Source organism: [Zimmermannella] alba NBRC 15616, assembly GCF_001570905.1.
Lineage (GTDB): Bacteria > Actinomycetota > Actinomycetes > Actinomycetales > Microbacteriaceae > Pseudoclavibacter > Pseudoclavibacter albus.
In genome coordinates this window covers 1-56843 of sequence record NZ_BCSO01000009.1, presented here as the reverse complement: position 1 = coordinate 56843, position 56843 = coordinate 1, and the positions used below count along the sequence as shown (strand labels likewise).

Annotated in this window: 52 protein-coding genes, 4 tRNA genes and 1 pseudogene (1 of these 57 running past the window's edge); 19 read left to right on the top strand and 38 right to left on the bottom strand. The window is 65.3% G+C overall.

The features are described from left to right. The 3 genes from hpaD to ZAL01S_RS07070 all read left to right on the top strand — a co-directional run. On the top strand, window positions 1–200 hold the end of the coding sequence (gene hpaD / locus ZAL01S_RS07080) for a 3,4-dihydroxyphenylacetate 2,3-dioxygenase (RefSeq protein WP_066081754.1). Its footprint begins 946 nt before the window's first position; the window shows 200 of its 1146 coding nt (coding positions 947–1146); the start codon falls outside the window, past its left edge; its stop codon occupies window positions 198–200. Window positions 201–508: 308 nt separating this feature from the next. After that, window positions 509–1471 (top strand): C2 family cysteine protease, encoded by a 963-nt coding sequence (locus tag ZAL01S_RS07075; RefSeq protein WP_066081705.1) that lies wholly within the window; start codon window positions 509–511, stop codon window positions 1469–1471. Between the two features lie 21 nt (window positions 1472–1492). Continuing rightward, window positions 1493–1768 (top strand): hypothetical protein, encoded by a 276-nt coding sequence (locus tag ZAL01S_RS07070; RefSeq protein ID WP_066081704.1) that lies wholly within the window; start codon window positions 1493–1495, stop codon window positions 1766–1768. 7 nt (window positions 1769–1775) lie between these two features. On the opposite strand, the gene ZAL01S_RS07065 is transcribed toward ZAL01S_RS07070, so the two are convergent. The 4 genes from ZAL01S_RS07065 to ZAL01S_RS07050 all read right to left on the bottom strand — a co-directional run bounded on the left by ZAL01S_RS07065 (window position 1776) and on the right by ZAL01S_RS07050 (window position 6190). Beyond that, window positions 1776–3131 (bottom strand): MFS transporter, encoded by a 1356-nt coding sequence (locus ZAL01S_RS07065; RefSeq protein WP_066081702.1) that lies wholly within the window; start codon window positions 3129–3131, stop codon window positions 1776–1778. A 228-nt stretch (window positions 3132–3359) separates the two neighbouring features. Next, window positions 3360–3965: a response regulator transcription factor gene (locus tag ZAL01S_RS07060; RefSeq protein WP_066081700.1), complete on the bottom strand. Its 606-nt coding sequence runs from the start codon at window positions 3963–3965 to the stop codon at window positions 3360–3362. Next, on the bottom strand, window positions 3962–5173 hold the full coding sequence (locus ZAL01S_RS07055) for a sensor histidine kinase (RefSeq protein ID WP_159421628.1): 1212 nt from the start codon (window positions 5171–5173) through the stop codon (window positions 3962–3964). The genes ZAL01S_RS07060 and ZAL01S_RS07055 overlap by 4 nt, the downstream gene beginning before the upstream one ends. 36 nt (window positions 5174–5209) lie before the next feature. Continuing rightward, complete coding sequence (locus ZAL01S_RS07050) at window positions 5210–6190, bottom strand: CPBP family intramembrane glutamic endopeptidase (protein WP_066081696.1); 981 nt, start codon at window positions 6188–6190, stop codon at window positions 5210–5212. 174 nt (window positions 6191–6364) lie between these two features. Here ZAL01S_RS07050 and hpaH point away from each other — a divergent pair, with 174 nt between their 5' ends. Together hpaH and ZAL01S_RS07040 are read left to right on the top strand one after the other, a co-directional pair. Then, complete coding sequence (hpaH, locus tag ZAL01S_RS07045) at window positions 6365–7150, top strand: 2-oxo-hept-4-ene-1,7-dioate hydratase (RefSeq protein WP_066081694.1); 786 nt, start codon at window positions 6365–6367, stop codon at window positions 7148–7150. Further along, window positions 7135–7947 carry an HpcH/HpaI aldolase family protein gene (locus ZAL01S_RS07040; RefSeq protein ID WP_066081692.1) on the top strand — a complete coding sequence of 271 codons (813 nt, stop codon included), beginning with the start codon at window positions 7135–7137 and terminating at the stop codon, window positions 7945–7947. The genes hpaH and ZAL01S_RS07040 overlap by 16 nt, the downstream gene beginning before the upstream one ends. Before the next feature lie 168 nt (window positions 7948–8115). Here ZAL01S_RS07040 and ZAL01S_RS07035 read toward each other — a convergent pair whose 3' ends face one another. Continuing rightward, entirely contained in the window at window positions 8116–9531 is a 1416-nt protein-coding gene (locus ZAL01S_RS07035) for an aldehyde dehydrogenase family protein (protein WP_066081691.1), read from the bottom strand. Between the two features lie 64 nt (window positions 9532–9595). After that, a complete protein-coding gene (locus ZAL01S_RS07030; RefSeq protein ID WP_083523165.1) occupies window positions 9596–11191 on the bottom strand; it encodes an APC family permease in 1596 nt (531 codons plus the stop codon). A gap of 360 nt (window positions 11192–11551) precedes the next feature. On the opposite strand from ZAL01S_RS07030, the gene ZAL01S_RS07025 reads away from it, so the two are divergent. Continuing rightward, window positions 11552–12004 (top strand): ArsR family transcriptional regulator, encoded by a 453-nt coding sequence (locus tag ZAL01S_RS07025; protein WP_159421627.1) that lies wholly within the window; start codon window positions 11552–11554, stop codon window positions 12002–12004. Beyond that, on the top strand, window positions 11997–12410 hold the full coding sequence (locus tag ZAL01S_RS07020; RefSeq protein ID WP_066081687.1) for a HEPN domain-containing protein: 414 nt from the start codon (window positions 11997–11999) through the stop codon (window positions 12408–12410). The genes ZAL01S_RS07025 and ZAL01S_RS07020 overlap by 8 nt, the downstream gene beginning before the upstream one ends. Before the next feature lie 38 nt (window positions 12411–12448). Here the strand turns inward: ZAL01S_RS07020 and ZAL01S_RS07015 are convergent, their stop codons facing one another. Then, window positions 12449–13471, bottom strand: a complete 1023-nt coding sequence (locus tag ZAL01S_RS07015) for an AraC-like ligand-binding domain-containing protein (RefSeq protein ID WP_159421626.1) — start codon at window positions 13469–13471, stop codon at window positions 12449–12451. A 461-nt stretch (window positions 13472–13932) separates the two neighbouring features. On the opposite strand from ZAL01S_RS07015, the gene ZAL01S_RS07010 reads away from it, so the two are divergent. The 3 genes from ZAL01S_RS07010 (at window position 13933) to ZAL01S_RS07000 (ending at window position 17207) form a co-directional block, all read left to right on the top strand. Continuing rightward, entirely contained in the window at window positions 13933–15282 is a 1350-nt protein-coding gene (locus ZAL01S_RS07010; protein ID WP_244875361.1) for a quaternary amine ABC transporter ATP-binding protein, read from the top strand. Next, entirely contained in the window at window positions 15279–16223 is a 945-nt protein-coding gene (locus ZAL01S_RS07005) for an ABC transporter permease (protein WP_083523159.1), read from the top strand. Before ZAL01S_RS07010 ends, ZAL01S_RS07005 begins: the two co-directional genes overlap by 4 nt. 69 nt (window positions 16224–16292) lie before the next feature. Next, the gene (locus tag ZAL01S_RS07000) at window positions 16293–17207 is read left to right on the top strand and encodes a glycine betaine ABC transporter substrate-binding protein (protein WP_083523158.1); all 915 of its coding nucleotides are present in this window, start codon (window positions 16293–16295) and stop codon (window positions 17205–17207) included. A 547-nt stretch (window positions 17208–17754) separates the two neighbouring features. Here the strand turns inward: ZAL01S_RS07000 and ZAL01S_RS06990 are convergent. From ZAL01S_RS06990 to ZAL01S_RS06980, 3 genes are all read right to left on the bottom strand, one after another. After that, the gene (locus tag ZAL01S_RS06990; RefSeq protein WP_159421625.1) at window positions 17755–17985 is read right to left on the bottom strand and encodes a hypothetical protein; all 231 of its coding nucleotides are present in this window, start codon (window positions 17983–17985) and stop codon (window positions 17755–17757) included. A gap of 68 nt (window positions 17986–18053) precedes the next feature. Next, window positions 18054–18281 (bottom strand): hypothetical protein, encoded by a 228-nt coding sequence (locus ZAL01S_RS06985; RefSeq protein ID WP_066081676.1) that lies wholly within the window; start codon window positions 18279–18281, stop codon window positions 18054–18056. 186 nt (window positions 18282–18467) lie between these two features. After that, window positions 18468–18558: transfer RNA gene (locus tag ZAL01S_RS06980), tRNA-Ser, on the bottom strand. A 155-nt stretch (window positions 18559–18713) separates the two neighbouring features. Here ZAL01S_RS06980 and radA point away from each other — a divergent pair. Further along, the gene (radA, locus tag ZAL01S_RS06975) at window positions 18714–20069 is read left to right on the top strand and encodes a DNA repair protein RadA (protein WP_066081674.1); all 1356 of its coding nucleotides are present in this window, start codon (window positions 18714–18716) and stop codon (window positions 20067–20069) included. 188 nt (window positions 20070–20257) lie between these two features. Here the strand turns inward: radA and ZAL01S_RS06970 are convergent, their stop codons facing one another. From ZAL01S_RS06970 to ZAL01S_RS10720, 6 genes are all read right to left on the bottom strand, one after another. Then, window positions 20258–22465 carry a bifunctional metallophosphatase/5'-nucleotidase gene (locus tag ZAL01S_RS06970; RefSeq protein WP_066081672.1) on the bottom strand — a complete coding sequence of 736 codons (2208 nt, stop codon included), beginning with the start codon at window positions 22463–22465 and terminating at the stop codon, window positions 20258–20260. 145 nt (window positions 22466–22610) lie between these two features. After that, entirely contained in the window at window positions 22611–23273 is a 663-nt protein-coding gene (locus tag ZAL01S_RS06965; RefSeq protein ID WP_159421624.1) for a hypothetical protein, read from the bottom strand. Window positions 23274–23372: 99 nt separating this feature from the next. Continuing rightward, window positions 23373–23996, bottom strand: coding sequence for an endonuclease/exonuclease/phosphatase family protein (locus ZAL01S_RS06960; protein WP_066081668.1), 624 nt, complete (start codon window positions 23994–23996; stop codon window positions 23373–23375). Between the two features lie 21 nt (window positions 23997–24017). Then, a complete protein-coding gene (locus tag ZAL01S_RS06955) occupies window positions 24018–24704 on the bottom strand; it encodes a hypothetical protein (protein ID WP_066081666.1) in 687 nt (228 codons plus the stop codon). Continuing rightward, the gene (locus tag ZAL01S_RS06950) at window positions 24670–25170 is read right to left on the bottom strand and encodes a hypothetical protein (protein WP_066081664.1); all 501 of its coding nucleotides are present in this window, start codon (window positions 25168–25170) and stop codon (window positions 24670–24672) included. Before ZAL01S_RS06950 ends, ZAL01S_RS06955 begins: the two co-directional genes overlap by 35 nt. An 87-nt stretch (window positions 25171–25257) precedes the next feature. Then, a complete protein-coding gene (locus ZAL01S_RS10720) occupies window positions 25258–25527 on the bottom strand; it encodes a GNAT family protein (protein WP_306301596.1) in 270 nt (89 codons plus the stop codon). Between ZAL01S_RS10720 and ZAL01S_RS10715 the strand changes: the two genes are divergently transcribed. Beyond that, the gene (locus ZAL01S_RS10715) at window positions 25420–25911 is read left to right on the top strand and encodes a hypothetical protein (protein WP_306301595.1); all 492 of its coding nucleotides are present in this window, start codon (window positions 25420–25422) and stop codon (window positions 25909–25911) included. The genes ZAL01S_RS10720 and ZAL01S_RS10715 overlap by 108 nt on opposite strands. A gap of 14 nt (window positions 25912–25925) precedes the next feature. Further along, complete coding sequence (locus ZAL01S_RS06940; RefSeq protein ID WP_066081662.1) at window positions 25926–26849, top strand: Ppx/GppA phosphatase family protein; 924 nt, start codon at window positions 25926–25928, stop codon at window positions 26847–26849. 215 nt (window positions 26850–27064) lie between these two features. On the opposite strand, the gene ZAL01S_RS06935 is transcribed toward ZAL01S_RS06940, so the two are convergent. The 16 genes and pseudogenes from ZAL01S_RS06935 to ftsH form a co-directional block, all read right to left on the bottom strand. After that, the gene (locus ZAL01S_RS06935) at window positions 27065–29545 is read right to left on the bottom strand and encodes an ATP-dependent Clp protease ATP-binding subunit (RefSeq protein ID WP_066081661.1); all 2481 of its coding nucleotides are present in this window, start codon (window positions 29543–29545) and stop codon (window positions 27065–27067) included. A gap of 195 nt (window positions 29546–29740) precedes the next feature. Continuing rightward, entirely contained in the window at window positions 29741–30922 is a 1182-nt protein-coding gene (locus ZAL01S_RS06930; RefSeq protein WP_066081659.1) for a hypothetical protein, read from the bottom strand. Window positions 30923–31072: 150 nt separating this feature from the next. Beyond that, window positions 31073–31561, bottom strand: a pseudogene (locus tag ZAL01S_RS06925) (MFS transporter); the annotation flags it as partial. Window positions 31562–31579: 18 nt separating this feature from the next. Then, a complete protein-coding gene (locus ZAL01S_RS06920; RefSeq protein ID WP_066081655.1) occupies window positions 31580–32368 on the bottom strand; it encodes an MFS transporter in 789 nt (262 codons plus the stop codon). Between the two features lie 19 nt (window positions 32369–32387). Continuing rightward, entirely contained in the window at window positions 32388–32600 is a 213-nt protein-coding gene (locus ZAL01S_RS06915; protein WP_066081653.1) for a hypothetical protein, read from the bottom strand. A 223-nt stretch (window positions 32601–32823) separates the two neighbouring features. After that, window positions 32824–34425 (bottom strand): lysine--tRNA ligase, encoded by a 1602-nt coding sequence (gene lysS, locus ZAL01S_RS06910; protein WP_083523156.1) that lies wholly within the window; start codon window positions 34423–34425, stop codon window positions 32824–32826. Between the two features lie 106 nt (window positions 34426–34531). Next, window positions 34532–37180, bottom strand: a complete 2649-nt coding sequence (locus tag ZAL01S_RS06905) for an alpha/beta fold hydrolase (RefSeq protein WP_066081649.1) — start codon at window positions 37178–37180, stop codon at window positions 34532–34534. A gap of 77 nt (window positions 37181–37257) precedes the next feature. Then, window positions 37258–38112 carry a pantoate--beta-alanine ligase gene (panC, locus tag ZAL01S_RS06900; protein ID WP_083523155.1) on the bottom strand — a complete coding sequence of 285 codons (855 nt, stop codon included), beginning with the start codon at window positions 38110–38112 and terminating at the stop codon, window positions 37258–37260. Between the two features lie 115 nt (window positions 38113–38227). Next, a complete protein-coding gene (locus ZAL01S_RS06895; RefSeq protein ID WP_066081645.1) occupies window positions 38228–38953 on the bottom strand; it encodes a DUF2520 domain-containing protein in 726 nt (241 codons plus the stop codon). 67 nt (window positions 38954–39020) lie between these two features. Next, window positions 39021–41033 (bottom strand): PH domain-containing protein, encoded by a 2013-nt coding sequence (locus ZAL01S_RS06890; protein ID WP_066081643.1) that lies wholly within the window; start codon window positions 41031–41033, stop codon window positions 39021–39023. Then, complete coding sequence (locus tag ZAL01S_RS06885; RefSeq protein ID WP_244875360.1) at window positions 41033–41518, bottom strand: PH domain-containing protein; 486 nt, start codon at window positions 41516–41518, stop codon at window positions 41033–41035. The genes ZAL01S_RS06890 and ZAL01S_RS06885 overlap by 1 nt, the downstream gene beginning before the upstream one ends. 201 nt (window positions 41519–41719) lie before the next feature. Continuing rightward, window positions 41720–42292 (bottom strand): DUF3180 family protein, encoded by a 573-nt coding sequence (locus ZAL01S_RS06880; protein WP_066081639.1) that lies wholly within the window; start codon window positions 42290–42292, stop codon window positions 41720–41722. Continuing rightward, window positions 42289–42867 (bottom strand): 2-amino-4-hydroxy-6-hydroxymethyldihydropteridine diphosphokinase, encoded by a 579-nt coding sequence (gene folK / locus ZAL01S_RS06875; protein WP_083523154.1) that lies wholly within the window; start codon window positions 42865–42867, stop codon window positions 42289–42291. Before folK ends, ZAL01S_RS06880 begins: the two co-directional genes overlap by 4 nt. Next, window positions 42864–43343 carry a dihydroneopterin aldolase gene (folB, locus tag ZAL01S_RS06870; protein WP_244875359.1) on the bottom strand — a complete coding sequence of 160 codons (480 nt, stop codon included), beginning with the start codon at window positions 43341–43343 and terminating at the stop codon, window positions 42864–42866. Before folB ends, folK begins: the two co-directional genes overlap by 4 nt. After that, a complete protein-coding gene (gene folP, locus ZAL01S_RS09805) occupies window positions 43340–44881 on the bottom strand; it encodes a dihydropteroate synthase (RefSeq protein WP_083523153.1) in 1542 nt (513 codons plus the stop codon). The genes folB and folP overlap by 4 nt, the downstream gene beginning before the upstream one ends. Before the next feature lie 9 nt (window positions 44882–44890). Beyond that, entirely contained in the window at window positions 44891–46855 is a 1965-nt protein-coding gene (ftsH, locus tag ZAL01S_RS06860; protein WP_066081637.1) for an ATP-dependent zinc metalloprotease FtsH, read from the bottom strand. A 452-nt stretch (window positions 46856–47307) separates the two neighbouring features. Here ftsH and ZAL01S_RS06855 point away from each other — a divergent pair, with 452 nt between their 5' ends. Next, a complete protein-coding gene (locus tag ZAL01S_RS06855) occupies window positions 47308–48735 on the top strand; it encodes an RNB domain-containing ribonuclease (RefSeq protein ID WP_066081635.1) in 1428 nt (475 codons plus the stop codon). A 281-nt stretch (window positions 48736–49016) separates the two neighbouring features. Here the strand turns inward: ZAL01S_RS06855 and hpt are convergent, their stop codons facing one another. From hpt to ZAL01S_RS10115, 3 genes are all read right to left on the bottom strand, one after another. Continuing rightward, window positions 49017–49640 carry a hypoxanthine phosphoribosyltransferase gene (gene hpt / locus ZAL01S_RS06850; RefSeq protein WP_066081633.1) on the bottom strand — a complete coding sequence of 208 codons (624 nt, stop codon included), beginning with the start codon at window positions 49638–49640 and terminating at the stop codon, window positions 49017–49019. Window positions 49641–49649: 9 nt separating this feature from the next. Then, window positions 49650–50786 carry a tRNA lysidine(34) synthetase TilS gene (gene tilS / locus ZAL01S_RS06845; protein ID WP_083523152.1) on the bottom strand — a complete coding sequence of 379 codons (1137 nt, stop codon included), beginning with the start codon at window positions 50784–50786 and terminating at the stop codon, window positions 49650–49652. Between the two features lie 85 nt (window positions 50787–50871). Then, window positions 50872–51237: a PLD nuclease N-terminal domain-containing protein gene (locus ZAL01S_RS10115; RefSeq protein WP_110467146.1), complete on the bottom strand. Its 366-nt coding sequence runs from the start codon at window positions 51235–51237 to the stop codon at window positions 50872–50874. A 235-nt stretch (window positions 51238–51472) separates the two neighbouring features. Between ZAL01S_RS10115 and ZAL01S_RS06835 the strand changes: the two genes are divergently transcribed. Beyond that, complete coding sequence (locus ZAL01S_RS06835) at window positions 51473–51961, top strand: inorganic diphosphatase (RefSeq protein WP_066081631.1); 489 nt, start codon at window positions 51473–51475, stop codon at window positions 51959–51961. 171 nt (window positions 51962–52132) lie between these two features. On the opposite strand, the gene ZAL01S_RS06830 is transcribed toward ZAL01S_RS06835, so the two are convergent. Next, window positions 52133–53902: a M23 family metallopeptidase gene (locus tag ZAL01S_RS06830; protein WP_066081628.1), complete on the bottom strand. Its 1770-nt coding sequence runs from the start codon at window positions 53900–53902 to the stop codon at window positions 52133–52135. A gap of 357 nt (window positions 53903–54259) precedes the next feature. On the opposite strand from ZAL01S_RS06830, the gene ZAL01S_RS06825 reads away from it, so the two are divergent. From ZAL01S_RS06825 to ZAL01S_RS06815, 3 genes are all read left to right on the top strand, one after another. Beyond that, window positions 54260–54332: transfer RNA gene (locus tag ZAL01S_RS06825), tRNA-Glu, on the top strand. Window positions 54333–54383: 51 nt separating this feature from the next. Further along, a tRNA-Asp gene (locus ZAL01S_RS06820) sits at window positions 54384–54457 on the top strand. Window positions 54458–54524: 67 nt separating this feature from the next. Then, window positions 54525–54597: transfer RNA gene (locus tag ZAL01S_RS06815), tRNA-Phe, on the top strand. A 188-nt stretch (window positions 54598–54785) separates the two neighbouring features. Here ZAL01S_RS06815 and ZAL01S_RS06810 read toward each other — a convergent pair. After that, a complete protein-coding gene (locus ZAL01S_RS06810; protein WP_066081626.1) occupies window positions 54786–55319 on the bottom strand; it encodes a hypothetical protein in 534 nt (177 codons plus the stop codon). Between the two features lie 165 nt (window positions 55320–55484). On the opposite strand from ZAL01S_RS06810, the gene trhO reads away from it, so the two are divergent. Continuing rightward, the gene (gene trhO / locus ZAL01S_RS06805; RefSeq protein ID WP_066081624.1) at window positions 55485–56396 is read left to right on the top strand and encodes an oxygen-dependent tRNA uridine(34) hydroxylase TrhO; all 912 of its coding nucleotides are present in this window, start codon (window positions 55485–55487) and stop codon (window positions 56394–56396) included. A gap of 77 nt (window positions 56397–56473) precedes the next feature. On the opposite strand, the gene ZAL01S_RS06800 is transcribed toward trhO, so the two are convergent. Further along, window positions 56474–56843, bottom strand: a 370-nt coding sequence (locus ZAL01S_RS06800; RefSeq protein WP_169793685.1) for a SpaA isopeptide-forming pilin-related protein, incomplete at its 5' end; no start/stop codon positions are given.

Here is a 56843-nt window from a genome sequence, read left to right as displayed (position 1 = left end):
GCGACTGGTGGGGCACGCCCGTCGTCCCGTCCTGGTACACGGATGCTTCACTCGTGCTCGACCTCGACAGCAAGCCACAGCCGATCATTACCCGCACGGATGCTTCCGAAATGGCGAAGACGATTGGCGCGGATGGATTCTCGTACACGCGCAAGGAGGATGGCACCGCCGAGGGCATCAAGCTCGGCAACCAGCTCTAGGCGCACGACTCCATCAGAGCCTGATGCTCCGGCCCGGGCCGACCTCGTTCGGCTCGTGGCCCGAAGCTATGCCCTCAAGCTTGTGCCACCGTTTCGGACGTTTGCCACCGGTTTTTCGGTGGCAAACGTCCGAAACGTTGGCATTTGCGTACCCGCTCCACGGGGAGCGGTAGCCCACACACGGGCACGCCGCATGGTCACCTCTCCCCATGGCCTGCCAGAGAAGGCCCACCTACGCTGGTTCGGGTTGCGGTTGGGGGATGCCGCAGAGCCGGGCACCGCATCCTGATGACGAGGGGGGACGCACGATGCAGATCGGAGCAGCAGCGCGTCCAGCCGACCTCGCCCTGGGCCTCGCCGCAGATCCGCGCCTTGCCGCCCGCGTCGCTGAGCTTGAGGCATCCGGCGCCGCCTACGCCTCCGACCTCGCCTTCATGGCACCCGCCGTGCGAGATGTGCACCGCCAGATGGCTGGCGCTCACCAGATTCACGTCGACGATGCCGCGAAGCACACCATCCGCCCGGGCCACAACGTCGTCGATGGCACCTTCCATTACGCGGATGTCAACCAGGGTGCGCTCGACGACTGCTGGGTGCTCGCTCCGATCAGCAGCATCGAGAAGGCCGATCCGGGGTTTCTTGCCCGCCACGTGAGCTACGACGCGGCCAGCGATGCCTACAAGGTGACGCTTTTCGATGAAGCGCGCAAGCCGGTCACGATCGATGTCGCGAACAGCTACGTCGGCAACGGCAGCGACCTTGCCTTCGCGGGCAGCGACGCCAGCAAGGCGAACCTTGCGAGTGTTTATGAGAAGGCGTTCGCTGACTACTACGGCACACGTTCCGGGCACGGCGACTACGCCTCCATCTCGGGTGGGCCGCCCGCCGAAGCGATGATTCGCATGACGGGCGAAACCCCGCAGTGGCGCGAAGTCATCCCGAACCCCTACGACATCGCCGACAAGGGTGTGGATGGCGCGTGGCTGCGCGAACGCATTGCCCACAACGAACCGACCGTCCTCACGACGAAGGGCGACGGCATCACTGATCTTGACCCGATCGTCCCCCGCCACGCGTACCCACTCATTGACGTGCAGGATGTTGCGGGCCGCGACTTCGCCGTGCTCTACAACCCGTGGGGCTCGAACCCGGTGAGCGCGAAGGCGGCGGAGGCGATCGCAAGCCAGCTGAAATACGATGCGGGACATCTCGCGATCCCCGTGGAAGACATCCAGCGACTCGGGAACGCGGTCACGCACCTCAAGCGGTAACGCTCGCTGATTGGAGGCCTCATGGATGCACAATCAATCATGCAGGGCGCGGTGGGATCCGCGTTCCAGGTGAAGATCGGGCTCGTGGATGTGCTCACCGACGGCGATTCGGCGCGTGCCCGCCTCCACACCTGGACTCGAGAGGGTGACGAGTTCGACCTCACCGTCCACGAGGGCGAAGAGGTCGAGCTCTTTGGCCGCGGATCGATTCGTGTCACGAAGGTGCTGCCGCTACCGCCAGCACCGAACTCTCCGAGCGGTGCGATCGAGTTCACGCCGCTCGAGGCTGAGGCCTAGCAGTCGGTCAGACCAGCTGCCGTTCGGTGACAGGCTCGGTTGCAGGGACTGTCGCTGCGACGTCCTCGCGGTACGGCTCAATCTTCAGGATCCCCGCGATCGCGACAATGAGGAACACAGCGGTGCCGAGGTAGAGCGCGAGCGGCGTCGCTCCCCCGTCAAGAAGCGCGCCGACCAGCACCGGCGATGCGATGCCGCCGATCTTGCCGACTCCGAGCGCGACGCCGACACCCGTCGAACGGAGCGAGGGCCCATACGCGGTGGGAGCGGTCGTGTAGACCCCGGCAATGGCTGCGTTCAGGAAGAAGCCGACGAGCAGCGCTGCGGTGAAGGCGAGCGGCACGATGCTCGTTGTGAGGATGAAGGCCGCAAGTGCGAGCGAGGCGAGGGCTGTGAGGACAGCGAAGACCGAGCGGGCAGGCCACTTCGAGGTGAGCGCACCGTAGCTGAGGGCGCCCGCGATACCGCCGATCGAGATGGCGATGACCGCGAAGATGCCCTGCTCAGGCGTGAGTCCGGTCTTCACGAGGAGCTTCGGCGTCCAGGAGCTTGCGAACTGGTAGGCGGCCTGTAGGAGGAAGAAGGTAAGCCAGACAGCGAGTGTCGTCGCGAGGTAGCGAGGCGAGAAGAGGCCAGCGAAGGCACCAAACTGGCCGTGCTGGCGCGGTGCAGCTTCGACCACAACCGGTTCGGAAACACCCAGTCGCTGGATGAGACGTTCGAGTTCTCGTTCGATGCGGGCACTTGCTCCGCGTCGTTCCGCGAGGAAGGCGAGGGACTCGGGCAGGAACACCGCGACCAGGGCGAGCACGACGAGGTTGAGGGCGATCCCGAGGACAAACACCCCCTGCCAGCCGAAGGTCTGGATGATGGGAGCTGCCGCGAGACCGCCAAGCGCGCCGCCGATCGGAAACCCGGCCGTGAACAGGCTCAGCACCAGCCCGTGGCGGCGTTCGCTTGCGAACTCGCTGGCGAGCACGGTCGCCGCGGCAAGGCTGCCGCCCACGCCGATGCCCGTCACGAGTCGCCAGCTGATGAGCCCGGTGAGGTCATGTGACAGCGCAGTCAGGGCAACGCCGAGGGTGCTGAGTGCAAGTGAGGCAAGAAGGGCTGGACGTCGCCCAATCCGGTCGCCGATCGGGCCGAACACGAGCGATCCGATACCCGCGCCGATGCCTGCCGCACCAAGTACGAGGCCGAGGTCTGTGCCGCTCAGCGCCAGCTCGGTGCTCACAGCATTCGACGTGAAACTCATGGCGAGCACGTCGTATCCATCGAGCGCGCTCAGGAGCGCGCAGACGGCGACGATGATCCACTGCGCGCGGGACATGCGCGCAGTGGCGAGGTAGTGGCGAAGGTTCATGGCGCGCGTCCTTTCTGTCGTTGCGCGGGCCCGCCGCGTCGGTACAACGTTGGGCCGTGGGACGCGTTCAGTTTCTCGGCCTCCTTCCGCCTCTGCAGCTGTCACGGTCACGAACCGTCGCGCGGCGTCACAGAACGACACAGAGCGATGCGCTCATGGCGTGGAAGAGTGCCCGGCGGCCCCAACCGTGCCGAGGCGCAGCCCGAGCAGCACTGAGCGTGAGCGCGACTAGATCCAGCCGCGCTCGCTCGCGATGCGAGCAGCCTCGTGGCGGTTCGATGCACCGAGCTTGGTGGTCGCGAGCGAAAGATAGTTCCGAACGGTGCCTGGCGAGAGATTCGCGCGCCGAGCAATTTCGTCAACGGGCGACCCTTCTGCGGCGAGCGCCAACACGTCCGCCTCACGCGGCGAGAGTGGTGAATCTCCAGCACCGATGGCTTCAGCCGCCAGCTCCGGGTCAACATAGCGGCCACCGCTGGCCACATCCCGCACCACCCGCGCGAGGACCTGTGCAGACACGGTCTTTGGCAAGAATCCACGCACACCGGCCGCGAGCGCTGTCTTGAGATAGCCAGGGCGGCCGTGCGAGGTCACGATGATGCTGCTGCACGACGGCGCCTCGGTGCCGAGAACGCGTGCCGTTTCGATGCCGTCAAGGGCTGGCATCTGCAGGTCGAGGACGGCAATGTCAGGCCTCATCGCTCGAGCCTGCTCAAGCGCTTCAACGCCGTTCGATGCCCGCGCCACAACGGTGAGGTCATCCTCGAGTTCGAGCAGTGAAACGAGCGCATCCCGGATGAGGGTCTCATCATCGGCAAGAAGGATGCGGATCATGCCGAAACTCCCTTCGTTGCGTGCGCCGTCACTTCGAGTGTGAACCATTCCGCGTCTCGCGTGGCTGTCACCGTACCGGCAAACGGCTTGACGCGCTCGCGCATCCCCGCGATCCCGGTTTGACTTCCGGACGTGTCGCGTCGCGCACCGTCGTTGGCGAGCAGAAGCGTGAGCAACCCACCCTCGACATTGATGCTCAGCGATGCCTGTGTCGCGTGGCTGTGCCGGAGGATGTTCGTGACGCCCTCGCGCACGATCCAGGCGAGCGCGGCACCCAACTCCTGCGGCACCGTGTCCGGTTCGCCCACGACCGTCGTGTGGATACCGGCCGAGGCGAGCAACGCTCGCGCCCCAATGAACTCCTGCCCGAGCCCGACTTCGGCTTCTCCGCGGACAATCGCACGCACTTCCTTCCCAGCACGATCAGCAATGTCACGAATCTCGTCGAGCTCCTTTGCCGCGTCGGTGGCGCGATCACGACGCACGAGTTCGCCGGCCAATGTCGACTTCACCGAAATCGTCGCGAGCGTCCGACCAAAGGTGTCGTGGAGGTCGCGTGAGATGCGAAGGCGTTCATCGGCCACGGCCAGTCGCGCTTGCGACTCGCGCGCCTGCTCCAGCTGCAGGAGCACGCGAACAACCCAGGCGAATGACCATGCGGTCATGAGCATGATGATCCCACCCATAGTCCACCACACGGAGACAGCGATGCCCGTGGCTTCGCCGAACAGGAGGAACAACACGCAAGCCTCAATCGCGTTCGCCATGATGAACGCGCCTGAGACAGCCAGCAGCGTCCTCCACGACATCCGGGGCGTCAGCATGGCAAGAGACGTGACGACGATGACGTTGACCGTCATCGTCCACGGCGTCATCGGGGTTTCCCACGGCATGCTGAACGCGATTGATGCGAGACCAACGAGGCCCCACGCCACAAGCAGCGGGCGCGGTGTCGGCGCGGGCGTTCGGATGGCGTTGAATGCGCTCCGCCCGACGAGCACCTGCAGTGGCACGTGAGCGACGCCCAGCAGCATCGATGCAAGGAACGTCCACGTAGCCGGGAATGCACCAGCTGATCCCGACGCCGCGAGCGCCCCCGCGAAGAAGAAAAGCTGTACGAGGGTGAAGCTGTACAGCGACCAGCGATAGTAGGCCTCGAATCGGCGAGTGTCCCGCACGAGGTCCGGCCGACGCTTCGTGTTCTTCACGGCGTTCATCCTTCCACGGGGGCGTCGCTGCACGAACTACGCCAGTTGCTTCAGGCGATGTTCCTTGCGACCTTCCCAGTACCAGGTGACGGCGACGATGACCGCCATGAGCGCGAGAGGAATGAATACGAAGGGGCCGCCGACACCGTTGCTGCGGTCGAACATTGTGTTGAAGTCAGCGCCCGACAAGCTCGCGAGCACGAAGGAGACAACGTTATTCGCAGCGTGCACCACGATCGACGTTTCCAGGCCCCGCGTCTTGTAAGCGAGGAGCGCACAGCCGAGCCCGAAGAGCGGGTAGTACACGATGAGCCAGGGATCGGTTGCGCCGTGAGCAAGGCCGAAGATGAGGTTCGAGACGATCATGCCGACGACGAGGCCTGCGCGTTCGCTGCCCGCCCAGCTCGCTGCAGCGATGTTCGCCGCCCCGCGGAAGGTGTACTCCTCACCTGCGGCCTGAAGCGGGGTGGTAAAGATCGCCACAGCGAGAAGCCCCCAGTGCATGGCGGTCATCGCGCCGGTGCCGAGCGAGGGCATCCAGAGCGGGTAGCTGAGATTGAGCAGCAGGTAGAGCGGCAGGATCCACAGCAGCGCCTTGCCGAGACGGCCCCAACGCAACCGCCCTTCGAGCGAGGACACGCTCCCCTTGGGCACCTTGTAAAAGAGGCGAGTCACGAGCGGCGCAATGAAGATCATGGACGCCCAGCTGAGGTTGAGGGCGAGCATCGTGATGGGGTTGATGGGGTTCGTGAAGCCGACGAGCACTCCGGCGAAGAAGCCGAGCACCTGGCTGATCACCATGATGACGCCGTAACTCAGTGCAAGCGTGAGGATGACGAGCAGGCCCTTCCACCATGGCTGACGGTGCGCGTGGAGGCCGTAGGTGTGGGGCATGGGGAGCCCTTCGCGAGGCTGAGCAGCCGCAGGAGTTTGCGCGGCGGGATCGAGCCCAACGGCGGCAGTGTGGCCTTCGGAGTGCGCCAGGAAGTGTGCGGTGGGGGTCTGGTTCTCGGTCATGGTTCCAGTGTGTGGATGAGCGCTCCTGCGCAGTAGTGCCACCAATCACTATCTTGCGTGAGGTATGTCATGGCCCGGGCATGACATGTGTCACGTCTGCGCTTGCTGGCTGATGCCCGCCTGCGCCCCGCGTTCCCCGGAGTCTTCCCGGATCCGCATGTGAGAATAAGCCGCATGCTTGAGCGATCAGACATCGAAGTCATCGCGGAGGAGCTCGCGCGCGCAGAGCGCGACAGGAGCGTCATTCCCCGCATCACCGCCCGTTACCCCGACGCAACCGTCGAGGATGCTTACGCCATCCAGGGGGTGTGGCGCGACAAGGCACTCGCTGAGGGGCGCCGCATCGCTGGCCGCAAGATTGGTCTCACATCAAAGGCGATGCAGCAGGCCACCGGCATCACCGAACCTGACTATGGCGTCATGTTTGCTGACACGATTCACGAGAACGGTGCCGTCATCGAACACGGCCAGTTCTCGAACGTCCGCATCGAGGTCGAGCTCGCCTTCGTCCTCAAGGATGCGCTCGAAGGCCCGAACTGCACGCTCTTCGATGTGCTCCGCGCGACCGAATACGTGACGCCTGCCCTCGAAATCCTCAACTCGCACATCGAGATGGAGGGCCGCACGATCGTCGACACGATCTCCGACAACGCGGCCTACGGCGGGATGGTGCTCGGTGGTAACCCAATGCGCCCGGACGAGATCGACGTTCGCTGGGTCTCCGCACTCCTCTACAAGAACGAGACGGTCGAAGAGACGGGCGTCGCCGCCGGGGTCCTCAACCACCCGGGCATGGGCGTCGCGTGGCTCACGAACAAGTTCCACCAGCACGGCCAGAAGCTTGAGGCGGGCGAGATCATCCTCGCCGGCTCATTCACGCGCCCGATGTGGATTGACCGGGGAGACACCGTGCTCTGCGACTATGGACGAATGGGGACGATTTCATGTCGCTTCGTGTAGACCTTCCGCCGACCTTCGCCGACCGCCTTCGCGAGGCTTCACGGCAACGCGCACTCGCCGGCATGTGGGTGTGCTCCGGTTCGCCGCTCATGGCCGAGATTGTCGCGGGCGCTGGCCTCGACTGGCTCTTGATCGATGCGGAACACTCGCCACTCGGGCTTGAATCGATTCAGCTGCAGCTGCAGGCGGCCGCCGCGTACCCGACCACGCCGGTCGTGCGCGTGCCAGTCAACGACAAGGTAGTCATCAAGCAATACCTCGATCTCGGGGCGCAGAACATGCTCGTTCCGATGGTGAACACGGCAGAGGACGCTGAAGCTGCGGTCGCGGCCATGCACTACCCACCGCGCGGCGTGCGAGGCGTCGGCTCAGCACTGGCTCGTGGTGCGCGGTGGAATCGCGTGCCCGACTACCTGGCGCGAGCATCCGAACTCGTTTCACTCACCGTGCAGATTGAGACGGTTGAGGCGGTCGAGAATGCTGACGCGATCGTCGCGGTGGATGGCGTGGATGCGGTGTTCGTCGGACCGAGCGACCTTGCCGCGTCCATGGGCCTACTCGGCGAGCAAGAGCGTCCCGAGGTCGTTGCCGCGGTCGAACGTGCGATCACCGCTGCGCACAAGGCGGGCAAGCCCGTCGGCGTGAATGCATTCGGTGAGGAAGCCCGCAAGCGATACCTCGATGCCGGGGTCGATTTCGTGCTCGTCGACGCGGATGTGGCGACCGTCGCCCGCACCTCCGAGAAGTTCGCCGCCGAGCTCTGCTCCGGCGATTCCACCACCCGCGCGAGCTACTAACCCCAGCCCCTCTCCCCCGTCCCCTCCCGTCTCCCGCCTCCCGCAAGAAATCTGGCGCAAATGGTTGGTCCGGTCACAAATTTGTGACCGGACCAACCATTTGCGCCAGATATGTTGAGCGCCAGGCATGGGCGCGGGTGCCGGGCGGAACCCGGACCCCCGACCCGGCTACTTGGTCACGGTGATGACGTGGGGCTGCGCGACGTGCTTGAGCCCGTCGACGCCGAACTCGACGCCGTAGCCCGACTGCTTCGCGCCGCCGAAGGGGACGGCAGGGTGCAGGGTGCCGTGCGAGTTGATCCACGTCGTTCCGGCCACAAGTCGAGACGCAACCTCAAGCGCGCGCTCCTCGTTGGACGACCACACGGATGAGCCGAGCGCCACGTCGAGCGCGTTCGCCCACTCGATCGCCTGGTCGAGCGAGTCGTACTTCACGATCGGCAGCACCGGGCCGAACTGCTCCTCCGCGACGAGCGGGTTGTCGTTCTCGATGTCGGCTACGATCGTCGACGGGTAGAAGAATCCGGGCTGCTCAGGATCCGGGTTGCCGCCGACCACGATGCGGGCACCAGCCGAGCGCGCCTTCTCCACGAGGTCCGCGACAATCTCGTACTGATCCTTGTTCTGGAGCGGCCCGAGGACGTTCTGCTCGTCAAGTCCCACACCCATCGGCGTCGACTCGGCGACCTTGGCGACCGCATCCACAACCTCGTCGTAGATCGATGCAGGGACGTAGAGGCGCTTCAAGGCAGCACAGGTCTGCCCGGTGTTGATGAAGGCGCCCCAGAACACACCCTCGGCGATCTTCGCGGGATCGGCGTCGTCCAAGACGATGCCCGCGTCGTTACCGCCGAGTTCGAGGGTCACACGCGCAACCGAGCCAGCCGCTTCGCGCGCAATCGTCTTTCCGACTTCGGTCGAGCCCGTGAACATGACCTTGCCGATGCGCTCATCACTCGCGAGCTTCGAGGCAATGCGGCCGGATGCGGGGACGACGATGAGGAGGTCCTCCGGCAGCACCGAGTTCACGACGTGGCCGAGCGCGAGCACCGAGAGCGTCGTCGACGATGCCGGCTTCGCGACGACTGTGTTCCCCATCTTGAGGGACGGAGCCCACTGCCAGACCGAGATCATCATCGGCCAGTTCCACGGGCTGATCGCCCCGACGACACCGATCGGGTCGTAGACCATGACCGAGCGCTGCGTCTCGTCATCCACGATCGTTTCCGGTTCGAGGGCGAAGCTTGCGTTCGCGCGGAACCAGCCCGCGCATCCGCCGACCTCGAAGCGGGCGTTCGGGCCGTTGAGGGGCTTGCCCTGCTCGCGGGAGAGGATTTCGGCGAGGGGCTCGGCCGCCGCCTCAATCGCTTCAGCAGCCTTCACGAGGAGCTCGTTGCGCTCGGCGACGGGCTTCGCTGCCCACGCCTTCTGCGCTGCCTGGGCGCGCGCGATCGCGTCCTCGAGATCGGCCTCGTTCGCGACTGGCGCTTTGCCGATGAGCTCGCCGGTCGCCGGGTCGAAGACTTCGCGACCGGTCTCGTCGGTGATCGCGTCAAGTAGTTCCTGTGCGGTGTTCCAACTCATGGTTCCTCCTTGGTGAGGGTCGTACATGCGAGTGGTGGTGAATGTTTCGGTGAGGTGATTCGATTCAGCGACGGGTGGCCGGCGCCCCGGGAGCGGGCTCATGTGCATCAGCCATGAAGGGAGCACGGTCCGCGCCGGGTGCGGGATGGACGATCGGGATGACGCCGGTCGGGGCATCCATATCGGCTGCGATCCCCGCATAGGCCTCGGGTCGCGCGCTCTTGAGGTACATCGCCCAGGCAAACCCGAGCGCACCGGGCACGATGACGAGGCTTGGCAGAATCCAGGTGAGCAGGTCAGCTTCCTCCTGCCCGAGCATGAGCGGGAAGTTCACGAGCACGAGGATAAACACAGCCCCGAGCGCCATCGCGGCGATCGCGGGTGCGAACAGCCGCGACCAGGCGCCCACACCGCGGTCGTCGCGGATGAAGAAGGCAATGATGGCGACCGCCACAAAGCACATGAGCAGGACGAGTCCGAACGCACCCGTGTTCGTGAGCCAGGTGAACATGGTGAGGACCGGGTAGAGGGGGTCACCCGGGTCACCGAGCACGAAGCCGAGCGTGACGATGATCGAGAGGACCGTCTGCGTGAGCGAGCCGACGATCGGGGCTCCATTCTCGGTGCGCTTCGCGAAGACCTGCGGGGCAACGCGCTCCCGGCCAAGCTCGGCGATGTAGCGAGAGACCGCGTTGTGGAACGAGAGGAGCGCTGCGAAAAGACTCGTGATGAAAAGCGCGTTCACGATGTCGACGACGACCTCGGGCAAGTGCGCGCCGATGAGCGCGAAGACGATGCCGGGACCGAGTTCCTCGGACTGGGCAACGACCTGCGAGGGCCCGACGCCGACGGTGAGTGCCCAGGCCGAAATGCTGTAGAAGAGTCCGACGCCGATCACCGCGAGGAAGGTCGCGCGACCGATCGTCGTGCGCGGATTCTTTGCCTCGTGCGCGTAGATCGCCGCCGACTCGAAGCCCATGAACGCGGCCACACCGAAGGCGAGCAAGACGCCAACTTCGGGCGTGATGAGAGATGCCGGGTTGATCGCGTCGAGCGGGTACCCCTCTGGCGCTGCACCCAGCCCGACGGCATCCACAACGCCAACGGCGAGGAACTCAAGCGCCACGAGCACCGCGATGACCCGGGCTGAAAAATCGATTCGCCACATGCCGAGCACCCCGACGATGAGCACGCCCGCGAGCGCCCACATCCACCAGCTCGTTTCAAGCCCGAATCGAACGGTGAGCCAGTCCGCGACGGTGAACCCGAACATGCCGAAGATGCCGAACTCCATGGCGAGGTAGGACACCATCGCACCGATCGCGGAGGCGACACCGAGGGGTCGCCCGAGCCCGCGGGCCACGTAAGCGTAGAAGGCACCGGGGTTCGTAATGTGTCGCGCCATGGCCGCGTATCCAAAGGCAAAGAGCGCGAGGACCGCGGCAAGCACGAGGTAGGCGGCAGGAACCGAGGTGATGCCACTCACGGCGAAACTACTCGGTGCGCCACCGGCGATAACGGTGAGCGGCGCGGATGCCGCGACGATCATCATCGCGATCGAAAACGTCCCGAGCTTTCGTGTTGGTGTCGGGATGCCGGATGCTGGCGTCACAGGTGCCGTGGTGGCAGGCGCGGCCTGCCCAATTGTTTGGGTGTGCATGATGGCCTCCGTCATTGCAGGCGATGCGTTGTCGAGCCTCGTCGTTGAGGTTCGTTGCTCAGGAGCCTAGGTGCCGTGCTGACACGAGACAGCATCCGCGCTCCCTCGTGCACGCCGCGGCAACGACTCCGCGCTCCAACGCAAATGCGTCATGCCGTTTCCCTGAGCTACGCACACCGCATTGTTTATTCCCATAACGTGAATATATGATCACGTTATATGAAACGAGCACCGGCAGCGCTCACACCCTTCATACGCTCTGACGCCGTCGGAGCGGTGCTCGCCGAACTTTTCCTCCATCCAGACGAGGAACTCACACTGAGCGAGCTTGGGCGCCGATCGAGCGTTAGCGCACCCATCGTGCATCGCGAGATCGGTCGCCTTGTCGAAAGCGATGTCGTCGTCGACCGCATCGAGGGTCGAAACCGCCTTGTCCGAGCAAACAAGTCACACCCCCTGTACAGCCTCATGTCACAGCTCGTGCTGGCTACGTACGGCCCCGTGCCGGTCGTTCGCGAACTCTTCGGTGGCATCGACAGCATCAGCGAGCTCCTGATTTTTGGATCATGGGCCGCACGACGGGCTGGAATTGCCGGACCGTACCCGAACGATCTCGACGTCCTTGTCGTTGGCGACATCCCGCGACGCACCCTGAGTGAGCAAGCTGCCGTCGCATCTGAGCGGCTCAACCTTGCAGTCAACATCACTCGTCTGGCCGAAGACGAATGGCACGCACAATCCCCCGCACCGTTTGTCGCGACCGTCCGTTCACGACCAATGCTGGATGTCCTGACGGGCGAGCTGCGTGAGTAACACGATTCGGCAGCTCGTCGAGCAGCGACGGATTGAAGAGGTCGCCCCGAACACCGAGCACGCACAGTTCATCCTCAAGCAAGCGGCGCAGCACGTGCGAACAGCACAAGCGCTGGCCGGAACGGAGGACCAGGCCATGGCCTTCACTGCCGCATACGATGCCGCACGGAAGGCGCTCACAGCAGTTCTCGCTGCACACGGGCTTCGCGTTCGACCGAGCGGTGGAGCTCATCGAAACACGGGCATTGCCGCCGCCGAGTTCGTCTTACACCCGTCACTCGCGGAGTTCGAGTGGATGCGGCACGTGCGCAACGCGACCGAGTACCCGAGCGAAGACCGAGCACCCGCGACAGCACTCGATGTTCGAGATGGCATCGAAGCAGCGGAGGAAATCGTCAGCGCGTGACGCGATCACATTCACGACGTCCTCGCTTCGTCAAGCAGCTAGTTCCTCGCGAAGGCGCGGCGCCGCACCTCGCTTGGCGACTCGCCATAGCGCACCTTGAAGAGCCGGCTAAAGTGGGCCGCATTCGCGAGCCCCCAATCCGCGCCGATGGCGCTCACCGAACGGTGCGCGTACTCGGGATTCACCAGGTCGAGGTAGGCGCACTCGAGGCGGCGCTTGCGGATGTAGCCAGCGACTGTCTCGCCACGATCGTGGAAGAGCGCATGGAGGTGCCGGACAGAAATGTAGGCGCGTTCCGCGATGGTGCTGGGGCTCAGCGTCGTATCACCGAGCCTTTGATCGATGTCATCCCGAATGGATTCGAGGAGCGCCCGGTGCGGGTCAGCCGCCACCCGGTTGAGGTCAAAGGAGTTCGCAAGCAGGGTGTCCACGAGCTGCACCGCACTCTGCACAAGGTAGACGCCTGCGGGGCCGCGGAGTTCGTCAAGGCTCGTGCCGAGGGTGGCAAGAAACGGCGAAACCACCCGGCCAAGACCGCTGGAGCCGTCGAGGCGCACCGCGGTGATGTCGTTCATGGCGTGCGGTGGCACTTTGAGTCGCTCGTGCGGCACCATCATGACGAGCACGCGAAAGTCGTCCGTGAAGCTCAGCTCGTAGGGCTGCGAGGTGTCGTAGACGACAAGGTCACCCGGCTGCAGGTCAACACTTCGCCCGTGCTGCCGGTGGATGCCGCGCCCCTCCATTTGCCGCGAGATCTTCACACAGTGCTCACTCGATTCAGCAATGAGCTCGGGCGTGCGCAGCACCGTGTGGGCGCCCGCGCGGATGTCCGTGAATGAGACGCCGTGAACATTGACGTGACTTACCCGCGCCCGGAATGACGCAGGATCGTCGGCGGTGATCTCGAGCGGGACGAAGGATTCGTTGACGACGTTGCGGAATCGATTCAGATCCAGTGACTCATCAGCGGCGGGGTCGTGTTCAGCACGCGTCACAGCACCTCGCGCAGCTCGTGCGGGCGGCTCGCTCAAGCGCGATGCGGCCCCATTGCTCTCCACCACGATTCCTCCTTTGGAATTGCGCCGCATCTATTCTCCCCCGACCAAGGTCACGGATTCCTGCCAACAGGCCTGATCAGCGAGGAAATCACGCCGATTCTCCACCGCAAAGGGAGGTCTGGATAACGGTTCCACAACGCATTGCAGCAATCTTGAACCCACCTTTTCGTCTCGCGAGACCCCGCCTGATCCGCGTACCCATGGGGATCTCGGAGGATCGCGCGTGGTGAATTGAACCGGTTTTGCACCCCGCTGCCAGTGAGACTGGCTTGCTACCGTGCTTCGCGTGGAGTTGTGCCTGACGGGCTCACGTCCTCGGCGCTGGCGCTCCGCTACCTCCGGCGTGCCGCGCGAGCACCGGCTCGCGCCTTCGACGCTCAGGCGCCCGGTCGAGAGTCCAGCGAACCATTTTTCGCAGGGCTTGATTGTTGATGCCTTCCGATCCACGCAAGGAGTTTCACTTCGTGTCAGATCCCATCCTTTCCGTCCGCGGCGCCACGAAGGTGTTCGGCCGCGGCGCAAGCGATGCCGCCAAGCAGCTCGCGCGCGGCGTCGCCCCCGAAAAGCTCCCCAAGCACCTCACACCGGCCGTCGTTGACGCGACCTTTGACGTGAAGCCGGGCGAGATCTTCGTCGTCATGGGCCTGTCCGGTTCGGGCAAGTCCACCCTCATCCGCATGCTCAACGGCCTCTGGGAGCCGACCGCGGGTGAAGTCATCGTCGCCGGCACCGACCTCGCGAAGGCGGACGCCGCAACCGTGCGCAAGGTGCGCCGCGAGCACATCTCGATGGTGTTCCAGCACTTCGCGCTCCTCCCCCACCGAAGCGTCCTCGACAACGTCGCGATGCCGCTGGAAATCCAGGGCATCGGCAAACAGGAGCGCCTCGCGAAGGCCGCCGAGATGCTCGAGAGCGTGGGCCTTGGCAAGTGGAAGGACAAGCGTCCCTCGGAGCTCTCCGGCGGTATGCAGCAGCGCGTCGGCATCGCTCGCGCCCTCGCTGCGGACACCGACATCCTGCTCATGGATGAGGCCTTCAGCGCCCTCGACCCGCTCATCCGCCGCGAGATGCAGGAGGAGCTCAAGGACCTCCAGGAACAGCTCCACAAGACGATCATCTTCATCACGCACGACCTCAACGAGGCCATGTTCCTCGGGGACCGCATCGCGGTGATGCGCCAGGGCAAGATCGTCCAGATCGGCACGCCCGAAGAGATCCTCACCGACCCGGCCAACGACTACGTGGCCCAGTTCGTGCAGGATGTCGACCGTGCGCGCGTGCTCACGGCCGCAAGCGCCATGGTCCCGGCTGTCTCGGCAGTCCCGCTCTCGGCAGGCCCGCGTGCCGCGCTTCGCGTCATGAACGATGCGCAGTCCGGCGGCGCGTTCGTGCTCGGCCAGGGCCGGAAGCTCGAGGGTGGCGTGACCGACCGCCGCGCCATGCGTCTCGTGAAGGAAGGTTCGACCGACCTTGCGAGCATCATCAAGCGCGATGTTGCCACCGTCTCGCCGGACACCCCGCTCAGCGATCTCTTCGAACTCGCCGCCGACACGGCCTTCCCGATCGCGGTCGTGGATGAGCAGCGCCGCCTGCTCGGTGTCGTCCCGCGCGTGACGCTCCTGGCGTCCCTCGCGAACGTCCCGTCGACGACGTCCGCGATTCCGGTGCCGCACGACCCGATCACCGATGTGCGCCCGGAAGAGGTGCAGGCGGTCCTCGACGAGCACCCTGCACCCGAAGGAGCGAGCACCCCGGCACGTGCTGGAGCCGCCGCCCCGCTTGATGACGCTTCGACGGAAGGGAGCACGAAGTGATCCGCATTCCTCTCGGTACCTGGGTTGAGGCGTTCATCGAGGGACTCATCTCGGTCGCTGGCCCGGTCTTTGATGTCATTCGCGCCATCTTCGGTGCGCTCTACAGTTTCTTCGAGTTCATCCTCCTCACGCCGCCGGTGGGCGTCATCATCGTCGTGTTCGCGGCCCTCGCGTTCATCGCGAGCGGGTGGAAGCTCGCCCTCGGCACGGCGCTCGGTCTGGGCCTCATTCTCACCGTCGACCAGTGGGGCAATGCGATGGAGACACTCGCGCTCGTGATCGTCGCGAGCCTCATCGCGATCCTCCTCGCAGTGCCGCTCGGCATTTGGGCGGCGAAGTCGAACACGGCTTCGGCGATCATCCGGCCCATCCTCGACTTCATGCAGACGATGCCAGCGTTCGTCTACCTCATCCCCGCACTCATCCTCTTCCGCGTGGGTGTTGTGCCGGGCATTGTCGCGACGATCATCTTCGCGATGGCACCGGGTGCGCGCATGACCGAGCTTGGTATTCGCGGCGTAGATGAAGAAGTGGTTGAAGCCGGTAAGGCCTTCGGTGCCACGCCTGGCCGCATCCTCCGTCAGATTCAGCTGCCGCTCGCGATGCCGTCGATCATGGCGGGCGTCAACCAGGTCATCATGCTCGCGCTGTCGATGGTCGTCATCGCCGGCATGGTCGGTGCGGGCGGCCTCGGCGCGGATGTCGTGCAGTCGCTCAACCGCATCGACGTGGCGCTCGGTTTTGAGGCCGGTATCTCGGTGGTGGCCCTCGCGATCATCCTCGACCGCCTCACGGGTGCCTTCTCTCGCCGTCACGAGAACGGCCAGAAGACGCTCGTCGAGCGCGTGATCGAGCGCCGCAAGGCTCGCGCGAACGGAACCACCGACGACCAGGTGGACCCGAAGCCTGCCACCTCGCAGCCCGCATCCGCGAGCGCCTAGCAACTTGCACTCGGCGGGATGCTCCGCCACCTACGGAACACCATTCGATACGTATTTGGAGAAGACACGATGAAGCGTTCGCGCAAGATTCTCGCGGGGATCAGCCTCCTCGCGGCCTCCGCTCTCGCGCTCACGGGCTGCGCCTCGGGTGCTGAGCTCAGCGGCAAGAGCGGTGAGAAGCTCGACAACGGCGACGAGAAGCAGATCACGATTGCCGTGTTCAACGGCTGGGATGAGGGTGTTGCCGCATCCGAGCTGTGGAAGGTCGTGCTCGAGGAGCAGGGCTACGACGTCACCCTCGAGCCGGCCGATGTGGCGCCGGTGTACTCGGGACTGTCGACGGGCGACTACGACCTCGTGCTCGACGGCTGGCTGCCGATCACGCACAAGTCGTACGTGGAGCAGTACGGCGACAAGATCGTGGACCTTGGCGCGTGGAACGACGAGGCGAAGCTCACCTTCGCAGTGAACGAGGATGCCCCGATCACGTCGATCGACGAGCTCGCCGCGAACGCCGACAAGTTCGACAACACGATCATCGGTATCGAGCCGGGCGCTGGCCTCACCGAGGTCACCCAGAACGACGTCATCCCGGGCTACGGCCTCGACCAGATGACCTACACGACCTCGTCGACGGCCGCGATGCTCACCGAGCTGAAGTCGAAGACGGATGCGAAGGAGAACATCGTCGTGACGCTGTGGCGTCCGCACTGGGCGTACGACGCGTTCCCGATCCGCGACCTCGAGGACCCGAAGGGTCTGCTCGGTGACGCTGAAGGCATCCACTCGTTCTCGTCGAAGGAGTTCGAGACCACGCACCCGAAGGTGTCCTCGTGGATCAAGAGCTTCAAGATGGACTCCGAGAAGCTCTACTCGCTTGAGAACGCCATGTTTGGTGGCGAGAAGACCGACGACTACGGCCCGATCGTGGAGCAGTGGATCTCGGAGAACCAGGCGTACGTCGACTCGCTGACCGCGCAGTAGCCTTCCGCCGCTGAGCCGAGCGCGACCGGGACCTCTCGAGACGCCCGAGCCTCTCGAGCCCCGCCCCGCTCGCCAGAGTGCGCAAACTGTTGGTCCGGTGCCAAGTTATGGCACCGGACCAACAGTTTGCGCACAGTTTCTTGCTCGCGCGGCGCACGACGGTCAGGACAGCTCCTCACGAATGCGCAACGAGCCGACGCGTCAGTCGTGGAAGACGTCAGCGATCTGTTTACGGCTCGAATCCTGAGCTTGTGCAGGATTCTCGAAATCGAGAGCGCCACCGAGGAACGACTCATGTTGATTTCGCCAGCGATCTCAACGTTGGTCCACCCCTGCATCGCCAATCGGTCAGCTTCGAGCGCTTCCTCGACGAGCTCGTCAGCCTCGATCGCGTGTCCACGCAACAGCATGAACTGTGCACAGAGCGTACGTGCGTCAAAACGATCGAGACACGTGAGAGGAATTGTGCGAGCGACAGCTGCTGTGGCTGCAATGCGCTCATCAAGCTCTGGGTCATCCACTGGCGCCAGATACAGCTCGAGCGCGTCTAGGAAGGCCTGACGGCTTGAATACTCACCCACGGAAATGTGTCGCTGGTGTCCCCTTCAAGTGCCGAATAGGCACGGTGCGCCTCAATCAGCGTCGATGCAATCGACAGCAGGTTGCGGTAGGCCGACAGCAGAATGGTCCCAAGCATGAGTTCGACATGAATCCATCGCTCGCACAATGTTGTTGCCGGTGGGATGTCCTGAAACTCCTCCAACTGCAGCTGTCGCACACCAGCGGACATCAAGCGGGCCCACACGCGCGTGTAGGCGCGAACGAGCGAGCGTTCGAACCGACGTTTTACCTCGCGAAGAATCGAGTGTCATTGACATAGAGGTCGTGCCGCCGGTGCACATTGACGATTTCGGACACAAGCCGTTCCAGGTCTTCCCGCTCCTGACACCTCGACAGGCTGCTTTGCTGGAGATCAGACACCTCACGCGGGTGCCCCGCATCCTCCAGGTCTCGCGCAAAACTGAGCAGCCGTTCGCAGTCCAATGGGGTGAGGCGCGTGTCGATCGGCACCATGGGGTTGTCCGGTGCGCTCTGGATTGTGACGGGCGCGCCAAGCGGCAATTCTGGGACCTTGGGATGTCACACGTCCACGCGCATTGGACGACGACAGGCCCAGAGCATGCATGCCGTGTCACGCTCGGACCGGTGATGTTTGACACATGGAAAACCCCCTCGAGTTGAAACTCGAGGGGGTTTGCGTGGCGGTGACGGTGGGATTTGAACCCACGGTAGGGGGGTACCCTACACGACATTTCGAGTGTCGCACCTTCGGCCGCTCGGACACGTCACCGTCGTCAATCATAAGCAGGTTCTTCCTGATGATGCAAGACGGAGTTGTACTTGGAGTTCATTGGGCGTGTCGTAGACGTCTCCCCCCTCCCCACCGAGCCTGGCGCTCGCCGCTTCAAGAATCGAATGTCGGTGGTCCCCTCTACCCTTGGTGCCATGGCCAAGAGTCGCGAGAAGACGCCGAACTACCACTGCACCGAGTGCGGTGCCACCATGCTCAAGTGGCTCGGCCAGTGCCCCGAATGTCAGGCGTGGGGCACCGTCGTCGATCGCTTTGAGTCACGCACGGCCCACCGTGTGCAGGCTGCCGCGATTGCACCCTCGCAGGCGGCTCGGCCCATCACCGAGACGCCACTCGAACACGTGCACCACCGTCCTACGGGCATCGGCGAGCTCGACCGCGTGCTCGGCGGCGGCATCGTCCCGGGGGCTGCCATCCTTCTCTCAGGCGAGCCCGGTGTCGGTAAGTCAACGCTGCTGCTCGAAACCGCCGCCCGCGTTGCCCAGACGGGAGCCCGCGTGCTCTACGTCTCAGGCGAAGAGTCCACGAGCCAAGTTCGGCTCCGCGCCGAGCGCATGGGCACGCTGCACGACACCCTCTTCCTCGCGAGCGAAACCGACCTCGCGGCCGTGCTCGGCCAGGTCGAGCACGTCCAACCGGCGCTGCTCATCGTCGATTCCATCCAGACAGTAGCTTCTGCAGAGATCGACTCGCTGGCGGGCCAGCCGAGCCAGGTGCGGGAGGTCGCGTCAGCCCTCATTCGGCTCGCGAAGGCCAAGTCACTCCCCGTCATCATCGTTGGTCACGTCACGAAAGATGGCCACGTTGCTGGTCCGCGCCTGCTCGAGCATCTCGTGGACGTCGTCGCGCACGTCGAAGGCGACCGCCAAACCGCGCTCCGCTTCGCCCGCACCCTCAAGAACCGTTTCGGTCCAACCGACGAAGTCGGATGTTTCGAAATGAGCGGCGAGGGAATGCGCGAAGTTCCCGACCCCTCAGGCCTGTTCATCTCCGAGCGCGGCGCCCCCGTGAGCGGCACCTGCGTCACCGTCGCGCTCGAAGGACGCCGTGCTCTCCCCGTCGAAATCCAGGCGCTCGTCGTCCCCACCCAGGCCCCAAACCCTCGCCGAGTCACGAACGGTGTCGACGCGAGCCGCGTTGCCATGCTCCTCGCCGTCCTCGAAAAGCGCGTCGGCATCAAGCTCGGGCAGTGCGACGTCTACGTCTCCACCGTCGGTGGAGTGAAACTCACCGAACCGGCCGCCGACCTCGCAATCGCCGGAGCTATCGCCTCCGCCGCCGCGAATCGGCCCATCACCGCAGGCACCGTCGTCATCGGTGAAGTCTCACTCGCTGGCGAAATCCGCCGCGTCAACCAAGCGAACCTCCGAGAGCAAGAAGCGCGACGCGTCGGGTTCGACCGCGTCATCTCCACCGGCTCCCAAACCGTCGGCACCGCCTTGCGCGCTGCTCTCGCCAAACAACAAAGCCGCACCGACAGCATCGACTAGCGAATCCAGGGCCAGACTCCACGGCGATCGCTCACATGCGCAGCAACGCCGCGACAAGACCGTGGCGCTCCTCTGGCTGCGGCAGGTCAGACCCGTCACGTCCGGCGCCCGCAACTCCCCCACGCACACAAGACAACGGTGGCCTGGACATTGTGTCCAGGCCACCGTTGTTGAACAAGCTGGTTCAGCTATGCGCGACGACGTGCGAGGAACGCACCGCCGGCCACGGCGAGAACTGCCGCCACTGCGATCCAGCCAGCAACGTCAAGCTCGGCACCCGTGCCAGCAAGGGCTTCGGCGGCCGGAGCCGGCGCCTCGGTCGGCTGAGCAGTCTCGCTCGACTGAGCGGTCTCAGTCGGGGCCGACTGCGGAAGACCCTCAACCGAGAGCGGGAGGTACGTCACCGTGTCCGAGTTGTCGAAGCTCAGGACGAGCGTGTACTGACCGGTCGCGAGGTTCTCAGGGATCGTGATCTCGAGACCGGCGATGTTCGGGTCGGTTACCGTCGCCTCACCGGGGAGCGCGATGCGTGCGCCGTCCGGGCCGATGAGCTCGCCCTTGATGACGCTGTTCTGCGTGTAGCCGAGCGAAGCGAGGTCGAAGCCAGCCACACCGAAGCTGAAGGTGCTGCCAGCCTTCACCGTCTCGGTGTAGGGGTAGCCATCCTTACCAGCAAGGGCGGGCACGATGACACCATTGCGGTTGTTGTCGATCGGGAGCTGGCCCTTCGCCTTGACCCACTTCACGAACGACTCGAGGTCGATGAGACCCGTGTCCTTCACCAAGGTCGCCTTCTTGAACCCAGCGAAGTTGTCGCCACCAGTGGCGAGGAAGCTCGGCGCGGCCACGTGGTAAACCTTTGCAGGATCGATGAACGTGCCGTTCAGCGACATCGAGAGAATGCGGTCACCGCGGGGGCGGTCAGGGTCGTAGGTGTAGGTGAAGCCATCCGAGAGGCCGAGCTGCAGATACGGACGCTGCGAGCCATCCGGCTGCCACTGCTCTTCAAGGATCTGCTTCAGGTCAGCACCCGTGAGCTCCACCTGCATGAGCGTGTTCGCGAAGGGAAGCACCGAAGCGGCTTCCTTGTACGTGACCTGGCCGTCATTCATGATGTCGGCGCGAAGACCGCCCGGGTTGATCATCGCAATGTCGACGGGGTGGCCTGCGCCGTTCAGCGAGTCAAGCATCGAGTTCGCGACCACACCACCGAGTGCCGACTCGTTTGCACGGTCGTCCTTGACCGCCACAACGCAATTCGACGTCGTGCCATCAGCAGCAACCTGGATCGAGCCCGGCTCGCACTGCTTCGCGCGCGTGAGGTCTGCCGTCTGGGTCGCGATGACCTGAGCACCGATCGGGCCCGACTGTGCGACTGCATCGGCCATGATCTGCTGGATCTTGAGGATCGTCGGGTCGTTCGCGAGTTCGGTCGGAACCGCCTTCGGAGTCGGAATGACCGAGCTCTGGGCGAGCGTCACGTTGTTGTTGGCATCAATCGTGAGCACCACCTGAGCAATCGAGGTCCCGTACGAGTCGGCCTGGATGACCGGACGGGTCGATGCACCGATCGGCGCGTCATAGGCATAGGCCATGTGCGTGTGGGCGTTGAAAATGGCGTCAACCGCAGGGACGGTGTCGTTCACCATGTGCGCGAACGAAGTGTTCGCCATGTTGGTCTGAAGCTGGTCGTTGCCTGCAACGGGGCCACCATCGTGGTACGACGCAACGATGACGTCGGCCTCACCGTTGGCAGGGTTGCCATCGGATAGCTGGGCTGCAACACGGTTCACGGCGGCAACCGGGTCTTCAAAGGTGTAGCCAGTGATGCCATCCGGCGAAACGAGCGAAGGGACCTCGCTCGTCACGGCGCCAATCACCGCGACCTGCTTGCCAGTGACCGTGAACAGCGCATACTCACCAAAGGGGTGCGCCCCCGATGCATCGGTCACGTTTGCCGCGAGATCCGGGCCGTTCGTGCCGTTCTGAATACGGCCAACGGCGTCAGCAGCACCCTTGTCGAACTCGTGGTTGCCCTGCGTGTAGCTTTCAACGCCCAGGGCGTTCAGTGCGTCGATCGTGGGCTGGTCATTGAGCGCGGCCGATTCGAACACCGTCGCGCCAACCTGGTCGCCGTTACCGAGAATGAGCGTGTTCGCGTCGCCAAACGGGGCCTGCGCGGTGAGGACGTTTGCGGCGAAACGGTCAGCATCGTTGATACGACCGTGGAAGTCGTTAAAGCCGATGAGGTTGACCTGGGTCGTGCCAGCGGTGGGCTGGATCACGGCCGGCGACGACACCTGGGCGAAGGCCGGCGACACGCCAGCAACTGCAACACATGCGCAGGCGGCAAGCGCGGCACCACCGAAGCGGGCAAGGGGACGGGGAAGCTGCACGAGGACTCCTCAAAGGGTTTTGCCGCTCAATGCGGATAGAGCCGCAATACATCACAACTGAGTAACAGCTGAGTAAACCCTTGGCGAGACCTCTGCGCCCAATGTCGCACAGGCATTCCGTCTCGATGTCCGTGCAACGCCCCCGCTACTGCAAGACGAACCTCGCCGGCTCCGACGTCAAGCTGTCCATCTGCACGGTGAGTTGATACGTGCCCGGGAGCGCCTTGGGTCGTTCCCCCGAACAGCTGCTTGGCGCCGATCGCTCCTTCACCCACGTAATAGGGGGCGCTTCGAGGCGTTGCCCGGCACCCAATTGGACCGGCTGCGACCGAGCCTCGCTCTGGCAATCCGTCGAAGTCCAAATGTGGTCCGCGCCACTCGTGATCGTGTACACCTGCTTGGCAGTCCCAACATCAATCGTGCACGGCTTCGACCCTGTGTTCTCGAGCACAAGCGACAGCTTCGGCTGCTGATCTGCGCTGTACGTTTCAGCATCAAGCTTCGCAGTGAGCACAACCTCAGGCGGGATGCAGGGCTGCAACGCCTCCGCCGTAGGCGCAGCCGATGTGGCGGTGGATGCTCCCCCACCAGCATCCGGCGTCGGCGCAACGTCTTGCGCAGTCACGCTCGTCGGGGTGGGGCTCGCCGTGGGCGTGTCCGGAGCCTCAGCCGTCGAGTCAGCGCCACTGCCCACGAGGTGAGGAACAAGAAACACCAACGCGGCAAGCATCAACACCACACACGCCACAAGGGCAGCACGGCGACGACGAAAGATCGTCTGCCGACTTGGACGAGGTGTTGCAGGCATGCCGACACGCTACCGGCCCGGCATCCAAATCTTGACGACGCGCAGGGGCGGGGCGGGAACCCTTGAGTTCCTGCCCCGCCCCTGGCGGATTCGTGTGGTCTAGCGCTCAGCCGGTCGACGGCGAGCCACCAGGCCACCCAGCAGCAGCGCGAGGCCCGCCACTGCTGCTGGAATCATGCCCTCAGCACCAGTACCCGCAAGGCCACCGTTGCCAGAACGCTCGCCGTCCGTGGCCGCCGCGTCCGGCGAAGCCGTCAGTGATTCAGTGGGGTTCGAGCTTGCGACAGGGCTCGCCGTTGCCGTGCTGCTGGGCGCCGGTGTCGGCTGTGCCGTCGGGGTCAGTGCTGGCGTCGGGAAGACAAGCTTCACGACCTCCGGGTTGTGGTCCGAGGCACGGAACTGGTCAGGCGAGTAGAACGCTTCGACGTTGCTGTTCCAGCGGCTGTACTCGTAGGCAACCGACTCATAGGAGTTGATCGTCCAGGTGTCAACGCCACCGACGAGTGCCTGGGCCGCCGGCGAAGCGAAGACGTGGTCGAGCGAGCCAAGCGTGCCACCGAAGAGGTACGAGTACTCGGTGAAGCCGGTCGTCGAGCTCGTCGAGTGGCCAAGGTCGGCGAAGCCAGCATCCGTGATCGTCGTGACCGGCGACTCCATCGAGTACGCGTTGAAATCACCAACGAGGAAGGTGGCGGGCTCGTCAACCGGGTTGCTTCCGCTCACCGGGACAGTCCGCTGCAGACGTCACCTGTCAAAGCCGTACGAGAGGATGACCGGCTTCGTGAAGGTGGCCGTTGCGCCAACCGTCACCGGGCGGTCCTGGTCGATGTACGGGGTTGGGATGCCGGATCCTGCGCCCGTGTACTTCGTCGAAGCACCATCGTCGAGGAGGATGCCGCGAGCAGCGTTGTCGGCAGCCTGAGCCTTGGCCTCGGCGCTCATCGGAGCACCAACTTCAGTCGGCGTCACGAGGACGTCGTTCACCGCAAGACCAATCTCGCCGTACTGGTTCACGCCGTAGTTGTCGGTCACGACGAGCTTGTCCTTCGGCATGACGAGCATGCCCTCGAAGGATTCGCGGACGGCTTCGTCACCGGTCCAGGTGAGGCCCGTGGCGGGAACCTCGCCAAGTGCAGCGATCTTGGCCACAGTTGAGGCCGAGATCTGCGTGAGCCCAAAGTACTCGGAGACGTTGCCGGTCACGGTGACCGAGTCACCGATCGTCACCTTGGCATCGTCGTTCGGGGCGTACACGAAGATGCCGCGCGAGGCCTTGTGCGTTGCGAGATCAACCACACCAGGCATCTGGATCACGAACCCCTTGAGACCGCCCGTGGGGTAGACCGCCGTAACAACACCCTGCGTGGTGACGTTCTGCCCCGCGAGCGGCGATGTATCACCTGTGCCCTGAATCTGGTCGATGGGTGTCACGACCGCCGCGGAAGGGGTTGGGGGTCGCACCCGGATCAGTGACCGGAGTGGTACTCGAGTTCTGCGGGGTCGGCGTCGCACGACTGAAGTCAGCGGCGTTGTTGTCGGTGTCGAGGCCGTTCGTACGCTGCGTGGATCGCTGGTCCGAGGTGCCACCGAGACCCGCAGCGGCGGATCCCTCAAACAACGTGACAGTTCCGTACCCGACGGCGTCAATCACGCCGTTCGCGGCGACAACCGAACCCGCCGGGAGCGTGAGCGCAGATACCTGGTTTGACAGGAAGATGACACCGTTCGATCCGCTCGGGTTCATGCCGGGGGCGCTGGCGTCGGGCGTCGGCAGGGCGGCGCCATTGGCGCCGTTCGAGCCGAGGCTCACGAGGTAGTAGCCCTGCGCAGGAATCTGTCCGCTCAGCGGCGCGACACCGTTCGCGGCGCCCGTCCCCGCCGCGCTCCGGTACTGCACCGACCAGCCGTCAAGCGAGATCGGGGCGCTCGTCGGGTTGTACAGCTCCGTCCCCGGAGCTGACCTGGCGTGTGCCCACGTTCGGAACTAGGCCGCCTCGTGCAGCTCCCGAATCATGCGCGTGTTCCCGAGCGTGTTGGGCTTGAGATACGGCAACTCGTGGAACTCGTGGACGCCCATGTCCGGCGAGCGGAGGATCTCGTGGAACGTCGCATCGTCGATGATTCGCTCTTCCACCTCACGGAATCCATGCTTCGCGAAGAAGCGCGTCTCGAAGGTGAGGCAGAACAGACGGTCAAGGCCGAGCGCGTAGGCACGCTCAACGAGCTCGCTGAGGATGCGCGAACCAAGGCCCAGGCCGCCAGCATCCGGATGAATCGTGATCGTGCGGATCTCGCCGAGATCACGTCAGAGGACGTGAAGTGCACCGCATCCAATAACCTTGCCATCCGATCGCTCAGCGACGACAAACTCCTGAATCGACTCGTAGAGCCAGACCCGTTCTTTCCCAAGAACACGACCATCAAGCACGTAGGGCTTGATGAGGTCTTCGATGGCGATGACATCGCGCGTCGTTGCTGCGCGAACGGTGAACTGCTGCACGGGACGAGAGTAGGGCACAAGAACGCCCGCCACGCCAGTGTCGTGCAACACATTTCACCGAGACGCCAAGAGCGGGATCCAGATCTGTCGACACTCGACGAACAATTGGTTCAGCATGCGACCGGGCGGGCTTTCTGAGTACCCTCGACACCATGCGACTTGGAGTACTCGACGTCGGTTCGAACACCATTCACCTCGTGGTGGTGGACGCCCATGTTGGCGCACGTCCCACGCCCGAGGCGTCGCAGAAGAAGACGCTGCGTCTCATGCGCTACCTCACGCCGGATGGGTCAATCAGCGACGAGGGCGTCGACACGATCATGTCGGCGATGCACGATGCCGCGAAGGTGATCCGCCGCTCGAACCTCGATGCGCTGCTGCCGATGGCCACAAGCGCACTGCGCGAAGCGAAGAACGGCCCGGCGCTCCTCGAGCGGATCAAGCGCGAAACCGACATCGAACTGCAGGTGATGTCGGGCGAGCAGGAGGCTTCGACGACGTTCCTGGCTGCGCGCCGCTGGTTTGGATGGGCTGCTGGCAGGATCATGCTCGTCGACATTGGCGGCGGCTCGCTCGAGCTTGCGATCGGTAACAATGAGGTGCCAGAGAAGGCGGTGTCGGTCCCGCTTGGTGCGGGCCGCACGACGCTCGGTTTCCTGCACGATGACCCGCCGACGCTCAAGCAGCTCGAGGCCCTCCAGCGCCACGTGCGCAAGACCCTGGAACCGCATGCGGCGACGTTCCGGAAGCGTGACCGCCCCGACCAGTTTGTGGGCACCTCGAAGACGGTCCGTTCGCTCGCTCGCCTGGCGGGGTCGGTGCAGGATGGCATCGGCTCGGCCGACCGCGTCACGCTCCGCCAGTGGCAGCTTGAGGATTGGGTGCCGCGCCTCGCGCAGATGCCGGCGGCGGCTCGTCCCGCACTCCCGGGCATCACGCAGGACCGCGCCTTCCAGGTCGTGGCTGGCGGCACGGTGCTCCTCGAGGTGATGCGCATGTTCGACATCGACGAGCTCGACGTGTGCCCCTGGGCGATGCGCGAAGGCGTCCTCCTCGACTACCTCGACCGCATGTAGTCCCGCACTCCCTCCCCACTCAGGTCGCAATCACGACCCTAGGTTTCGCCACCTAAGGTCGAAACTGCGACCTGACTGCCGGCGGGAACTACGTCGCGCCGCATCACGCCCACGTCACGTGGTTCAGGTCGCAATTGCGACCCTAGGTCGCGCGACCTGAGGTCGAAAGTGCGACCTGAGCAGAGGGAACGGGGACGTGTGTGTTCGCGCGAACGCTACTCGGCAGTGGCGGATTCCGTTGCGACCGGCTCGAGGCGCTTGCGCGTCTCGAAGGTGAACTTCGTGCCGTCATAGTCGACCGAGACGTGGTCGCCCGCCTTGAGCTCGCCGCGGAGGATCTGCTCCGAGAGGAGATCCTCCACCTCGTGCTGCACAGCACGGCGCAGCGGACGAGCACCGAGCGTCGGGTCGTGGCCGATCGTGATGAGCTGCTTGCGCGCCTGCTCGCTCACCTCGATGGTCATGTCGCGGTCGAGCATGCGGTCGGCGAGACGCTTCACGAAGAGGTCGACGATCTGCAGGAGCTCCTTGCCGGACAGCTGCGGGAACACGATCGTGTCGTCGACGCGGTTGAGGAACTCGGGCTTGAAGTGCTTCTTGAGCTCTTCGTTGACCTTCGCCTTCATCCGCTCGTACGAGGTCTCGGTGTCGCCCTCGACTTGGAAGCCGACGGGACCACCCGCGATGTCCTTCGTACCGAGGTTCGTCGTCATGATGATGACCGTGTTCTTGAAGTCGACGATGCGACCCTGACCATCGGTGAGACGCCCCTCTTCAAGCACCTGCAGGAGCGAGTTGAAGATGTCCGGGTGTGCCTTCTCGATCTCATCGAAGAGGACGACCGAGAACGGCTTCCGGCGCACCTTTTCGGTGAGCTGGCCACCCTCTTCGAAGCCGACGAATCCTGGAGGGGCACCGAACAGGCGCGAGACCGTGTGCTTCTCACCGAACTCCGACATGTCGAGCGAAATGAGCGCCGACTCGTCATCGAAGAGGAACTCCGCGAGCGCCTTCGCTAGCTCGGTCTTACCAACACCCGTGGGGCCAGCGAAGATGAACGAGCCGGAGGGACGGTTCGGGTCCTTGAGGCCTGCACGCGTGCGGCGGATGGTCTTCGAGAGCGCCTTGATGGCCTCGTCCTGACCGATCACTCGCTGGTGGAGGGCGTCCTCCATGAACACGAGGCGTGCGGTCTCTTCCTCAGTGAGCTTGTACACCGGGATGCCGGTGGCCTGCGCGAGCACCTCGGCAATGAGCCCGGCATCCACCGTGCCCGACGCCTGCACATCGCCCGAACGCCACTGCTTCTCGAGACGCACACGCTCAGCGAGGAGCTGCTTCTCATCGTCGCGGAGCGAAGCGGCCTTCTCGAAGTCCTGCTCGCCAGCCGCCTTTTCCTTCTCCTTGCGGACCTCGGCGATCTTCTCGTCGAGTTCGCGAAGCTCCGGCGGCGACGAAAGCACCGAGAGGCGCAGACGAGCACCGGCCTCGTCGAGGAGGTCGATTGCCTTGTCCGGGAGGAAGCGGTCGGAGACATAACGGTCGGCGAGGTTCGCGGCGGCGACGATCGCGTCGTCCGTGATCTTCACCTTGTGGAACTCCTCGTAACGCTCACGAAGACCCTTGAGGATGTTGATCGTGTGTGCGATGGAGGGTTCTTCGACCTGCACCGGTTGGAAGCGGCGCTCGAGGGCAGCATCCTTCTCGAACTGCTTCTTGTACTCGTCGAGGGTCGTGGCACCGATCGTCTGGAGTTCACCACGCGCGAGCATGGGCTTGAGGATCGAGGCAGCGTCGATCGCGCCCTCAGCAGCACCGGCACCCACGAGTGAGTGGATCTCGTCAATGAAGACGATGATGTCGCCGCGGGTCTTGATTTCCTTCGTGACCTTCTTGAGGCGGTCTTCAAAGTCACCGCGGTAGCGGGAGCCAGCAATGAGCGAGCCGAGGTCGAGCGAGTAGACCTGCTTCTCCTTGAGCGTCTCGGGCACTTCGCCGTTGACGATGGCCTGCGCGAGGCCCTCCACGACGGCCGTCTTACCAACGCCGGGCTCACCAACGAGCACGGGGTTGTTCTTGGAACGGCGCGAAAGGATCTGCATGACGCGCTCGATCTGCTTCTCGCGGCCAACGACCGGGTCGAGCTTGCCGTCTGCGGCGGCCTGGGTGAGGTTGCGACCGTACTGGTCGAGCACGGCCGAGCCCTGGCCCTGGTTCGAGGGGGCGCCCTGGTCGCCGGCAGCGACGGGCTCCTTGCCCTGGTAACCGGAGAGGAGCTGGTTCACCTGCTGGCGCACACGGTTGAGGTCAGCGCCAAGCTTCACGAGCACCTGCGCGGCAACACCTTCGCCCTCGCGGATGAGGCCAAGGAGGATGTGCTCGGTGCCGATGTAGTTGTGGCCGAGCTGGAGTGCCTCGCGCAGCGAGAGCTCGAGCACCTTCTTCGCGCGCGGTGTGAAGGGGATGTGCGCGGTGGGCTTCTGCTGGCCTTGGCCGATGATGTCCTGCACCTGGGCGCGGACCGCGTCGAGCGAGATGTCGAGCGATTCGAGCGCCTTGGCAGCCACACCCTCGCCCTCGCGGACGAGACCGAGCAAGATGTGCTCGGTGCCGATGTAGTTGTGGTTGAGCGCCTTCGCCTCTTCTTGGGCGAGCACGATCACGCGACGCGCACGGTCGGTGAAGCGTTCGAACATTCGGTTCCTCCTTGCTTCGCGGCCAGGACCTCGATCGACGATGGACCGGTCGCGAGCCGTATGCGAACCAATGTACGGAGCCGCGCGGCCCTGTGGGGCGCTGTTCGCCAGCGGCGGATGAGGCCCGGGGTGGGCGCAAAGGTCATCCCCGCGCCGTCCCACACCCTGCTCCGCGGTGACGGGAGGGTGGGACGCCTAGTTGCCGCCGCGTGAGACGTGGCAGCGGCCGGTCGCGACGGACCGCGGATCGGCGCCCGCGCGCTGGGCAAGCCACACATTGCCGAGGTGGCTGCTGAGCTTTCGCCAGTTGTCGTCGCTGTGGAAAACGCAGTCGTTCACTTCGACAGCGAATTCAAAGTTGTTGGCTCCGGTGAGGGGGCTTCCCATGACCGAAAGGCGCCAGCTACCGGCACCGTCGTCGAGGGTGCCGAGGATGTGTTCGACGGCGCGACCGGAACTGCTCTCGAGGAACGCATCCTCAATGGTTGTCTTGGAGTGCTCGCTCAGTTCGTCGTTGAAGAGGGCCAGTTCTGCCCGTCGCTCGGTGGAGCCGTTGGGCGATTCGACGATGTGGATGGCGTTCTCACCCTTGAGCTTCGCGAGCTCGTCGCCGAAGGAGGCCAGGCGGTCAACCTCCTGCGAGGACGGCATCTCGGGCTTCAGGAACTCACCGCGGACGCGACCGTCGAGGAGCGTGAGGTCCCACGCGCCCGCGCTCGCCCCTGGATCATCGATCGCGCGCGCTGATTCGATTAAGCGTGCCGCATCGTCAACACCACTCGGCGAGGTGGCATCGAGGTGCACGTAGCGCGGCGCATTCGAATCGGATACGGGGTCGGTGTATTCCGGAGCGCTCGGGCTCGGCGAGGCGGAGGAGGTCGCGACTGCAGCATTCCCGAAGGCATCGTGCACCTCGGAGGCGAGATGCCCTTCCACGGGCGCGGCATCACCGGCTGCTGCTTCGCCGCCCGGGGCGGTCGAAGGGCCTGGCCCAGCAACAAAAACATCCAGTGTGTCGATGCGAACGGATGAGAAGCCGAGCGCTGACAGCTGCGACCAGTACGACACCTGCTGCTCGACATCCGCGACGGTGCTCGGCTCGAAATAACTGTAGCTCGCGTTGCCGAGCACGAGTTCTGCGTGGGCTGTCGCACCACTTCCTGCAGCTGCCAGCGGTGTGTCAACGAATTCCTTCGTGACGCGGGCCACCTCGGAGAGTGCCTCGGGCGAGAGTTGCTCGGCCAGGTTCACCGTGAGGTAGACATTGCCGGAGGAGCCTTCACCATCGGCGGTCACACTCGTGACGCCGTCGATCTGCTTGAGCGTGTCATCCACTGCCGCGACGTGGGGATCGACCGTCGCCTCCTCGGTCTCCACGCATCCACACATCGACCCAGACCCGACTGCGAGGAGTGCGCACGCCGCAAGCAAGCGAGCGGATGTGCGCATATGAAATCTCCGAGCATGGATGCCGTCGGGGCGGCCTGGTCGAGTGGTCGTGCCGACCTTAGGCCCCGCATCCCGGAATTAGCTGTGGGGTTGCGCAGTGCCCTCAGGCATCGCGCCAGCCTCCGCGATCTTCGGCAACATCCGCCACACCAGGGCGAGGGCAAGCGCAGTTCCTGCCGCCGCGCACCACATCGCCGTTGAGACGCTCGTGAGGCTCGCGATGGCACCACCGATAGGGGTACCGATCGCGATACCGCCAAAGTTCGCAAGCATGAACACCGCCGAGACGCGGCCGCGCACCGCACTCGGGACGGCACGGCCGCGAATCGTCTGGTTGATGCCGGTCCACACCGTGTCGTACGCACCGAAGACAAGGAAGATCGGCACGGCAAAGCCCCAGTGGCTCGTCATCGCGAAGCTTGCGTGCACGAGTACTTCGAGGCTCAGCGACACCCGCATGATGAGGCCGTAGCTACATCGTTCTTCCAGCCAGCCGTAGGCGGCAGCGCCGACGACACCACCAACCGCGCTCACCGCCATGAGGAGGCCATAGCCACCCGCATCGAGCCCGAGCGTCCGGGTCGCTCAGATCACGAGCAAACCCCAGGTGATGCCGTACGTGATGTTGAAGGCGAAGAGCGTGAGCGAGAGCACACGCATGGGGGCGTGGTTCCAGAGCCACGAGATGCCCTCCGCGAGCTCAGTGCGGAGCCGAGCAAGACCTTGCTCAACCGAGTCAGCAGCATCCGGATCACGGTGGTCGGGTACCCGCATGCCGGCAATGACGACGAGCGCGAGCAGGGTCGTCACCACGGCCACACCGTACGGGATCGCGTGGGCGACAACAAAGAGCAGGCCACCGAGCGCTGGCCCGAGCAGCTGGTTCATGATGCGGTGACTCGCGCTCAGGCGGGCATTCGCGATGCCAAGTTCCCGCGACGGCACAAGGTCGGGGACGATCGACGACCAGCTCGTGTCGAGGAACACTTCGCAGCATCCGAGCGCAAACAGGCACACGAACAGCATCGGCAGGTCGAGGACGCTCAACCCAATGAGGGCGATGAGGACCGTGAGAACGGCGGCCCGCACCCAGGAGGCGATGTGAATGAGCGGAAGCCGCGGCAGGCGGTCGACGATCACCCCGGCACCGAGGCTCAGTACGAGCCACGGCAGTTGCACGACGAGCGCCGCAATCGAGATGAAGAACGGGTCGTCGGTGAGACTTGCCGCAAGCAGCGGACCAGCCGCGATGAGGATGCCGTCACCAAGGTTCGAGATGGTGTTGGCGCCGAGCACGCGACGGAAGGGCATCCCGATGCGCGCCGGGACGAGCCATTCGAGCACTCGCCGGCCGAGTGATGCTGAGCCGGTCATGGGGCTCCCCGTGGATGCGTTACTTGGTCGTGGCAGTGGAGACTGCTGCGTTCGACGCGGCGGCTTCCTTCGGCGGCAGGCCGAGACGCGCGCGCTCTTCGGCTTCCACCTGCTGTCGCATACGACGCTCATTGCGGTCGCCGACGATGCAGGCGCGGATGATGAATCCGAAGAAAGTGCCGATGACGATGGTCGGGGTCACCGACCAGAGCGCGTTCATCCAGAAATCCATGGTCGGATCAGTCTACTCGCGCGTACGCGAGGTGGTCGAGATCTCGATACGGCCCACGGCCGACTCGATCCCCCGGTGCCGCCCGAAGGCGGTGTATCGAGACCGCCCGTGCACACACTGCCACACCGCGTGTCCCCGATACGCCGCTGCGCGGCTACTCGACCATCTCAGCTGTGAGGTGGTCAAGTGCCGCGCAGTTGCGATCAGCTCAGTTGCGCGAGCGCTACTTGACGAGCGGGAAGAGCACCGTTTCACGGATACCAAGACCCGTGAGGGCCATAAGGAGACGGTCAATGCCCATACCCATGCCACCCGACGGCGGCATCGCGTGCTCGAGCGCGGCAAGGAAGTCTTCGTCGAGCGGCATCGCCTCGTCGTCACCGCGGCCAGCAAGCTTCGCCTGCTCGACGAAGCGGGCGCGCTGCTCAACCGGGTCGACGAGCTCCGAGTAGCCCGTCGCGAGCTCGAAGCCGCGAACGTAGAGGTCCCACTTCTCGACAACACCCGGAACCTCGCGGTGGTTCGCGGTGAGCGGTGAGGTGTCGAGCGGGAAATCCATGACGAAGGTCGGACGCTCGAGGTGCTCCTTCACGAAGTGTTCCCAGAGCTCCTCGACGTACTTGCCCGGCGTCGCGGTCTTGGCGTTCACCTCAACGCCAGCCTTCTCGGCGAGTGCGGCAAGCTCCTCGATCGGGGTCTCGGGAGTGATCTTCACGCCCGCAGCATCCGAGAGCGAGGGGTACATCGAGAGGCGGTCCCAGTCGCCACCGAGGTCGAACTGCGTGCCGTCGTGCCAGGTGACGACGTGCGAACCCGCAACCGCCATGGCTGCGTTCTGGATGAGCTCCTGCGTGAGGTCAGCGATCGAGTTGTAGTCGCCGTAGGCCTCGTACGCCTCGAGCATCGCGAACTCGGGCGAGTGCGTCGAGTCAGCACCCTCGTTGCGGAAGTTGCGATTGATCTCGAACACGCGCTCAAGGCCACCGACGACGGCGCGCTTGAGGTAGAGCTCCGGTGCGATGCGCAGGTACAGCTCCGTGTCGAAGGCGTTCGAGTGGGTTGCGAAGGGACGAGCCGCAGCACCACCGTGCATGACTTGCAGCATCGGCGTCTCCACCTCGAGGAAGCCGTGCTTGGCAAAGGTGTCGCGCAGCGACGCGTTCGTGAGGGCACGGGTGCGAACCGTCTGGCGGGCCGCCTCGCGCGTGATGAGGTCGAGGTAGCGAGCGCGGACGCGGGTTTCCTCGTTGAGCTCCGAGTGGAGGTTCGGGAGGGGACGCAGCGCCTTCGAAGCCATCTGCCACTCGTCGACCATGATCGAGAGTTCACCGCGCTTGGAGACGACGACCTCACCCTTGGCGAAGACGTGGTCGCCGAGGTCGACGAGCTCCTTCCAGCGCTGGAGGGCGTCTTCGCCGACGTTTGCCTGCGAAAGCATGAGCTGGATGCGCTCGCCGCCGCCAGCCTGGAGCGCTGCGAAGCAGAGCTTGCCGGTGTTGCGGACGTGGATGACGCGGCCAGCGAGGGCAACGACATCCCCGGTCTCAGCGCCGGGCTCAAGCTCGGCGACCGGGTGGGCGGCGACGACCTCGGGGATCGAGTGCGTGATGGGCAGCGACACCGGGTACGGGTTCACGCCCTCCTCGAGCATGCGCTTTCGCTTGCCCAGGCGCACCTGCTTCTGCTCCGAAGCCTCGGCTTCGGTGAGCTCAGTCGGGTCTGCGGGCGTGGGCTGCTCAGCCAATTCATACTCCTGCGTTTGTTGGGCGGGGATTCTATTGTCCACTGTTTTGTGGACGGAAGGTTCGCCTGCTTGCCCCAACATCTCCCGGAGCAATGACTGCAGCAGGCGAACACGACAGCAAGCACAATCCACCCACGCACAGCGGTGGCCCGGCATCTCGACCGGGCCACCGCTTCAATATGCGACGTTATGAATTAGCTTCTTCGTCAACCCTGGCACCGCGGCGCAGGATCAGACCGCTCGCGGCAAGCACGACGGCCCCAGCGAGCGTCATCCACAGCAGGGATGCGTCAATACCGGTCGTGGACAGCGAACCCCCGTCGCGTGCTTCCGGCAGCATGCTCGGAGCCGGGCTGTCAGGAGCCGCGGCCGCACTGGCGCTCGGAGTCGGCGACTGGGCGCCGCTGCTGGCGCCCACGACCGTGAGCACAGCCTCCGCCTTGACGACAGGGTCGTTGTCGGCGAGGTCAGACGGCACGATCGAAATCGGGTAGTCCCCCGCCGCGACACCCGCCGGAAGCTGCACGGTCAGGGTCAAAGCACCGTGCACGTCAGAGGTGCCCTTCACGCTCATCCCACCGAACTCAGCCGGGAGGGCGAGCTCGTACTCGATGTTGCGCACGAGACCGCTCGCACTCAGCGTCACCAGCTCACCGCCAGCCCCTCGCGCAGATGAAAGGGTCGGTTCAGGACGGAACGAATGCACCTGGCACTCATTCCCGGTGATCTTGTTGGAGTAGATGTCCTTCGTGTTCATGCCCGACTGACCAGGGATGTCATTCGGCACCACCAGATCAAACAGGTAGCGCTCACCGATGGCGGTCGCGCACTCCGACCCGGAGAGGAACGAACCGTGCGAGTTCGTGGCAACCGTCAGAAGGGTCGTCCCCGAAGCCGCGGCTGCCACCACGCCGTTGTGATACGGCGTCGCCGAGTCATACGAGCCGGCAATGAACAGCACATTCGGCATCGCCTCCAGCGACTGGCCGGCAGGCATCGTGAACTGGTCCTGGTAATAGGTGCACCAGTCATTCACGGGTTCGATGCCCCTCTGGGTGCCATCCGCGGTGAGGCCCGGATCAGTGAACGGTGCCACACGGTATTGCTCCGCCATTTCTGCCGACAGTCCGGCGGGGTCATCGTTCTTCCCCGGCGGGGTGCCACGGTCGGTGCACCAGATCGTGCGGAACGCAGCATCCGTCAGCTCGTACTCACCGGCGGCATCGCGGTTGTAATAGTTGTCGGCGAGCAGCATCATCGTGGTGGCGTCGCCGCTTCCCTCAAGTGCCGCGAGGGCAGCGTTGAGCACGGGCCACAGCCGCTCCGAATACATCGCCATGATCGTTCCCTGCGTCATGTCGGCGAAGCTCAGCGGACGTCGATCGACGGGATTCGCTTCCTTCGTCTCGTACGCGGTTCCACCCCACGCCTGCTGCGCGATGGACTGATACTTGGCGAGCATCTGGGCCGTGTCCCCCGAGGTTCCCAGCGCGCAGGGGATCTTCTGGCCTCCGTCCTGGAGCGGCCAACCGTCATTCGCGGCACACGAGGCCATGAACTGCTCGAAGGTGGCTTGGAAACCTGCGATCTGGTCGAGGTCGCCCGTGACCGGGACATTCGCGAAGTACTGCTGATACTTCGCAAGCTCTGCCTCGTTGTTCTCAAACGGGTTGACGACCGCGTCGAGGATGAGGGCGCGAATGTTGTCCGGGAACGCCATCATGTACTGGTAACCGATCGAGGTGCCGTAGGAGTATCCGAGATAGTTGATCTGCTCGTCGCCGACGACAGAACGCAGCACGTCGAGGTCGCGCACGACGTTGCCCGTGCCGCTCTGGGAGATGAAGTCGTGGCCGTCAATGCCGAACGCTGCGCCCGTGTTCTCGTAGCAGTCGTTCGTCTTCGCTTGCAGCAGCTGGTTCTGCTGGGCAGCCGTCAGGGTGTCAGATCCCTGGCGGATGGCATCAAAGGTGGCATTCGATTCGCAACGGATCATCGGAAGGGACGAACCAACGCCGCGCGGGTCAAAGCCAACAAGGTCAAAGCGGTCTTGCACGGCACCGACGCCTTCCATGTCGAGCGCAAGCCCCATGCCCGAGCTGCCCGGACCGCCCGGATCCATGAAGAGTGTGCCGATACGTTCGGCAGGGTTCGAGGCGGGACGCTTCAACATGCCGATGGCGATAGTCGGACCGCCCGGGTTGTTGTAGTCAAGGGGCACAATCGCGTAGCCACACTGAATACCTTCCTCAGCGTAAAGGTCGCCACCAGCCGGGTCGTAGCTCGTGCAGTCTCCCCAGGTGACGCGCTGCGCGTAGAACTCTTCGAGCCCCGCAGGCACATTGCCGACGGCATGACCACCCGGCGTGGGGCGCGGAATCGTGTAGCCCCCGGAACCGTTCGCAAACACGTTCGCGCTCGCCGGGATGCGATAGTTCACCGGATCTGCAGGCTGTGCCGAGCCGTTGAGGGGGTCCGGCACTGTCGCGCTCGGTTTGGGCGTCGCAACAGCGCCCGCTTGCAGCGTTTGCGCGAGCTGTTCAGCGTTCACCGAGAGGTCACCCGCCTGGATGCGGTCGCGCATCTTGTTGATGAGCTGCTCGGCTTCCGCGTCAAGTTGCGCACCGTCATCGCTCGCGATGATGCGACCGTCGTCGCCCACGAGCGGCGCCGGGGTGAGCGGTTTCGTGACGGCCACAGGGTTGACGAGAGATTCCCCGGAAGCGTCCGAGGGAGAGGGGGATGCGGCGAAGGCGCTCGGCATCGCTGTGAGCGAGAGCAGCAGCGCCCCCACACCACACACTGAGCTGATCGCAACGCGTCGTGACTTCGACATGCGTTCCTTTCGGTCCACGAGCGGCCCCGTTGTCGACTCGTTTTCTCAGCAAGCATAAGGGAAGCGCACAGCTTCGATCAATTGACTGCTGTAGATACCCCGAGCATGAGCAGCTGGTTGTCGATGAGACGAGTTGTGCCGACGCGGGCGGCGAGTACCGCGAGCGCAGTGCCCGTGTGCGCACCCTCGACGGGGAGGAAGGTACTCGGGTCGACGAGTTCGAAATAGTCGAGGACTATACCGTTGTCATCGAGACATTCGCGGCCGATCTGGCGGGCAGCGTCAGCATCCGCTGCCCCGTCTGCCGCGCGGAGTGCTGCCGAGAGGCGCAGAGCCAGCTCGCGGTCCGCTGCGCTCAGGTAGCGGTTGCGGCTCGAGCGAGCGAGGCCGTCGTCTTCGCGGTTGATGGGGGCGCCGACGATGGCGGTGCGAAGGTTGAGGTCATCCACCATGGCGCGGACGAGGAAGAGCTGCTGGGCGTCCTTCTCGCCGAAGACGGCGAGGTCGGGGTCGATGATGCTGACGAGCTTGTGGACGATCGTGAGTGCACCGTCGAAGTGGCCGGGACGGTGTGCACCCTCGAGGATGCGACTTGCGGGGCCCCCGGTGACGAGCGTCTGGTCGAGGCCCTTCGGGTACATCTCGTCGACAGCGGGCGCGAACACAGCATCCACGCCTGCGCCCTCAAGGAGCGCGACATCCTCGTCGAAGGTGCGCGGATAGCGGTCGAAATCTTCACCGGGCCCGAACTGGGTGGGGTTCACGAAGATGGAGACGACGACGAAGTCTGCGTGTTCTTTCGCGAGGCGGACGAGGGAGAGATGCCCCTCGTGGAGCGCACCCATCGTGGGGACGAGGGCGATCGTGCCATTCGTGCGCGGGTCGACGAGAGCTTCCCGCGCCTCGGCGATGGTCTTCAGAATCGTCGTCACAATTCGAGGGTAGACCCCGCGACGCGGCACGGTGCTCTGTGCACAGATTTGCCGATATGTTGCCTATCCCCTCGAATTCGGGACAGAGGCAAAGAATCTGCCAACCTGTACTGCCTCAGAGGTCGTCGCTCACGAAGTCGTCTGGCTCGGGGAGGTGGGGGCTCGCATCCGCAAGCGCATTGTCGACCGCCGAGCGCACAAGCGAGGAGATCAAAAAACCGGGGGTCTCGACGCCGATCCCGGCGAGGGCTTCGGTGGACTGCTTGATGACCGAGCGGGTGAAGCTGGTTGCCGCGGCGAGAGCGTCCGCATACGTGGCACGGTCTTCTTCGGCGATGATGACGGGTTCGCCGCCAAGCTCTACGACGAGGGCCTGCGCGATGGGGAGCACGGGGCGCGGCGCGGTGACGGCACACCAAGCCTCGCGGAGGCGCGTGAGGTCGAGCGAGGTGCCGGTCACGTCAAAGGCGGGATGAACGGCGAGAGGGATGACGCCGGCGTCGAAGGCCCGCGCGAGGATCGCCGTCCCGTAACCGGGTGCAGTGTGGAGCACGAGCTGTCCCTGCACCCAAGCGTGCGCCTCGGTGAGGCGCTCGACGAGTCCCGGCAGCTCGTCGTCGTCGCAGGCGAGAACGACAAGTTCGCTCCGCTCAACAATGTGCGCCTCGTCGAGGATCGGGGCGTCGGGGACGATCGCTTCGACGCGTTCGCGCGCATGCTCATCCTCGGCAGCGATGCCGATCAGCGCATGGCCCGCGCCGGCGAGTGCGTTCGCGAGCACTGGTCCGATCGGGGCGGTGCCGATGATGCCAACGCCGAGTCGCCCATCACGTCGAGCCATTGCGTCCTCCCGGCCTGCTGGATGCCATCCGATCACTTCGAGTATTGCGGACGCACCCGGCAGCCCGCTATTCGCCCGCTCGCTCCTCGTGCACGGCAGGCCATTCGGAAGCCTCCGGCGCGGTGATGAGGAGGGAGTCGTCCTCATCGTGGCGGTGCTCGCGATCCCACTCTTCGGCGGCCTGCAGCACGGCGCTCGTGCGGGCATCCACCGGGGTGCCGGCTGCGAGCGCACGTTCGGCCTGAATGCGGGCACTCGCGATCGTCGAACGCGCCGCGGCGTCCGCCCAGCGGTGCGAGTTGTCGCGTTCGGCAGCCTCCAGGGCGATGTCGATGAGGCGATCCTGCATCTGGTCGGCGCGCTCACTGACGACGAAGCGAACCGCGGTCGCGAACGCTCCTGGCACAACATCTGCCTTGAGGTTGACGGTGCCGCGCATCCGGTCGAGGAGCGATCGGGACACGGTGACCGACTGGATACGTTCGGTGGGCACGAATGTCACCGAACGCTGCCACGCTCCCTTGCGCATGATGAGCACACCAGCTTCGAGCTGGGACGCGACGCGACGGGCGAGGAAGGGGTGCAGCCACTTCGTCGTGTGGTCAGCGGGGATGAAGCCGTCGTTGGTGTTGCGGTTGTGACCGGTCATCCCCGCGTCGAGTGCCTTGGCGAAGCCGGGTGTTGCGTGGAGTGGAAGGGCAATCGCCATGATTCGGCGGACATCGTCACGCGTGCCGACGGGAAGGATGACGTTGTTCGTGAGTGCGCTGCTCGAGCGCCCGGAGCCGTCCGAGTTCGTTCGACTCGCACGGATGATGCTCATCTGCCACCAGCCAAACGGCCGCCACAGGACCGGCTGGTGGACGCGGATCGCGTGGATGCGACCGGGCGGCAGTGTGTCGCTCGTCGTTGCGAACAGGCCGCGACCGATCCGGAGGCCGTCTGGCGTACCAACGATCGTGAAGCGTGCGAGCTGCTGGATCTGTCCGAAGGCCATACCGAACAACGGTAGGAGCGCAGAAAGCGAGCTGAAGCCGATGGCAATCGACGCTTCGAGCAACACGTTGTGAAGGTCTTCGCCGGTGGCGACGACCGTCACTACGACGCCGGCGGTGATGATGCCGATTGCAATGAGCGTAGCGACGAGCCCAACCGCGAAGTTCATGAGGCGCGAGAGGATGATGCGGGCGAGGCTCACTTCGACAACCGAACGCGTTGCGGGGTCTTCGTGGGATGCTTCACCGCCCGCGATCTCACCGATGCGTTCACGGAGGAAGCGTTCGAGGTTCGACTGCGCTGCGGGGGTCGGAATGACGCCCGGTGCGGCGGCATCCGACGCCATGTGCGCGTGCGCCTCATCTGCCACGAGCGGTTCGTCGGCGCTCCTCACGCCCGTCGTCGCGCGCTCCGCTGCCTTTGCCTGCTTCGCTCCGGAAGCGCGTGTGAGCACTTCGGTGCGGAGCGCTTCGGCATCCTTCACCTTGAGGAAAGCGAGCTCAATATTCGCGTCTTCACCGGCCGCGTCGAACTCAAGCTTTGCGAGTCCGAAGATCGCGCCGAGCACAGTCTTCGAGATGTTGATGCCCTGGATGCGGTCGAAGCGGATCTGCCGTTCGGAGCGCGAAATAATGCCCTTGCGCACCTCGATGGCGTCCTCGCCGATGCGGAAGCGGTGGCTGCGCCACTGCGCCCAGCCGAACACAACCGCGCCGATGATGACAAGGATCCAGACGGCGGTGCTGATGATGCCGTAGAGCTGGTCCCATGGGATGGAATCCCAGAATCCATTGTCAGACGGGCTCGGCGTTGCCGTCGGGCTTGGGGTGGGCGTCGGTGTGTGCGACGACTCGATCTCGCTGAGCCGGTCGTTCTGGATCGTCTGGATGAAGCCGTTGACGCCGTTCGAGAAGACGTACGCGATGAGCGCGATGAGGACGATGCCGCCACGGAGGATGGGGGTCGCCCAGTGGAGGCGCCGCCACTCCCCTGCCGCGTTCGCCTCGTTGTCGGCGTGTGCTGGCGCAGCCTGTGCCGAGGCGTGCTGCGGTTCGCCCGCAGGTCCGTTCGAGAGCGCCGCCATTACAGGCCCGCTCGGCGCGTTTCGGCGACGCGGACGAGGTGGTCGCGCATCGACTCCGCCTCAGCTACCGGGAGTCCCGGAAGCTCTGCCTTCGTGGTCGCCGCAGCCGTGATCATCTTCACCGAGGACAGCCCACACAGGCGCATGATCGGCCCGCGCCGCACATCGACGAGCTGCATGCGGCCGTACGGCACCGCAACCGTATGCTCAAACCAGACGCCTCGACGCACGATGAGGTCGTCTTCGCGCAGCGCGTAGCGAATCGCTCGCGCCCGGAAGTAGCTCATGAAGATCGAAACAAAGGCGAGCGCTGCAAAGCAGGCTGACCAGATCCATCCGATGAGTGGCACCTCAACGACAACGATGAGGAACACGGTGAGGCCCGCGAAGAAGAGCATCCAGAGGAGCGCGCCGACGGCCTCCACAACCATGTGCCGTGGCGACACGCGCCGCCAGTCGAGTTCGGTCATTGCGGGGATGGGCACGGTTCGTCCTCTGCGGTGTGGAGGTGGGCAGCTGCGGTGCTGCAGCAGCGAGTGACGTTCGCTGCGGACAGTCATCGGTGCTTCTAGACTACCGAGCCGCGAGGTTGCGGGCCTCCCCCGTGTGGTGGAGCTTTGTGCTCCGATGCCGACAACGAGGCCGAGGCCATCCGTACGACGCCCTGCGTGCTGCGAGCGCTCGCGCTACGCCGTCCCGCGGGCGCCCTGGCGCTGCTGGCCGGGGCTGCTCGGCGGCAGCGAGCACCAGCGTTCGACAAGGAGCGCTGCCACGAGGAGCACGATGCTCGCGAGGAGCGAGACGCCGCACTCCCACGCGGATCCGGTCTCGATGAAGCTGCGCGTAAGAACGTAGACGAGCATCGAGGCGAAACTGCCGGAGAGGAGCGCGGCGGAGAGGCTTGAAGCCTTGGCAAAGGCGACGAGGCGGAGCGCGACGAAGGGGTCTGGTCGGGCTGGCGCGCCATCGCGGGAAGCGGGAGCAAGGTCGTCTGCAGTATCCGGATCACCGTCGACGGCGCGTCGGCGGGCACGCTGCTCGGCACGCTCGTGCTCCTCGTGGAGCCACTTCGTGTAGCGGCGCACTGGCCAGGCGAACACGATGAGCAGCACGGCCACGGCAAGCAGCACGACCGGCAAGGTGAGGGCCGGGATGAGCATGGGCCGCCCCTGGGCGTGCAACCAGCTTTCGAGCATCCACGCGAGGACTGCCCCGATGAGCGCAGTCACGGCGAGGGTGCCCGGTGTGGTGCGGTTCATGCCCGAAGCGCTCCCGTCTCGTGTGTTCCAGCTGCCGAGTCGGCGGTGGCAGGTTCGGCCGGCCAAATGCTGCTCGGCTCGGCGACGGCATCCACACGATCACCTGCCTGCTCGCGCAGCTCCGCAATCGGGCCGTGGTCGGCGAGCACTGCCTCGGGTTCGAGATCGAGCCATGGCGCAAGCACGAAGGCGCGTTCGTGGGCGCGGGGATGCGGGATGACAAGCTCGCGATCGTGCCTGGTCTCCCCCGCCACCACGATGATGTCGAGGTCGAGAGTGCGGTCGCCCCAGCGGATCGTGCGCTGACGGCCCGCTTCGTCTTCGATGGCGCGGAGCTCGTTGAGGAGCTCGCGCGAGGTGACAGTCTCGTCAAGCGCGACCTGAATCGCCGCATTGAGGTAGCGCGGCGCGTCCTCCTTCACGCCCTCGAGCGTGAGGGCGGGCGTCTCGTAAATGCGGGATGCGGCGCGCACGTGAACACCCGGGATGCTGTCGACCGCGGCGACCGCCTCACGCAGGTGCCGCATCCGCTCGCCGAGGTTCGAGCCAAGGGCGATGATCGCGGTGCGCGTCATGACGCGGCCGCCTCAGCGTTCGTGCCTTGCTCGGCCGCTGCATCCTCACGCATTTCGCGCTGAAAACGAAGGATGCTCACACTCACGTCCGCGAAGTCAAGCGGGACCGGCGCTTCTGGCTTGTGGATGGTGATGCGCACCGCCTGCGCGCCGCGGAACGAGAGTGCGACGCGGGCAAGCCGTTCGGCGAGCGTTTCGAGGAGGTCGACCGGCTCACCTTCGGCGCTCGCGTGGATGGCGCGCATGAGCTGCCCGTAGTGGACGGTGTCGTCGATGTCGTCGCTCTGCGCGGCCGCACGGGTGTCGGTCCACACGGTCGCATCGATGAAGAAGTCCTGGCCTTCTTCGCGTTCGTGCTCGTAGACGCCGTGGTTGGCGCGCACGCGCAGGCGCTCGAAGCTGATCGAGTCGAGTTCGGCGACGGGGAGCGACTGTTTCGTGCTGCGCGTGGTGGCGCTCAGTTCTGTGCTGCTCACGCTGCGCCTCCCGAGCTCGCCACCGGCCCGAGCACGGACCCGTCGTGGAAGCCGCGCGCGACGTCGAAGGCGACCTTGCTTGCGAGCGCATTGTGGACGCGAACGCCCCACACGCCCCGCTCGGCGCAGAGGGCCGAGATGATCGCGGTCGGGAGGTCGCGGTCGAGCACGGGCGCACCTTCGGGCAGGAGCGCGCCGGTGAAGCGCTTGCGGCTCACGCCAATAAGGAGCGGATGGCCGGTCGACTGGTAGGCCTCGAGCATGCCGAGGACGGCCCAGTTATGTTCGGCGTCCTTTGCGAAGCCGAGGCCCGGGTCGAGAATGATCTGCTCGTGGTTGAGCCCGCGTTGCACGGCCTGGTCGCGCATGTGGAGGAGCTCGTCAAGAATCTCGCGGCCCGCATCGCGGTATTCGGCGAGGTTGTTCATAAGGATCGAGTGCCCACGCCAGTGGCTCAGGATGTACGGCGCGCCCGTCTCGGCCATGAGCGGCAGCATCTCGGCATCGGCCATGCCCCCCGAGACGTCATTAACGTAGCGCGCGCCTGCGTCAAGCACAGCGCGGGCGGTTTCGGCGTACATTGTGTCGACGGACACCTCGATACCTTCGTCGGCGAGTGCGGCGACGACGGGAAGGACGCGCGCGCATTCTTCGGGCTGCGGGACGCGTTGGGCGCCGGGGCGGGTGGATTCGCCGCCGACGTCGATGATCGTGGCACCCTCCGTGATGAGGCGGTGCGCGACCTCGAGCGCGGCCTCGGTGCGCGCCTCGGCATTGTCGCGTTCGAAGCGGCCACCGTCCGAGAAGGAGTCGGGGGTCACGTTGAGGACGGCCATGAGTTCGGGCTCAAGGAAGGCCCCTCGCGCGGCCGTGGCTGCGGCATTCGCGCTGGATGCTGCGGCGGCCGGGCGCTCGGTGACGGTGGCGCCGCCACGGATGGCGTCGCCCACGGCATCCGGCAGCGCGGCGACAGGCTCTGCCACGCCGAGCAGCAACATCGCTTCGCTTCGGGCTGCACCCTCGCGGAGTTCACCGGCAGCGGCAATCGAGACGGCATCCCCAGCGACCTGGCGCTCACCGCGCAACGTCACGCAGCCCTGCCGAGCCGTGACCCGCACGAGCGCGCCACGAGCATCCAGGCCCGCCATGATCGCCTGCACGATACGGTCGGCGAGGACCTCCTGCAGGGTGAGCTGGCTCGAGAGCGTCTCGACAAGCGCGTGGAGGCGACCGAAGCCGACGAGGTGGTCGCCCGGCACGTAGACGAGGTCGATCGACCCTTCGAACGGCAACATGTGGTGCTCGCACATGGAGCGGAAGGCGATCCCACGCAGCGCAACTGGCTGGCCGCTTGAGCCCTCGGCGGGGAAACGACCCTCCCGAAGCGCCGGTACAGGGTCGATGCCGGAACCTGCGAAGAGTTCCTTCGCGGCGGCCGCGACGCGCTCGGGCGTGCGGGCAAGGCGGGCCGGGTCATGGTCGACAAGGTGCAGGAAGCGCTCTACGAGTGCTGCCGCCTCACGCTCATCGAAGGTCATCGCAGGCTCCTAGGCTTCGGGTGTGGCCGGGTCGGCGGCGGCGCTCTCGCTGAGCTCGTCGACGGCGAGGCGCGGCTTCACTTCAACCGGCGGCAGCGTCGAGACGGGACGGTCCGGGCTCGACAGCCACTGCGGGCGCTCGGGGAGCTTTCGGATCGGCTTGAAGATCTCGTCAAGGCGGACGTGGTCGATCGTTTCCTTCTCGAGGAGTTCTGCCGCGAGCTGGTCAAGAATGTCGCGGTTCTCGGTGAGGACCTGGTAGGCCTCCTGGTGCGCCTGCTCGATGAGCGCGCGCACCTCGCGGTCGACCACTTCAGCAACCTCTTCGGAGTAGTCGCGGCCACCGCCCTGCGTCTGACCGTAGACGAGGTCGCTCGAGCCGCCACCGAGCTTCACTGAGCCGACGGAAGCGGACATGCCGTACTCGGTGACCATCTTGCGGGCCGTCTTCGTGGCCTTCTCGATGTCGTTCGAGGCACCCGTCGTTGGGTCGTGGAAGATGATCTCTTCAGCGACCCGGCCTCCCATTGCGTAGGTGAGCTGGTCCAGGAGTTCGTTGCGCGTGACCGAGTACTTGTCTTCGAGCGGGAGCACCATCGTGTAGCCGAGGGCCTTACCGCGGGGAAGGATCGTCACCTTCGTGACCGGGTCAGTGTGGCGCATAGCTGCTGCCGCGATCGCGTGACCACCCTCGTGATACGCGGTGATGAGCTTCTCCTGGTCCTTCATGACGCGGCTGCGACGCTGCGGGCCCGCGATGACGCGGTCAACCGCTTCGTCGAGGGCGCGCTCGTCGATGATCTGCGCGTTCGAGCGGGCGGTGAGCAGCGCCGCCTCGTTGAGAACGTTCGCGAGGTCGGCACCTGTGAAGCCCGGCGTCTTGCGGGCGACGACGGCGAGGTCGACGCTCGGGGCGAGGGGCTTGCCCTTCGCGTGCACTTCGAGGATGCGCTGACGACCACCAAGGTCGGGCGCATCCACCGCGATCTGCCGGTCGAAGCGGCCCGGACGGAGCAGGGCAGGGTCGAGCACATCGGGGCGGTTCGTGGCCGCAATGAGGATGACGTTCGTCGTCGCGTCAAAGCCGTCCATCTCGACGAGGAGCTGGTTGAGCGTCTGCTCGCGCTCGTCGTTGCCGCCGCCGACGCCGACACCACGGTGGCGACCTACGGCGTCGATCTCGTCGACGAAGATGATCGCCGGAGCGTTCTGCTTGGCTTGTTCAAAGAGGTCACGGACACGGCTTGCACCCACACCAACAAACATCTCGACGAAGTCCGAACCCGAGATCGAGAAGAACGGCACGCCCGCCTCTCCCGCGACGGCGCGCGCGAGGAGCGTCTTACCCGTTCCAGGAGGGCCGTAGAGGAGGACGCCCTTCGGGATGCGAGCACCAACCGCCTGGAACTTCGCCGGCTCCTTGAGGAATTCCTTGATCTCTTGCAGCTCCTCGAGGGCTTCGTCGGCACCGGCGACGTCCTCAAAGGTGACCTTCGGCGACTCCTTCGAGACGAGCTTCGCGCGCGACTTGCCGAACTGCATGACGCCACGGCCGCCCCCCGGGCCGCTCGAAAGCATCATCCAGGCGAAGAAGCCGATGAGCAGGAGCGGGACGAGAAGCGAAATGGCCGAGAAGATCCATCCGCCGCTCGGAATTTCGTCGTCGTAGCCACCGGCAGGCTGCGACTCCGAGACAGCGCGGACGACTTCGCTCGCGCGAGCGTTCACGAAGGTGAACTGAACGTGCTCGCCGTACAGCGGGTCGGCCTCGGTGAGCTTCATGTCAACGCGGTTCTCGCCGTCGACGATCTTCACCTTCTCGACCTTGTGCTGCATGAGCAGGGTCACACCCTCTTGCGTGGTGACCTCACGCACGCCGGAGCCGTTCACGAGGCTGAACCCGATGCCGATGACGAGCACCGCCAACGCCACGATGACGAGTGGGTTCTTGAGGATCTTGAGGAAAGTCTTCATGCGTCGCCTGGCGAGTCGCGAACTCGCAGCTTTCTGTTTCTTTCGGGCATCCGGAAGGGTGCCCACGGCCGGTCGTAACCCCGAGCAAAGCGCCCGGAGGGAATGGCATTCAGCGTAGTCGAGGCCACCGACATCCCCACGGCCTGTTCGCTCCCGGCAATCCGCCAAGCGGGAACTCTCTCGCACGACCCTGCACCCCGCCCAGCTCCTCATCCCGCCGACCCACCCCTCGCCCCACCTTTTCTGCGCCAAATTGACGGTGCGGTGCCAAATTCGGCACCGCACCGTCAATTTGGCGCAGGTTTGCGGCGGGCAGTTTGGCCGGAGCGCGGGGGGGACGGGGTAGGCGGGAGGGAGGGAGTCGCGAGGCGGGAGGGAGGCGCGGCGGGAGGCGCAAGGTGGGAGCGAGGCGTGTTCGGCCAGCCTTCGGCACGGCTCGCTACAGTGCAAGCATGCGAGGAGTCCACGCCACAGCGCTTGAGTTCGATGATGTTCGCGACGAGTTCAACCTCCCGCACGAGTTTCCAGCTGAGGTCGAGGCCGCCGCAGCCGCCGCGCACGATCGCTTCGCCGCCGAACGCCGCGACGCCCGCGACATCCCCTTCGTCACGATCGACCCGCCGGGCTCGAAGGACCTCGACCAGGCGGTCCATGTCGTCCCGACCGAGTCCGGCTTTCGCCTGAGCTACGCGATCGCGGATGTGGGTGCCTTCGTCGCACTCGGCGGCCCAATCGATGAGGAGGCGCGAAAGCGCGGTCAGACCATGTACCTGCCGGACGGCTCGACGCCGCTCCACCCACGCGTGCTCTCGGAAGACCGGGCAAGCCTTGTCGAGGGCGAAGACCGCCCGTGTGCACTCTGGACGATCGAGACCGACGAGCGTGGAGTCATAACGAGCGGCCGCGTCGAGCGCGCCATCATCCACTCAACCGCCCGACTCGACTACCAGACGGTGCAGCAGTGGTTCGACGAGGGCCGCGAACTCCCCGAAGCACTCACCGGACTCAAGGGCTTCGGCGAGGCACGGTCGGCGCTGGCGATTGAGCGCGGCGCCATCGAACTCTCACTGCCCGCGCAAGAGATTGTCCAGTTGCCGGATGGCGGATGGACGGTCCGCAACGAGGCCCGCACGCAGGTAGACGACTGGAACGCGCAGTGTTCCCTCGCGACCGGCCACGTCGCAGCCACGATCATGCTGCGCGGCGGGACGGGCATCCTCCGCACCCTCGATGCAGCAACGCCCGACACGGAGGCGGAGTTCCGCGCGGCGTGCACGGCCATCGGGATGCCCTGGCCAGAAGGCATTGCGGCAGGCGCTTGGCTTGCAACGCTCCCCCGCGATGACGCACGCACGCTTGCCGTCCATACCGCTGCCACCCGCCTGCTCCGCGGCGCGGGCTATGTCGCATTCCACGGTGAACTGCCGCCCGAGAACGAACGCTCGCACGCGGGCGTCGCCGACCTCTACGCGCACGCTACCGCGCCGCTGCGCCGTCTCGCCGACCGCTTCGCGATCGAGTGCTGCCTTGCCATCGACGCTGGCCGTGAGGTCGACCCCGAGCTTGCTGCGGCGCTCCCCGAGGTGGCGAAGCGGATGGAGGAGACGAACCGCACCGCGTCAGCGGTTGAGCGTGAAGCGCTCTCAAAGGGTGAGGCGCTCGCGCTTGCGTCGCGTGTGGGCGAGGAGTTTGAGGTCGCCGTCACGCGTGGCGCGCGGGATGGCGGCAAGGATGGTAATACGCGCCCCGCGGAGGTGCTGCTCCTCGAGCCGAGCGTCACCGCATCCTGCGACGGGTCGCCCCAGGCTGGGACGACCATCCGCGTCCGCCTCACTGAAGCCGACCCCACCAAGCGCAGGGTCCGTTTCACTGCCCTCTAGCCGCGGCCACGCCCCGCAGCCCCACCGGATCCCACCCAGCTGCATGCTGCTGCACATCACCCTGCGCTGCGCGTCCCCGCTCAGGCTCGCGCGGCACCCCCGCCCAGGCTCGCGCGGCACCCAAAAGATAGGTCGAAAAGTGCTTGTCGGGCCACTCCGTGAGTGACCGGACAAGCACTTTTCGACCTAATTTCCAGCGCGAGCACGAGGATGCGCGCGGAGGGACGGCATGACGGGCAGCCCTCTCCCACGCGAGTCCCGAAGCCCCGCGGGCGAAGCCGCTACAGCTGGGGCTGCTCGTGCGAGCCGGCGCCCTCTTCCACCTCAACGCGGGCCGGCTCCGGCTCCTCTTCGCCGCCGTAGACGTGCGGCTTGAGCACAACGACGTCGCGCAGGTGGCGGTAGCGCTCATCGAAGTCGAGGCCGTATCCGACGACGAACTCGTTCGGGACGTCGTAACCGATGTACTTCACGGGGACGTCCGACTTCAGGCGCGAGGGCTTGCGCAGCAGCGTGCAGATCTCAACCGAGTTCGGGCCGCGCGATTCGAGGTTCGACTTGAGCCAGGTGAGCGTGAGACCCGAGTCGATGATGTCTTCGACGATGAGGACGTCGCGGCCCGTGAGGTCGGCGTCGAGGTCCTTGATGATGCGGACGACACCGCTCGACTCCGTCCCGGAGCCGTACGAGGACACCGCCATCCAGTCCATCTTCACGGGGCAGCGAAGCTCGCGGGCGAGGTCCGAGACGACCATGACGGCCCCCTTGAGCACACCAATGAGCAGCGGCTCGCGACCCTCGTAGTCACGCTCAATCTCGCGCGCCATCTCCGCGATGCGCGCGTGGATCTGCTCCTCCGTGTAGAGGACTTCCCGAACGTCGTCCTGGCAGTCAATAGCGCGCATGGCGGCTCCTTATCGCGTCTCGTCCTCGCCGTGTGGCGTGGGTTCGTCAATAATCTGGGTGGCACCGCCGGCACGCGTCACAATGCGTGTCCCGCGGGTGCCAGCGGTGGCAGTGTCGGCGGTCGTCGCGTCGTCGCCGTTCGGCTCGTGTGCTTCGGCGGCACCGAAGAGGATGCGTCCCCGCTCGCGTTCGACACGGATGCCAGGAAGATCGACCGGCCCCTGCCCGTGCCATTCCGTCGCGAGTGCGGCTACCGCCATCGTGTGGCGGCGCGAGAGCGACACCCCAAAGCCCTGCTCTGCAACGATGCGGCAAATGCGCTGGCGAAGCGCCGGAGGCTGGGTCACGAGCCCGCCAACATCCAGCGAAATACGGCCGTCTTCGTTTTCGTCGATGATCTCGCGGGCCCATTCGAGGGCGAGCTCGTCAAGGGTTTCGGCGTCTTCGCGAAGGGTCGTGGCCGTGCGGGCAAGCGCCTCCGAAATACCAGGGCCGAGCTCTTCTTCAAGCATCGGCAGCACCCGTTCGCGAACGCGAACGCGCGTGTACTTCGGATCGTGGTTGTGCGGGTCTTGCCACGGCTCGAGGCCCATATCGGCGCACGCCTGGTGCGTCGCAGTGCGTCGGATGCCGAGGAGCGGACGCAGGAGCGGACCTGCAACCGGAGCCATCCCGTGGAGACTCTTGCCGCCGGATCCGCGAGCAAGACCAAGGAGCACCGTCTCGGCCTGGTCGTCGAGGGTGTGGCCGAGCAGGAGCGCCACCGCGCCAAGCTGCTGGCGCGTCGCCTCGAGCGCCTCGTAGCGGGCGAGGCGAGCGGATGCCTCAGGGCCCTGGCCGTCATCCCGAACCTCGACGCGCACGACCATCACCGGGTCGAGGCCAAGCTCACGCGCCTGCGCTGCAGCACGCTCAGCGACCTCGGCCGAGCCTTCCTGCAGCTGGTGGTCGATGATGACCGCGCCCGCGCGCACGCCAATGCGCGGCGCTTCGAAGGCGGTTGCGGCTGCCAGGGCGAGCGAGTCGCCGCCGCCGCTCAAGCCGACGAGCACCAGTTCACCGTCGCGCGCGGCAGCCTTGAGGCTCACGCGAACGGTACGGCGAATGTCCGCGACGGGCGGGGTGAGGCGAGGACGATCTGGCACGCGCTCAGCCTAGCGATCTTCGCGGGCAATCGCCCGGAGTCGTCGTGCCGTCAACACGGTCCTGAGCCGCCTCGCCCTGCGTCCACTACTTGCGGCCGAGCTTGCGGCCCGCCATGAAGTAGGCGATCGGGCCAATCCAGTTGAGCGGCAGCACCGCGTACCAGAAGGCCTTCGGGCCGTGGATGCGCTTCGGGTCGCGGCGGGCAAGGTCGATGCCGGCAGCGGTGGCGAGACCAAGCTGTGCGAGGCCGATGAGGCCGATGAGGCTCTTCTTCGTGCGGCTCAGGCGCGGCACCTTGGCGTGCTGCGGCGTTGCGAAGGAGGCCTTGCCAGCATCATGAGACTTCACGCGAGGCTGCCCGCCGCCCGCAACGTCGCGAGGAGCGCTCGAGCGGTTCACCTCGCCGTGAAACGAGCCGGAGCCAAAGGACTGTGCGGTGTTCTCAGTCATGCTTCCACCATCACACGCCCGTTCGAGCGCCCGGTGTGCGCAGCCTCAACATTCCCCCAGCCCGCGGTCGCCTGACCAGATTTGGGAAGATAGCGGTGATCCCCCCCCTCCTCCAAGCGGGATGACTGATATATGCCCAAACCTGGTCACGGTGTCCCGCCACGCGATGTCACCTCGGTAGCCTGGACTCACCGAATCCGCTGTGAACATTCACGCCGAGCGAAGGAGCACGCCAATGAGCGCCTACGACGTTGTTATCGAAATCCCCAAGGGCAGCCGCAACAAGTACGAGGTTGACCACGAGACCGGCCGCGTCTACCTCGACCGCGTCCTCTTCACGCCGTTCGTGTACCCGGTTGACTACGGCTTCTTCGAGCACACCCTCGCCGACGACGGCGACCCGCTCGACGCACTCGTGCTCCTCGAGGAGCCGGTGTTCCCGGGCGTTGGCCTCAAGGTTCGCCCGGTCGGCGTGCTCCGCATGGCCGACGAAGCTGGCGGGGACGACAAGGTCCTCTGCGTGCAGTACAAGGACCCGCGCTGGCTCCACATCCAGTCGCTCGACGACGTCCCGCAGTCGACGAAGGACCAGCTCCAGCACTTCTTCGAGCACTACAAGGACCTCGAGCCGGGCAAGTGGGTCAAGGTTGAGGCCTGGGGTTCGGCTGAGGAAGCCACCGAGATCATCGAGCGCTCGCTCAAGGCATACAAGCCGGCCGAGTAGTCACTCACCCTTCGCAAGCGGGGCTGCACCACATCGGTGCGGCCCCGCTTTCGTGTGCGGAGCGCCCCTGGCATCCGGCGGCCTCCGAGTCACGCACCGCACAGGAAAACTCACACGGCACAAGAAAAGGGGCCCGCACCGTATTCGGCGCGGACCCCTTCACGCTCGGGTCTAGCTGTAGTAGACGCCCACGTAGTTGAGCCAGGGCACTGGATCCATGAACTCACCGTTCGACATGACCTCGAAGTGGAGGTGGCAGCCGGTCGAGGCACCGGTCGTGCCGATGTAGCCGATGACGTCGCCGGCGTTCACGTGCTGGCCAACGCTCACGGCGACGCCGCCATCCATGACGTGGGCGTAGCCGTTCTGGGCACCGCCACCGATATCGATGACGATGTAGTTGCCGTAGCCCACGTCCGTCCAGCCTGCGTAGGTGACCACGCCACTCGTGGCTGCGTGGATCGGGGTACCGCAGGTGCCGGATTCACGGACGATGTCGATACCCGTGTGGAGTGCCCAGTAGTGGTACACGGGGTGGTAGCGCATGCCGAAGGGGTCGGTGAGGTAGCCACCTTCCACGGGTGCCGCGTAGCCAGCCATGATGCCGTTGTTGGCGGGTTCGGGGGCCGGCGCGGGCTCAGGAGCCGGTGCCGGTGCGGGCTCGGGGGCAGGTGCGGGCTCGGGGGCAGGTGCGGGTTCAGGTTCCGGAGCTGGCGCCGGCTCAACCGGTGCGACCGGTTCAGGCGCCGGAAGCTCGGGCGAGGTGGTTTCCACCGGCGTTGCCGTCGGTGTCGGCTCAGGCTTCGCGGTTTCGCTCGGCGCCGGGCTTGCGGTCAGCGTCGGCACCTCGGACGGCGTCGGAACAGCCGTCTCGGTGGGAGCCTCGGTGGGTTCGGCGCTGTTCGTTGCCTCGGACGTCGCGCTTGCGTTCGGTGCGGCCGCTGCGGTACCGCCATTCACCTTGGCACGGATGGCAGCAAGGTCGGCCTCGCTCAGCGGGTCGATGCCGGCCGGTGGGGCGGGCGGTTCGAGGCCGGCAGCAATCGCGTTCTCGACATCCTGGATGTAGGAGACACGCTGTGCCTCGAGGGCTGCCGCGGCCTGTGCTTTGCGCGTGTCCTCTTCCTGCTGCTTGAGGATCTTCTGGCCGTTCGTGTAGTCGGCCTGCGTGACGTTGCGCTTCTCCTGGAGCGGGATGAGCATCGCCTGGAGCTCAGCGCGCTGCGAGGTTGCCGCGTCGCGGTCGTTCTGCGCTGCGACCTGCTCGGCCATCGCGGCGTCGTACTTCGTGCGCGCGTCCGCTTCGATATCGGCAAGTTCTTCCGCAGCGGTCGTTGCCTGGGCAGCGAGCTGCTCGGCGGTCTCCTGCTGGTCCACCGCCTCTGCGTAGATACCGTCAGTCTGCTCGGCAAGGCCAGAGAGCATGCCGAGCTGGCTGAGGAGGTCATCCGCGCGCTGCGGGTTCATGAAGAGCGTGAGCGAGGGGTCACCGCCACCGCGGTTCGCCATGGCGGCGGCGAGCTGGCCAGCCTGGTCGCGGGTCTCCTCGGCGGTTGCGCGAGCGTTGTCCGCTTCTTCCTGGAGGCGCGTAACTTCGGCCTGCTTGATGGTGAGCTTCTGTGCGGCGGCGCCGTACTCGCTGCCCGCTGCGTTGGCGCGTCCGGTCGCGTCCTGCAGCTTGGTGTCGAGTTCGGCGATCTGGCCGTTGATCTCGTCGATGAGCGCCTGCTGGCGGTCCACGTCGTTCTGGGCGGCGATGACGTCGTCCCAGCTGGCGAAGTCGGATGCTTCGGCTGCCCAGCTGGGGACTGCGACGGCGGACATACCAATCACGCCGAGCACCGCGATGCTGGCTCCAGCGAGGCGAGCTCGCCAGGGCGCGCGCAGGGGATTCCAGCGCGTCAGGCGCAGTGCATCGCGCGGCGGTGTGGACTGAGTCATCGGATCTCCTCCGGCAGGGGATTCGTTGGGGTGGGCGTGTGACGCACGCTCGGGGGTACGTGCGGCCCATTCACCTCATGAGACCGTATTGGAAACACAAGTCACACAGACCACATCAAGAACAGTAACAACTTCAGCACGACACGCCTAGGCGCGTCGCCAGACTTTTTTGCATTTCAGGTGTATTCGCGAGATAGATTCGCGCCAGAACAGCCCCCGACCGCCGATTGCGACACGCCGAGGGGGACCGCAACTTCCCCGAAATTCCGCGGAAGTCGACGGTTTGCAAACTCGACTTTGCCACGCGCCCCCAACTTCCGTATGCTTACTCGTCGGTAGTTGTTACAACATCCGCTCGGCCCCATCGTCTAGCGGCCTAGGACCCCGCCCTTTCACGGCGGTAGCACGGGTTCGAATCCCGTTGGGGTCACGGACGCGTGGCCAGAGCAGATAGAGTAAGAACCACCAACAATTCAAGAATGGCCCTGTGGCGCAGTTGGTTAGCGTGCCGCCCTGTCACGGCGGAGGTCGCGGGTTCAAGTCCCGTCAGGGTCGCGAGTCGCTTCGCCCTTTCGAAAGGAAGGGCGTTGCTGTCTCCGACAGGGAATCCCCGGTTCCCGATGGCTCTGTAGCTCAGTTGGTAGAGCGTTCGACTGAAAATCGAAAGGTCACCGGATCGATGCCGGTCGGAGCCACAAGATGAAACCCCCGCTTCGGCGGGGGTTTTCTTGTTTTCTTCCAGCTGCGTGCCTCCACAAGCGGTGAATACCTCAGCGTGCACCACTCGACGAAGCACGGCAGATCCCCATGCTGCGCGACCTCTACTTCCCCACGGGCGGTCGCCGATTTCGGCCGTCGGTCGAGGACTTCTTGGAGTTCCTCATCAATGAGTGACGACGCGATAGTCGATCGAGGCGTCCGCCGGATCGATCAAGTCGATGGAGACAATGACGCCTGAGCGGAACCGCAGATGGTCACCTTCGCGCACGTCCACGGTCATGGTCTGTGATGCGCTCTCGTCCGTCGAGGCGACGCGGTTCATGTCGAAGTTCGTGAGCTTGAGGCGGCTCATCCCACCCTCGTCGCACGTCGCCACCACGGCGACCGTGATGGATGCGGCCAGGTCGCTGCCGACGCTGCGCAGCGTCGTGTGGCGCTCAAGGTGCCCTTTAGTGCCCAGCGGCGCGCCGGTGGCCTGGGCCGCGATGTCTGCGCCGAGCGACTCCCGACCGAAGACGGCCTGACAGCGTTCGGAACTCCCGCGATCCCCCTGCGACTGGCTCGCAAGCTCGCCCGCGGCAACCTCCGGAGACCCATTCAAGGTGAACTCGCCGGCACCCTGACATGCGGCGACGCTACTCGACAGCGTCACCACCGCGACGGCGCCCGCAATGCGGCGCACGATCGAGGCTGCCATAGCGGGCTCCTTGTTCAGACGTGTGTGCCTTCCGATGGTACGCCTCCCACACCAGCACCGTCCTGCGGCATGCGGCACAACGTGCCGCCACCGCGTCTGCAGCCGACCACGCGCGGTCCGCTTCGCCAGGTGCGAGGATGGAAGCCCCTACTCTCCGAGGAAGTCATGCCCCAGCCAGCCAAGATCCTGCTCTACTACGTGTTCACGCCTATCGCCGACCCGCAGGCGATGATGCTGTGGCAGCGTGAACTGTGCGAGCGGCACCAGCTGCGCGGCCGCATCCTCATTTCCAAGCACGGCATCAACGGCACGGTCGGCGGTTCGCTCGAAGCATGCAAGGCGTACGTTCGCCGCTTCAAGGACTACGCACCGTTCAAGGGTGTCGACATGAAGTGGTCGGAGGGCACGGGCCTTGATGAGTCGGGCTACTCGCTCGACTTCCCGCGCCTCAGTGTGAAGGCCCGCGACGAAATCGTCGCGTTTGGCGCACCGGAGGAGCTTGAGGTCGACGAGCACGGTGTGGTCGGCGGCGGCACACACCTGAAGCCCGACGAGCTGCACGAGCTGCTCGAAGCCAAGCCGGATGCCGTCTTCTTTGACGGCCGGAACGCGATCGAGGCTGAGGTCGGCCGCTTCCGCGGCGCGATCGTCCCCGACACGTCCACGACGCACGACTTCATCCGCGAGCTCGACTCGGGCAAGTACGACGAGCTGAAGAACAAGCCTGTCGTCACCTACTGCACGGGTGGCGTGCGCTGCGAAGTGCTCTCAGCGCTCATGGTGAAGCGCGGCTTCAACGAGGTGTACCAGCTCGATGGCGGCATCGTCCGCTACGGCGAGCGCTTCGGCAATTCGGGGCTCTGGGAAGGGGCCCTCACGGTGTTTGACGGACGCGAGGAAGTCACCTTCGGCGAGAACGTCAAGGTGTTCGCCCACTGCCGCTTCTGCGACGAAGCCACCACGCGACTGCAGAACTGCAGCGAACCGTCCTGCCGAGAACGCCTCATCACCTGCGAAAGCTGCGGCGCAGAGCTCGACCGAGTGCGTTGCGAGGCGCACGCGCTCGTCGAGGCATAGCACCGAGGGCAAAATCCGGGGGTCCAAGCCTCAATGCGGCTTGGACCCCCGGATTTTGCCCGTTTCGTCAGGCGGGACTACTCAGCTCGGCGGCCGCGCGACATGAGCAGGACGCCCATGCCTGCAACGAGCACCGCAGCGATGAGCACGCCAAGCGCGCCTGCACCGTCAACACCCGTGCCCACGAGGCCCGACTGCTGCGGACCCGGGGCCGGCGTCGTGTCGGCCGGCGTCTCCGTCGGAGTCGTCGTCGGGGTGTGCTCGGGCAGCTGCTGGTCGGTCACCACGAGGGTGTCGCCGTTCGCGGTCACCGTGTTGCCGGCGGCATCCTTCATCGTGACGGCACCGTTGGTGTCGACCGTGAAGGTGATGTCGGTGACGGCCATGTAGCCCTCCGGAGCGGCAACCTCGTGGAAGGTGTAGTCGCCCGGAACGAGCTGGATGTCC

Bases quoted from the DNA above. Each gene is read 5' to 3' on its own strand.
- ZAL01S_RS07065 (WP_066081702.1), bottom strand. From the start codon at position 3,131: ATGAACCTTCGCCACTACCTCGCCACTGCGCGCATGTCCCGCGCGCAG.
- ZAL01S_RS10715 (WP_306301595.1), top strand. From the start codon at position 25,420: ATGCTTCGCGAAGAAGCGCGTCTCGAAGGTGAGGCAGAACAGACGGTC.
- ZAL01S_RS06940 (WP_066081662.1), top strand. From the start codon at position 25,926: ATGCGACTTGGAGTACTCGACGTCGGTTCGAACACCATTCACCTCGTG.
- ZAL01S_RS10115 (WP_110467146.1), bottom strand. From the start codon at position 51,237: ATGACTGAGAACACCGCACAGTCCTTTGGCTCCGGCTCGTTTCACGGC.
- hpt (WP_066081633.1), bottom strand. From the start codon at position 49,640: ATGCGCGCTATTGACTGCCAGGACGACGTTCGGGAAGTCCTCTACACG.
- folK (WP_083523154.1), bottom strand. From the start codon at position 42,867: ATGACGCGCACCGCGATCATCGCCCTTGGCTCGAACCTCGGCGAGCGG.
- ZAL01S_RS06935 (WP_066081661.1), bottom strand. From the start codon at position 29,545: ATGTTCGAACGCTTCACCGACCGTGCGCGTCGCGTGATCGTGCTCGCC.
- ZAL01S_RS07035 (WP_066081691.1), bottom strand. From the start codon at position 9,531: ATGAGTTGGAACACCGCACAGGAACTACTTGACGCGATCACCGACGAG.
- ZAL01S_RS07040 (WP_066081692.1), top strand. From the start codon at position 7,135: ATGTCGCTTCGTGTAGACCTTCCGCCGACCTTCGCCGACCGCCTTCGC.
- ZAL01S_RS06915 (WP_066081653.1), bottom strand. From the start codon at position 32,600: ATGGATTTCTGGATGAACGCGCTCTGGTCGGTGACCCCGACCATCGTC.
- ZAL01S_RS06985 (WP_066081676.1), bottom strand. From the start codon at position 18,281: ATGGTGCCGATCGACACGCGCCTCACCCCATTGGACTGCGAACGGCTG.
- ZAL01S_RS06920 (WP_066081655.1), bottom strand. From the start codon at position 32,368: ATGACCGGCTCAGCATCACTCGGCCGGCGAGTGCTCGAATGGCTCGTC.
- radA (WP_066081674.1), top strand. From the start codon at position 18,714: ATGGCCAAGAGTCGCGAGAAGACGCCGAACTACCACTGCACCGAGTGC.
- ZAL01S_RS07050 (WP_066081696.1), bottom strand. From the start codon at position 6,190: ATGACCGAGAACCAGACCCCCACCGCACACTTCCTGGCGCACTCCGAA.
- ZAL01S_RS06810 (WP_066081626.1), bottom strand. From the start codon at position 55,319: ATGGCAGCCTCGATCGTGCGCCGCATTGCGGGCGCCGTCGCGGTGGTG.
- hpaH (WP_066081694.1), top strand. From the start codon at position 6,365: ATGCTTGAGCGATCAGACATCGAAGTCATCGCGGAGGAGCTCGCGCGC.
- ZAL01S_RS07060 (WP_066081700.1), bottom strand. From the start codon at position 3,965: ATGATCCGCATCCTTCTTGCCGATGATGAGACCCTCATCCGGGATGCG.
- ZAL01S_RS07030 (WP_083523165.1), bottom strand. From the start codon at position 11,191: ATGCACACCCAAACAATTGGGCAGGCCGCGCCTGCCACCACGGCACCT.
- ZAL01S_RS06880 (WP_066081639.1), bottom strand. From the start codon at position 42,292: ATGAACCGCACCACACCGGGCACCCTCGCCGTGACTGCGCTCATCGGG.
- ZAL01S_RS07000 (WP_083523158.1), top strand. From the start codon at position 16,293: ATGAAGCGTTCGCGCAAGATTCTCGCGGGGATCAGCCTCCTCGCGGCC.
- ZAL01S_RS07070 (WP_066081704.1), top strand. From the start codon at position 1,493: ATGGATGCACAATCAATCATGCAGGGCGCGGTGGGATCCGCGTTCCAG.
- ZAL01S_RS07075 (WP_066081705.1), top strand. From the start codon at position 509: ATGCAGATCGGAGCAGCAGCGCGTCCAGCCGACCTCGCCCTGGGCCTC.
- ftsH (WP_066081637.1), bottom strand. From the start codon at position 46,855: ATGAAGACTTTCCTCAAGATCCTCAAGAACCCACTCGTCATCGTGGCG.
- lysS (WP_083523156.1), bottom strand. From the start codon at position 34,425: ATGTTGGGGCAAGCAGGCGAACCTTCCGTCCACAAAACAGTGGACAAT.
- ZAL01S_RS06835 (WP_066081631.1), top strand. From the start codon at position 51,473: ATGAGCGCCTACGACGTTGTTATCGAAATCCCCAAGGGCAGCCGCAAC.
- ZAL01S_RS06855 (WP_066081635.1), top strand. From the start codon at position 47,308: ATGCGAGGAGTCCACGCCACAGCGCTTGAGTTCGATGATGTTCGCGAC.
- ZAL01S_RS06905 (WP_066081649.1), bottom strand. From the start codon at position 37,180: ATGTCGAAGTCACGACGCGTTGCGATCAGCTCAGTGTGTGGTGTGGGG.
- ZAL01S_RS06895 (WP_066081645.1), bottom strand. From the start codon at position 38,953: ATGGCTCGACGTGATGGGCGACTCGGCGTTGGCATCATCGGCACCGCC.
- ZAL01S_RS06830 (WP_066081628.1), bottom strand. From the start codon at position 53,902: ATGACTCAGTCCACACCGCCGCGCGATGCACTGCGCCTGACGCGCTGG.
- trhO (WP_066081624.1), top strand. From the start codon at position 55,485: ATGCCCCAGCCAGCCAAGATCCTGCTCTACTACGTGTTCACGCCTATC.
- ZAL01S_RS06965 (WP_159421624.1), bottom strand. From the start codon at position 23,273: ATGCCTGCAACACCTCGTCCAAGTCGGCAGACGATCTTTCGTCGTCGC.
- ZAL01S_RS06890 (WP_066081643.1), bottom strand. From the start codon at position 41,033: ATGGCGGCGCTCTCGAACGGACCTGCGGGCGAACCGCAGCACGCCTCG.
- folP (WP_083523153.1), bottom strand. From the start codon at position 44,881: ATGACCTTCGATGAGCGTGAGGCGGCAGCACTCGTAGAGCGCTTCCTG.